The following is a 57,671-nucleotide window of genomic DNA, read 5'->3' as shown; positions in this document are numbered from 1 at the left end:
CGCTGCCATTGCCGATATTGATGCCAATCTCGTCGAGCTTGGTTTGTTGTCTGCGGAGGCCGCATGAACAGCCCCATTTCGACCATTGAGGTTTTCACGCTGACCCAAGCGCGTAAGGTGCCCTATCTTGGTGCACTTAGGCCAGGTGAGCTCGTCAATCCGAATGGTTATGTCGTGCGCAAGGGAAACCGCACCGTCTATCCGACGTTTGATCGCAGCGTGCTCGTCCGTATGACGACAAAGTCAGGAACCGTGGGGTGGGGCGAGACATATGGCATTGTTGCACCCGGTGCTGTTGCAGCCCTGATCAATGATCTGCTCGCCGGTTTCGTGGTTGGGCGCGATGCCTCGGACCCCTCGGCGATCTATGATGATCTCTACGACATGATGCGGGTGCGCGGTTACACCGGCGGTTTTTATGTCGATGCGCTGGCAGCCCTCGATATCGCGCTATGGGACATTGCCGGACAGGAAGCTGGCAAATCGGTGCGTGACATGCTCGGTGGCGGCGTCGACGTGTTTCCAGGCTATGTTTCGGGCCTGCCCGAAAAAACGCTCGAGGCGCGCGGAGAGCTGGCAAAATACTGGCAGGACCTTGGTTTCAACGCTTTCAAGTTTGCAACGCCGGTCGCCGACGATGGTCCGGCGGCAGAGATGGAAAACCTGCGGAGAGTGCTTGGACCGGATGCAAGGATTGCCGCGGACATGCACTGGAACCAGACGCCGGAACGGGCGCTGGAACTGATCGCGGAGATGGCGCCGTTTGATCCCTGGTTTGCAGAGGCGCCTGTCTGGACGGAAGACATCGCCGGATTGGAAAAAGTCTCCAAGGGAACGGACATCCCGATTGCTGTGGGCGAGGAGTGGCGGACCCATTGGGATATGCGAGCCCGCATTGAGCGGTGCCGCATTTCCATCGTGCAGCCGGAGATGGGCCACAAGGGTATCACCAATTTCATCCGTATCGGCGCTCTTGCGGCTGAACACGGTATTGACGTGATCCCGCACGCCACCGTCGGTGCCGGCATATTCCTGGCGGCCAGCCTGCAGGCATCGTCAACATTGCCGACCCTGAAAGGGCATGAATTCCAGCATTCGATCTTCGAACCAAACCGTGCCCTGCTTGAAGGGGACATGGATTGTCGCGAAGGCCACTACCATTTGCCGTCCGGGCCAGGGCTCGGCGTGAGACCGTCGTCGACAGCGATCGGTCTGCTTGAACGTATCTAAATTGGTTCTTTGGAGGAGGAAGCCATGAACAAGACAATGAGGAAGCTGGTGCTCTGCGCCACAACGGCCAGCTTGATGACGCTTGGCGGCATCGCCCCGGCGATGGCCGATACCGTTTTGAAATTCATCTCCTGGCAGACGGATGATGCCGGCACCGGCGAGTGGTGGCATTCGGCGATCGCAGCCTTCGAGAAGCAACATCCGGGCGTGAAGATCGAATTCACCAAGGCGGAACGCAGTTCGTATGCTGACACGATGACAACGCTGTTTGCGGCCAACCAACCGCCTCAGATCGTCCATCTTGCCTCGTTCGAATTCCAGATGTTCGCCGACAGCGGCTGGCTGGAGCCGCTCGACCCGTGGCTCAAGAAAGACGGTATCGACATGACCGGCTGGGCAGGGCAGCAGAAATGCGAATGGAATGGGGAGACCGTCTGCATCATGACGAACTATTTTGGCTTCGTCATGGCCTACAACAAGAAGCTTCTCGATGCCGCCGGCGTTGCGGTTCCCAAAACCTACGACGAGTTTCTCGCTGCGGCAAAGGCGACCACCAAGGATCTGAACGGCGATGGCATCATCGACCAGTTCGGCACTGGTCACGAAACCAAGGGCGGGCCGGGCCAGTATCTCACCGAGATGTTGAACTACATCATCGATGCGGGAGCCTATTGGACCGACAAGGATGGTAACATCACCATCGATACGCCACAGATGGTCGAGGGGCTGACACGCTGGAAAACCGTCATGAAAAGCGGTGTCAGCCCGGTCGATATGAGCGCAAGCGATGTGCGCAAACTGTTTGCCGATGGCAAGATGGCGATGCGTCTCGATGGTCCATGGCTTTATGGCACCACGGAAAAAGGTGCAGCCAAGAATGACATTGTTTACGCGGCTCCACCGCTCAACCCGCCGCTTGGCGGTTCGTCCAACGTCCTGGCGATGCCAGCCGACATTCCTGACGACCAGAAAGAGCTCGTGTGGGATTTCATCAAGCTGACGATGACGCCGGAGTTCCAGCGCAGCTACGCGACGATGGGTGGCAACACACCGCCCAGTCCCAAGGCTGATGTTTCCGGTGTCGAAAAAACCATTCCGCATTTCCCGGTTCTGATCGAGACGATGAAGAAAGCCTCCGAGGCCGGCATCGATCGGATTCCGACCGGGCTTGAGCTCTTCTACAACGAGTTCAGCAAGATGGTGATGGAAGAAAGCCAGCGGATGATCATTCAGGATCTTGATCCGGCCGACGTCGCCAAAACCATGCAGTCCAAGGCCGAGTCTATCAAAGGCTGACCCGAGCAAGGGAATGGCCCGCGTCAGCGGGCCATTGGCATCATAAGAATCCGGCAGGAGGACCATCCATGACCGACACCGTCCAGGCGGGGCGTCGCAAGTTTTTCGATCTTGCGCGCCCGAGCCGGCAACATCTACTCGGCTATATCCTGATCGCTCCGGCGGTTCTGATGGTTGCCGCCATCATCGTCTGGCCGCTGATCCTGGCGATCGACCTGTCGTTTCAGCAGGTCAAGATTCCCCGGTTGGGAGGGGCGAGCCGGCCGTTTTCTCTGGTTAACTACACCTGGCTTTTCACCTCTCAGGAGTTCTGGCTTGCCTGCTGGGTCACCCTCAAGCTGGTGGCCGTCGTGACCTTCGGCAGTGTTGCTGTCGGCTTGAGCACGGCACTCCTGGCCAACAATCGTTTCAAAGGTCGCACCGCGGCGCGTCTCGGTATGGCGCTGCCTTGGGCGGTGCCTGAAATCATCGCTGTCGTTATCTTCGCCTGGATGTTCGATACGTCGTTCGGTCTGTTCGGCTGGCTGGCAATCCAGCTCGGTTTCACTGACCAGATGATTCCCTGGGTCAGCAGTTCGACGGCAGCTTTCTGGGCTGTTGCAATTACCATGGTGTGGAAGGGCTTCCCTTTCGTGTCGATCATGTGTCTTGCAGGTCTGCAGTCAATTCCGGCCGATTATTACGCGGCTGCCAAGGTCGATGGCGCCAGTGTCTGGCAGCGGTTTCGATGGATCACCATGCCGTTGCTGATGCCGGTGCTCGGGGTTACGCTTGTCCTTACCCTGCTTTGGGTGTTCCGGGACTTTTCCATCATCAAGGTGCTGACGGGCGGCGGCCCACTGCGTTCGACGCAGACACTGTCGATCATGACCTACGATCAGGCATTCCAGTATCACAACTTCGGCCGCGCGGCCGCAGTCGGCGTGCTGACGTTGGTGATCTGCATCATCGCCAGCCTGCTGATGCTCGGCCGGCGTTCCAAGTCCATTTATTGAGGAGGCTTTGATGAAGCGCACATTCGCACAGAGCCTCGCTCTTTATGTCACCGTGATCTTCACTTTGGTGATGATCCTGTTTCCCGTCTACTGGTTGCTGGTCACAGCGCTTTCCACGACGGATGAGCTTTACCGTCTGCCACCGACTTTCTGGCCGGACGACGCGCAGTGGGACATCTTTGCCCGGGTGTGGGCGGCAAAGCCGATTCTTCTCTGGCTGTGGAACTCCATGCTTGCCGCTGTTGGTTCGGTCGCACTTTCGATGCTGGTTTCGGTCAGTGCCGGCTACGCCTTGTCACGTTATTCCATGCGTGGCGGTGCCACGATGGGGCTTTTCGTTCTGACGGCAAAGATGCTGCCTGCGACACTACTGGTCATCCCGCTGTTTTCGATCTTCTCCAGCTTCGGATTGATCGGCAGCCTGTGGACGCTGGTACTGGCCCATTCCACCATGATCATTCCTTTCGCCACTTGGATGCTGAAGGGATATTTTGACACGATCCCGAAGGAGCTTGAACAGGCGGCAATGGTGGACGGGTGCTCTCCGATCGGAGCCATGGTCCGTGTTGTCCTGCCGATTGCAACGCCTGGCCTCGCCGCCACCGCACTCTACGCCTTCGTGTTAAGCTGGGCTGACTACGCCTATGCTCGAACCTTCCTGGTCAATTCGCCCGATAACTGGACGGCGAACCTCGGCATCACCACCATGCAGGGCGAATACGTTACCTACTGGAACGACATCTCCGCTGCATCGGTGTTCATCGCCCTTCCGATCATCGCAATCTACCTATTCCTTGAACGTTATTTGGTCGGCGGCCTGACCGCTGGCGCGGAGAAGTAAGCATGGCCAATATTTCCATTCGCAATGTCAGCAAATCCTATGGTGCGCTCAACGTGCTCCAGCCGTTTTCTCTGGAGATCGAGAACGGCGAGTTCGTTGTCCTTGTTGGTCCCTCCGGTTGCGGCAAATCGACGATGCTGAAAATCCTGGCAGGTCTGGAACCTGCCAGTGAAGGCCAGATTTTTATCGGTGACCGCGAGGTGACGGATCTTGCACCGGGAGACCGGGATATCGCCATGGTTTTCCAGAACTATGCGCTTTATCCGCACCTGACAGTCCGCCAGAATATCGGCTTCGGGCTGAAAATGCGCGGTACCGATCGGGGAGAGATCGATCGGCGGGTGGATGAAGCGGCGCGCATTCTCGAGGTCACACCTTATCTCGACCGCAAGCCGAAGGACCTGTCGGGCGGTCAGCGTCAGCGCGTGGCACTCGGACGTGCGATTGTTCGCCAGCCGCAAGCTTTTTTGATGGACGAGCCGCTATCGAACCTCGATGCCAAGCTGCGTGTCCACATGCGCGCCGAAATCGGTGCTCTGCACAAGCGCATCGGTGTGACCACCGTTTATGTCACGCATGATCAGGTTGAGGCCATGACAATGGCGGATCGCGTTGTCATCATGCAGGGTGGCGTTATCCAGCAGATTGCTGCACCCGACGAGCTGTTCAATAACCCCGCGAACCTGTTCGTCGCCGGTTTCATCGGTTCTCCCGGCATGAATTTTCTCAACGCGGATTTGCGCGATGGCAAGTTGACTGCATTCGGGCAGCAGATTTCCCTGCCACGCGCGATGGATCGGCAGGGACCCGTTGTTGTCGGGTTGCGTCCCGAACATCTCGTTCTCGGGGAGGCTCCGGTCACGTTTGGGGTGCGTCCGACATTGATTGAAAGCCTTGGTTCGGAAAAATACGTTTATTTCGATGCTGAAGGCGCCAGGATTGCGCAAGGTGAAGAGGACAAGTCGAAAGGGCTGATTGCACGCGTTTCGCACACCGGCAGCCTTCCGAAAGACGAGGCGATCCGGCTCGGTTTCGATCCAGCCCAACTTTATCTCTTCGATGCAACTACGGGTGAACGGCTATGATCCTTGTAACTGGATCGGCAGGGCGCGTTGGACGCACTGTTGTGACAGCCTTGCGCGCGCAGGCTCGGTCGGTTCGTGGCTTTGATCTGCGACCATCTGATACAGGCGGCGAAGAGGTCGTCGGTTCGCTGGAAGATGCCGGTATGCTAGCAAAGGCCATGGAGGGCGTAACGGATGTCCTGCATCTCGGCGCCTTCATGTCCTGGGTACCAACAGACCGCGACCGTATGTTTTCGGTCAATGTCGATGGTACACGCCGCCTGCTGGATGCTGCCTCGGCAGCCGGGGTCAAGCGGTTTGTGTTTGCATCCTCGGGTGAGGTCTACCCGGAAAACCGGCCGGAATATTTACCCGTTACCGAGGACCATCCACTCAATCCAAGTTCGCCTTATGGACTGACCAAGCTGCTCGGCGAGGAGCTCGTCCGCTTTCACCAAAGAACCGGATCGATGGAAACGGTGATCTTGCGCTTCTCGCATACGCAGGATGCAGCTGAATTACTGGATGAGAACAGTTTCTTCTCCGGTCCGCGCTTTTTCCTCGCTCCCCGAATTCGCCAGCAGCAGACCTTTGGTAATCTTGCGGCTGTCGAGGCCCTGCGAGCGAAAGACATTGGTGCTCCTGCCCATGTGCTGGCACGCAATGAAAACGGTCGGCCGTTCCAGATGCACATCACCGATACCCGTGACATGGTGGCGGGCATTCTTCTGGCTCTCGATCACCCTGATGCGGCGGGCGGCATTTTCAATCTCGGGGCCGACAACCCTGTGGATTTTTCGGAATTGTTGCCCCGCATGGCGGCATTGACTGGCTTACCCATCGTGACAGTCGATTTTCCCGGCGCTGGCGTCTATTACCACACATCGAACGAGCGGATCAGAAACACCCTGGGGTTTAAAGCGGAATGGACGATGGACCGGATGCTGGACGAGGCGGCGGCCGCAAGGCAAAAACGCCTGGCGATGGAGCAGACGCGATGAAACCCGAGACACCCGGCGGCACTGCGGCGCTGGCCAAGGGGTTGACGCTTCTCGATATGGTGGCGGATGCTCCGGAGCCGCCCCGTTTTGCGGAGCTTCTGCGTGCCTCCGGTCTGCCGAAGCCGACCTTCGCCCGTATACTTCGAACATTGATTGCCTATGGTCTGGTGCGGCAGGACGAGGCGCGCGGCACGTATGTTCTTGGACAGCGGTTCCTCGAGATGTCGCACAAGGTCTGGGAAAGTTTTGATCTGGTGTCTGCGGCAACGCCTGAGCTCGAGCGGCTGGCCGCAGAGCTCGGCGAAACCGTGGCTTTGTGTCGGCTTGACGGCGTCATGGCCCTTTATCTGGCGGAACGCTCGCCAAATGGACTGTCCGTACGCGTCGAGGTTGGCCGTCGTGTTCCATTGCACTGCACGGCACCCGGCAAGGCGCTGCTCGCCTTTCAGGACCCTGCAGTCGGCCGCTCCCTGGTGGACCGCCTGACACTTGACCTGCAGACAGCCCAGACAATTACGACCATCGAAGCGTTGCAGGCCGATCTGACGCTGACCCGGGCGCGTGGCTATTCGATCTCCTATGAGGAGCATCTACCCGGCGTGAATTCGGTCGCTGCACCCGTGATGGGACGCGACAACACGCCAATAGGTGTTCTCGTGGCGCTCGGGCCGTCCTCCCGTCTGGAGGCGTCCAATATTCACCCGGCTGGACGGGAATTGATTGCTGCCGCTCGGCGCATCACCGGTGCTGCGGGTGCAGTTGCCATCAGTTCTCGCCCGCGTCCGCGCTCTGCTGTCAGCCGCCCAACCGCCGATTTGAGCTGCATCTTGCCATGGGGCGCGCAACTGGGTGAAAGCCCTGTCTGGCATGAGGCGGAAAATGCCCTTTATTGGGTGGATATCCTGCACCCGGCCGTCCATCGTTTCGATCCATCGACCGGCCGCAACGAGACCTGCGAAACCGGTAAACTGGTCAGCGCCGTGATCCCCGTGACGGGTGAACGCCTGCTTGTCGCCTCTCAGGACGGGTTGGAGTGGCTCGATTTTGCCTCGGGCCGACTGGCGCCGTTCGTCAGTCCGGAGGCTTCCATTGCCGATAACCGCCTGAATGACGCCAAATGTGGTCCGGATGGTGCGATCTGGGTTGGCTCAATGCGTATCGACGCATCCAAGCCGACCGGTGCGCTCTATCGCATCAATGCAGCAGGCGAATTCGAACGTAAGGAGGGCGGCATTATCGTCTCCAACGGTCTCGGCTGGAGCCCAGATGGTCGCACCTTCTATTTCGTTGACACCGTTCCGGGCCTGATCCACGCCTATGATTGCGATCCACAGACCGGTGCGCTGTCTTCGCATCGTGAATTTGCCCGTATTTCCGTTGCCGATGGACGACCCGACGGTCTCGCCGTCGACGCAGAAGGTGGCGTATGGTGCGCAATCTGGGACGGCTGGTGCGTGCGTCGTTATCTGCCGAACGGCAAGCTGGATCAGGTCATAGAGTTGCCGGTGCCGCGACCGACCAGTGTCGCCTTTGGTGGTCCGGATCTCTCTACACTGTTCATCACCAGCGCCCGGACACGCCTGCCGGCGTCAACGCTTGCGGATGCGCCACTTTCCGGCGGTCTGTTTTCCTGTCGTCCCGGTGTGTCCGGAGCACGTATTTCACTGTTTGAAGGATAAGCGATGCGCCTCGAAACTGTTTTCGGCCTCAAGGGTCGTACGGCGCTGGTTACCGGTTCCAGTCGCGGTATTGGTGCTGCGATCGCCGAGGGGCTGGCTGGGGCCGGCGCCCATGTCATCCTGCATGGCATGAAAACCGGCGGTGCGGCGACGGTCCGGCAGCGTATCATCGACAATGGCGGTACTGCGGACGAACTGGTGAGTGACCTATCAGAGCCGGGAGCCGGCCGCAGTCTGATTGAAAGTGCCGAGGCGATCGCGCCTGTCGATATTCTCGTCATCAACGCGAGCGCCCAGATTAATGCAGTGCTTGAGGATCTCACACCGGAAGATCTCTCATTTCAGCTTACCGTTAATCTGGGTTCCACTGTGGACATGTTGCAATCTGCCCTGCCACGCATGGCGGCGCGAAGGTGGGGCAGGGTGGTGTCGATCGGCTCCATCAACCAGCTTCGGCCTAAGGGCATTGTCACCGCCTATGCCGCTACCAAGGCCGCCCAGCATAACATCATACAGAGCCAGGCCCGTGACTATGCCAAGGACAATGTTCTCCTCAACACGCTCGCGCCCGGCCTGGTCGACACTGACCGCAATGCCGGTCGGCGTGATGCCGATCCGGAAGCCTGGGCAGACTATGTGCGAACGCTCAATTGGATGGGGCGTGCAGGCCAGCCGGAAGAGATGGTCGGAGCCGCCATCTTTCTCTCGTCGCAAGCCTGCAGTTTCATGACCGGTGAAAGCATATTTCTGACCGGTGGTTACTGAGTACGCCAGAGATCGCCTCTTCGAGGCGTGATCGTCCTCTCGGCCAGTCCGATCAGGTATCGGTGCGAACCCAGACGCTCACGCTACCCCCCTCGACCGGGAAAGCTGCTTTGCCGTCGTCACCCACTGTTATCTCGTCATCGCGATGTCCCAGGAAATCACGGAAAGTCTTTCCGGCGAAGTCTGCTCCGAGGTCGGCCGATTTTTCACCTGCGGCACCATTCGAAAGAACAACGACGCAGCCCGGTTGCTCGGCCGTGCCGTGGCGGATGAAGCCAATGCAGGTTGGATCATCGAAGACATCGGTCTGGGCGCCATGTGCAAAGCGGCTGCGTGCCTCAATCAGTTTCGGCAAACTATCGATCACCGGCATTTCGATGTCGTGCTCGTTGCCGTCGTCTCCGAAGTCCCGATAGGATGCGCCGTAGAGGTCGGGGTAAAAGACACACGGCACACCCTGCTCACGCAGCAAAATCAGCGCGTAAGCGAGAGGTTTGAACCAGGGTTCGACAGAGGCCTCCAGTGATTGCAACGGCTGAGTATCGTGATTGTCTACCAGTGTGACGGCATGGCCGGGCATTGAGGCAACGAGTGAACCATCAAAGATCGTGCGCATGTCGAAGTCCGCCCCCTGCTTTGAGGCGTCGTGGAAATTGTAGTGAAGGGCTACGTCAAAGAGCATCAACTGCTTGTCGACCAGTTCCAGATAGGAGCCGAGTGCTGCCATATCGGGGTGCCAGTATTCAGCGACGACGAAGAGTTCAGGGTCGATGTTCTCCCGCATGTGTCCGACCCAGTCGCGAAAGAACCAGGCGGGGATGTGCTTTGCGGCATCGAGACGAAATCCACCCACGGGAACCTGTTCACTCAGCCACCGGCCCCAATATTTGAGTTCCTCGTAAACGGCGTTGTTACGAAACTCGACATCGGCACCCATCAGATAATCGAAGTTGCCGAGTTCTTCGTCCACTTCCTCGTTCCACTGCCCGTCGCCATACTCATTGACAAGCTTGAAAACGCCGCTCTCGTCTGGCTGTTCGATGACATCCACACCACTGAAACATTGCTTGTCCCAGATGAATTTCGAGTGTTGCCCCTTCCGTCCAGGAAACGTGAAACGCGTATAGGCAAGCGCCTTGAATTCTTGATCGTCGATCTCAGTCCGGTCTTCGGCATTGACGCGTCGAACCTTGACGCTTTCCTTTTCGTCAGCGCCCATCTTGTGATTGAAAACGACATCGTGGAGGACGCGAAGGCCGCTCGTGTGAAGCGAACGGCAGGCTTTTTCAAAGGATGACCGATCGCCGTATTTTGTTGCGACTGCGCCCTTTTGATCGAATTCACCGAGATCGAAGAGATCGTAGGTATCATAACCGACAGAGGAGACGCCGCTCGCACCCTTGTAGGCGGGTGGCAACCAGACATCGGTTATTCCAAGGTTCGCCAGATCATCCGCTCGCTCTGCAACCTCCTTCCAAAGTTTTCCGTCTGCTGGCGTGTACCAATGGAAGAATTGCAGAAGAGTGCGTGGCGACATCGGCTACCCCTGTTGATGATGGCGCCTATTAACGGTCGCAGGCGCAATTGGTTTCGTGCCGGCGTCGTGTGCCCTCGAGATAGTTTGCGCAATACGGCGGCCACGTGTCTGTCCGGTTTCGCGGTGGCGTCGGAACGAACACGCAGACGTGTTCGTTTATCAACGCCAACAACAAGGGAACACGGTTATGGAAACACTCGCAGAATTATTCGAACACACCCTCAAGGACGTTTACTACGCCGAAAACGCTATCGTTAAAGCGCTACCCAAGGTTTCGAAAGCAGTTAAGAACGCGGAATTCAGGAAAGCAATTGACCACCATCTTGACGAGACCAAAGGCCAGATCAAGACACTCGACAAGGTCTTCAAGACAATTGGCGTGAAACCCGAAGCCGTCAAATGCGATGCCACCGATGGCTTGATAAAAGAAGCCGAAGGTCTGATCGATGAGGGTAAAGGCGTTGCGCTTGACGCGGGTCTTCTGGCTGCCTGTCAGGCGGTCGAGCATTATGAGATCGCGCGCTATGGCTCACTTCGGGAGTGGGCAAAAGTCCTTGGTAACGAAGAGGCGCACGTTTTCTTGAGCGAAATTCTCGATCAGGAAAAGGCTGCCAACAGCAAGATGACCAATCTCGCCGTAACTGCGATCAACAAGTGAGTTGCATATTGATCCTGGAGTCCGGGGTGCCACCGCATGCGCCCCGGCATCTCATTTTGCAATCCGTGGATCGAAGGGCCGTTTGCGTATTTTATGCGCAGAACGCGTTTACATCTGTGCAGGAATGACTAGGCTGGTGACATCATTTTGAGCAGATCGGTCGATCTTTCGCAGACAAGTGGCTGGAGAGAGTTATGAGTTCAGCTACGCCGAAACTGGACAGTTGCGGCGCCGAGCCCATCCATATACCCGGTGCGATCCAACAGCATGGTGCACTCCTGGTGCTTTCTGCACGCAGTTTCAGCATTGTGCAGGCAAGCGATAATCTGACGGATTATGTGGACGTTCGAGCAATCGTCGGCAGCGTAGCCAAAGCTTCGGTTTTTCCCTTCCTCGATGCCTTATCCGATTGGTATTCGAGTGACGAGAGCAATTTTCGATATGTCTGGACCGACGAAAACCTTGATGTTGCAGCCCATCGATCTGCCGGTTTCATCGTTGTTGAGTTTGAAAAAACGAGGCAGAGCGAACCGGCTGAAACCTTGATGGCTGAGCTGACAAGGTTCGCTCAATATCTGAATGGCGTACCGGCGTTGAACGATGCATTGTCACGTGCAGCCGAGCTGGTGTCTGCAATAAGCGGATATGATCGCACTCTGATTTATGAGTTTGGAGGGGACTGGAGCGGTCACGTTGTGGCCGAAGCGGGAAATGGCGCTCTACCGTCTTATTTCGGGCTGCGTTTTCCGGCCGGCGATATCCCGCCACAAGCCAGGCAGCTTTACACGATCAATCGCCTTCGCATGATCCCGGATGTCGACTACGCGCCTGTCCCGATCAGCCCGGCCATCAATTCGGAAACAGGAACGGTCCTCGATATGAGCTTTGCGCAATTGCGCAGCGTATCGCCAATCCATCTGGAATATATGCGCAATATGGGTACGGCAGCATCGATGTCCGTTTCCATTATCATCAACGGTCGATTGTGGGGACTGATCGCCTGCCACAATGCAGCATCTCATTATGTCTCCCTGGCGGTTCGCGAAGCGTGCGATTTCGTGGCGCAGCTTCTGTCAATGCGGATCGCAATGGAGCGCAGTGCCAAGGAGGCCTCGCGGCGGGTAGAGCTTAGTATTGTTCAAGGTCGCCTTTTAAGTCGGATGGCGGCAGCACAGAGATGGGCTGACGGGCTCCTTCCAGATGACGGCAACAATGATCTGTTGAAACAGGTTGGAGCCGACGGCGCGGCGTTGATCGTTGGCGACGAGTGTCATCTTGTCGGCCATACCCCGTTGAGGCAGGATGTCGAGGCGCTTGCCGAATGGCTTGGCGAGCAGGACATTACCGATGTGTTTGCAACGGAAAGCCTCGTCGGAGTTTATGTTGATGCTGAAGCCTATTCTTCTGTTGCGAGTGGAGCAATTGCCACCCGTCTCTCCGAACTACACGATAGTTGGTTGATCTGGTTTCGTCCGGAAGTCATCAAAACTGTTCAATGGGGAGGCAATCCCCATAAGACCGTGCAGGAGAGTGGCCGCATCCATCCACGAAAATCCTTCGAAATCTGGAAGGAACAGGTTCGCAACACCGCCCACTCGTGGTCCGAAGCCGAAATCGCAGCCGCGCGGGACCTTCGCAGCGCGATCATTGGTATCGTTCTGCGTAAAGCCGAAGAAATGGCTGATCTGACAAGGGAATTGCAGCGAACCAACAAAGAGCTCGAAGCTTTTTCCTATTCTGTTTCACACGATTTACGGGCGCCTTTCCGGCACATCGTTGGTTTTGCGCAGTTGTTACGTGAGCGCAGCAACGCCTTGGACGAGAAGTCTCTGCATTATTTGCAGATGATTTCCGAGGCAGCCCTCAGTGCGGGGCGACTGGTGGATGACCTGCTAAACTTTTCGCAGCTTGGACGCACTCAGATCAGTACGAAGCCGGTCGACATGCAGAAGCTGGTAAGCGAGGTGCGCCGCACGATTGCGCCAAGCGTGGCCGACCGTGATATCGAGTGGCAGATCGGTGAATTGCCGGTCACGCTTGGCGATCCGACCCTGCTCCGGCAGGTCTGGTACAATCTCATCGACAACGCCATCAAATATTCACGTCGCGAGCCAGTTTCGGTTGTCCGCATTTCGGCGGTTGAAACCGAAAGCACTGTGACCTATTCGGTGAAAGACAATGGCGTCGGCTTCGATATGGCCTATTCCGGAAAGCTCTTCGGTGTCTTTCAAAGGCTCCAGCGCGTTGAGGATTTTGAGGGCACCGGCATCGGGCTTGCGCTGGTACGGCGGATCGTGGAACGTCATCGCGGCTCGGTCGGCGCAGAGGGAACTCTCGGGGAAGGAGCGACGTTCTCCTTCACATTGCCGATCGCGAAAATTGAAGAGGAAGACATTGCCTGAACTCAGACCTATTTTGCTTGTCGAGGATAATCCGCGCGATCTCGAACTGACGCTGACCGCGCTTGAAAAATGCCAATTGGCAAACGAGGTTGTGGTCGCCCGTGACGGGGCAGAAGCGCTTGATTATCTCAATCTCACAGGTGCCCATCACAATCGGCCTGCTGGTGACCCTGCTGTCGTGCTTCTCGATCTCAAATTACCGAAAGTGGACGGTCTTGAAGTTCTGCAGTCGGTCAAAGGCAGCGATCAGCTACGGCACATTCCTGTCGTGATGTTGACTTCTTCTCGCGAAGAGCAAGATCTCGTGAAAAGCTACGAGTTGGGCGTCAATGCGTTTGTCGTCAAACCGGTTGAGTTCAATCAATTCTTCAAGGCTATTCAGGATCTTGGTGTCTTCTGGGCTCTCTTGAACGAACCGCCGCCGGGTGCTCGCCGTAATGATGGATGAACGGATGTTGCCGAACGGCGCTTGTGAGCTTCTTATGCTTGAAGACAGTTCCGTCGATGCAGAACTGATTGAAGAGCAGCTTTCACGCATTTCTCCGCGGCCTGTGATTACCCGCGCCGTGGGAAAAGCGTCTTTCATCGAGGCGCTGGAAACAAGGCGCTTCGATATTATCCTGGCCGATTTTTCCCTGCCGGATTTCGATGGCATGGCAGCACTCGATCTTGCGTCGCAAATGATGCCTGACGTGCCCTTTATTTTCGTATCGGGCGTTTTGGGGGAAGATGCCGCGATCGAGGCGTTTCGCAGAGGTGCCACCGATTACGTTCTCAAACAGAGACTGGTCCGACTGTCATCTGCTGTCGAACGTGCCCTAGCGGAAGCCCGCGAGCGGCAGGAGAGGAAACGGGCCGAGTTGCACAAGGAGCTGCTCGTTCGCGAGCTTAGCCACCGCGTCAAAAATACCATGGCGATGGTGATTTCCATTATCCGTAGGACTGCAAAGGGCAGCACCTCAATTGAGGACTACCAAGCAAGGCTAGTCTCCAGGGTCAGTGCACTTGCGGGAAGCCATGCGCTGCTGTTTCAAAGCAATTGGGGGGAGACTGATCTCGGCGACGTGGTGCGCCGGGCGATCGAACCTCATAATACCTTTGCCAGCAGGGTTCATCTGGATGGTCCCGATGGGGTCTATGTCCCCCCCAAATCGGCTTTGTCACTCGGTATGATCCTGCATGAACTGGTAACAAACGCTCAGAAATACGGCTCGCTCTCCGGCGCCCAGGGAAAGGTCGATGTGACCTGGGAAAAAGTCGGCAAGGCCGACGACGCACGCGTTGCGCTTCGGTGGTGCGAGAGCGGCGGACCGCCCGTCAGTGCGCCGCAAGATGCTGGTTTCGGGACGACGTTGATAACACAGGGCGCCGAATACGAGCTCCATGCGGAAAGTGAAATTCTCTATGAAAACACCGGTCTAAAGTACCGTGTCGTTTTTCCGTTGAACTGATGGGCGCATAAAGCGCCCATTGTTCAGATGCGCATAGAGGTTTTGGGGTTAACTGGCCAAAGCAAACTCGCGTGCCAGAACGCCGGAAAGATTTGTGAAGTCGCATGGCTTGGATACGATTGTCAGGCCACCCAGTTGGGAGCGTACGCCGGGAATTTCTGCGTAACCGCTGCAGACAACAAAGGGAATGTTTGCGGCTTTCAACTCATCGATCACCGGAAACGACATCTCACCTCGCAGATTGAGGTCAATGACGGCGCCGTCCAGATCCATTTTGTTGATTTGTTCGAGTGCAGCCGCAATGTGCGAGACAGGACCGACGACGGTCACACCCAGATCCGAGAGAAAATCCTCCATGTCCATCGCCAGAAGGGCATCGTCCTCCAGAACAAGGATTTGTTTTCCTTGAAAGTCATACGTCATAAGTCACCACGTCGCGTATCAATAAAATCATTTTGAAGCTGGCAATGTATCCGCTTTACCAACTGTGCTGAACGCACGTTGGCCCAACTGGTTCCAACCTAAAGCAGAAAGAAATCATTCGCTTCGGCGCACGCCATACTCTAGTTTGCGCACTCATTAGCTGCCTACCGGGAATATTGGTACTGTGATTAGTTTTTCGCCGTTTGCTCAGCGAAGCCTGCTGATGCTGGCTGTGGGTGTCGCAATCTTGACTGGCATGGTGGCCATGTCCCTGTGGCTGGTTCAGGTCAATAACCAGTACTCCCAGGACACCGCTGAGCTAAGGCGCGTGCGCGCGGCGATTCTCGACACTCTGACTGCGATGCAGGACATCGAAACCGGGCAGAGAGGATATTTGCTGACAAACAACGTCGATTATCTCGGACCTTATGAAGAAGCGTTGAGCCGTTTGCCTCAGCGCCAGTCGCGCTTGCTGGATCTTTTGAAAGACCGCACAGAGTACCAACAGGATCTTTCGAACCTCGACGCTGCCATCAAAAACAAGCTTGCGGAAACACGCGAAACCATCGATCTGCAAAAAACCGGCCGTATGACGGAAGCCGTTGATGTCGTCCGTAACAATGACGGCAAGCGTTTCATGAACGAGATCAGAACGATACTGTCGGAGCTACAAACAAATACGGATGACCGACTGCGTGTCATCGTCGGTGATCAACTCAGCGCAGCCAATACGCTTCGTTGGGTTACAGTGGGTGGAGCTCTTGCGATCCTGGCTGTTGTTGGCGGCTCGATCTTTCTTGTGCTGACTTACATCCGCGCGCTGAACAGGTCGCGCGAGGACGTTGATGAACTCAATCGTCATCTGGAGGAGCGTGTCGAGGAGAGGACACGCGATCTTCGGCGTGCAAACCAGGAAATCCAGCGTTTCGCCTATATTGTTACCCACGATTTGCGTGCTCCGCTCGTCAACATCATGGGCTTCCTCTCTGAGTTCGACACGTCGCTGAAACCGGTGAGCGCATATGTTCTTGCCGACGGTAAACCGCCGACTGCCGAGGTCGTCCGTGAAGCCAGGCTCGCGATTGAAGAGGAACTGCCCGAAGCCATTGGCTTCATCCGGTCTTCAACGCGCAAGATGGATCAGTTGATCAACGCTATCTTGAAGATCTCCCGCGATGGACAGAGAAAACTGCAACCGGAAAAGGTCGACATAGAGACGTTGCTCACCTCCTTGTCGGAGACGGTACGTCACCAGATCACGGCCAATGACGGTGAGATCAGTGTTGAGACGCCAAAGCTCACGGTCTTCACAGATCGGATTTCGCTCGATCAGATACTCGGCAACCTTTTGGACAATGCCGTCAAATATCAGGCTCCGGAACGCCCTCTAAGACTGGTCACGCGCGCCTATCCCGCCGGTCGTGGTGCGATTTGCATTGAGGTGAGCGACAACGGTCGTGGCATTGGCGAGCAGGATCTGGAACGGGTCTTTGAGCTTTTCCGGCGTGCCGGCAGCCAGGATCAGCCTGGTGAAGGGATCGGGCTTGCACATGTTCGCTCGCTAATCAGAAATTTAGGAGGTGACATTAGGGTGGCTTCTGAGCTCGGCAAGGGGAGTACATTTACGCTGCTGCTGCCGAGCGACCTCAGAAGAGTCACGAAAGAAGGCGAACAATGAAGGCTACCGGTCAAGAAGTCACGATTGTGATGATCGAAGACGACGAAGGACATGCGCGTCTGATCGAAAAGAACGTGCGTCGTGCAGGCGTCAATAACGAGATCGTGCCGTTTACGCTCGGCGCAAAGGCACTCGATTACATCCTGGGCGAAAATCGGGATGGCCTTGTCAGCAAAGACCGCTATCTGCTCGTGCTGCTCGACCTCAATCTCCCTGATATGTCCGGCATTCGCATTCTGGAGCAGATCAAGAGCAACGAACACACACGCCGGCTGCCGGTCGTCGTGCTGACCACAACGGACGACGAAACCGAGATTCAGAAGTGTTATGACCTCGGTGCGAATGTATATATTACGAAGCCCGTTGATTATGAGGGCTTTGCCAGTGCAATTAAGAATCTTGGGCTGTTTTTCTCCGTGATTCAGATACCGTGAAGGCATGACAATTTTGCGCGTTTTGTATGTAGATGACGACCCAGCTCTTGTGCGGCTTTCGAGCCGTGTTCTGGGACGTCATGGGATGGACGTCATACATGCCGCTTCCGTGGCTTCGGGGCTCGAATTCTTTGAACGCGAGCCGTTCGATGTCGTCGTTCTCGATCACTATTTCCAGACGACGACCGGTATGGAGTTTCTCGCCGCAATCCGCTCGCACTCGGCGCGCGCACCCGTTCTTTATGTCACGGGATCAAATGAGGCGCAGATTGCCATCGATGCCCTCAAGGCCGGGGCCGCCGACTATGTTATCAAAAATGTCGGCGACGATTTTTTCCCGCTTCTGGTCACTGCAATCAATCAGGCGCTGGAAAACCATCGTCTGCGACAGACGAAAGATGAAGCGGATCGCCTGCTCGTGAAGGCAAAAGAGCATGCGGAAATGATGGTCAAGGAGATGAACCATCGCGTCGCAAACAGCCTCTCGCTGGTGTCGGCCATGATCCGCCTCCAGATCAACACGCTCAAGTCTCAGGAAGCTGAGACTGCGTTATTGGAAACGCAGAGCAGAATAGCGGCGATCGCCGGTGTGCACCGCAGCCTTTACAGCACCGCAAATATCGGCCTCGTTTCGCTTAATGCCTATCTGACGTCGATCATCAGCGATCTTTTCCAGGCCGTACCGGGCTCTTCAGCGGTTACGGTCGAAACGTCGCTCTGTGACGTCAGTCTCAAGGCGGACCATGCCGTCGCACTCGGCGTCATCATCACCGAGTTGCTGACGAATGCGCTGAAATATGCCTATCCCGACCAGGCGGGAACGGTTCGCGTCCAGCTTTCCGAGGATAACCGGCAGTTCGTTCTTGTCGTCGAGGACGACGGAATCGGTTCAAAACCCGGCGCGTCGCCACGTGGCACGGGTCTTGGAACAAAACTGATCATGGCCATGGCGCAAAATATCAATGCGCGGGTCGAGCAGACACATACGCACCCTGAACTCGGCAAGGGGACACGCTACACGATGACGTGGAGCGACGAGCAGTAGGTCTCAGATCGATTGTAAATGCTCTAAACGCTTACAGAAACGGCTGAGCGTTTCCCAGTTCTTACCGGGGGCACATCCGCAGTTGATACACTCCGGATGGGTACCTCTATAGTCATCACCGCAGGGATTTTGAGCGGTGCTCCAGGGTATTTGCGCGACTGAAGGATGGTTTTCCGTCAGCGCGGATGTGTTTCATCGAGTTGGCCGCCGAAGGTAAGTGTTCATTCACATACTTAAATGAAACGTCCATCAGGAGTTGATTAAGTAGAATTCTGGACTAGTATGACGGGAGTTTTTTGAAGGCAATGCAGCATACGCAGTAGGTTCCACTCTCATTTGAGCGCAGGAATTTCATGAGTTATTTGCAAGGTATCTTTCAGCAATCCCCTGAAATCGCTTTATTTTTGGCTTTGGCCGGCGGTTACTGGATCGGGAAATTCCAGTTCGGAAAATTCTCCCTTGGCGGTGTCGCCGGTTCCCTCCTCGTTGCAGTCGCAATCAGTCAGATCGGCATCACGATCGACAATGGCATCAAGGCTGTGCTGTTTGCACTCTTCATCTATGCCGTTGGTTTTGAAAGCGGCCCGCAGTTCTTCCGTTCGCTCGGACGGAAATCCATTCGCGAGATCATCATGGCGGCGGTCATGGCCGTCAGCGGGCTTGTCACGGTCGTCGTGCTGGCCAAGATGTTCTCTCTCGACAAAGGCCTGGCTGCGGGCATTGCGTCCGGCAGCCTCACCCAGTCGGCCATCATCGGCACGGCAAGTTCGGCGATAGGAAAGCTGGGTTTGCCGGCGGACCAGACGCAAGCCCTGCAAGCCAACGTCGCCGTCGGTTATGCCGTGACCTACATTTTCGGCTCGTTTGGCGCGATCCTGGTGTGCGTCAATATTCTTCCCTGGTTCATGCGCCGCGGAATACGTGACGATGCCGTGAAGGCGCAGGCCGAAATGCTGGCTGGTGCGCAGGTCTACGGCCCCGGAGAGAGCGCCGCTTTGCCCGAACTCGTCGGTCGATTGTTTGAGGTGCAGGCGGCTGCCGGGCGTACGGTTGCGGATATTGAGGCGCAGGCTTCTGCAGGTCCTGTTGCCATCGAAAAAATCAAACGCAACGGCAAGATTCTTGGTTTCAATCCGGAATTTGCCCTGGAGCGAGGCGACATCTTGCTCGTCGTCGGACGCCGCTCCGGGGTGATCGGTCTTGACGAGGCGATTGGTCCCGAACTGGAAACTTCCGACGGTATGGAAATGGTGGTCGCGACACGTGACGTTGTCGTCACCGCTTCTGAATTTGCCGGACAGACCGTTTCGCAAATTGTTGAAGCAACGCGCGACTTGCGGCACGGCGTCTTTGTCCTTTCGCTGAAACGTGGCGGCAACGCTGTGACACTTGGTGCCGACACGCGCATTGAATCTGGCGACGTCGTCACTGTTTACGGTTTGCAGGAAGACCTCCAGCGTATTGCCAAACGTGTCGGCCCGGTTCTTGTGCCAAGCGACAAGACCGATTTCGTTTTCCACGGTTTCGGCATTGTCGTGGGCTTGCTGGTCGGCCTTCTGGTTCTGCGCATCGGTTCCATTCCCTTGACGCTTGGCAGTGGTGGCGGTGCGCTTCTCGCAGGCCTCGCTTTTGGGTGGTATCGCAGCCGCAACATGACGCTTGGTAATATGCCAACAGGGGCATCGACGCTTTTGCGCGATCTCGGTCTGGCCGGGTTTGTTGCGGTGGTCGGATTGCAGTCTGGGCAACAGGCCGTCCATACGATCATGGACAGTGGTCTCTCAATCTTCCTCGTCGGTGTCGCCGTCACCATCATTCCGATGTTGATCACCATGGCAGTCGGCCGATACCTGTTGCATTACGACAATGTTGCAATCTTTGCCGGAGCGCTTTCCGGGTCGCGCAGCGCCAATCCTGCTTTCGGTGAGGTGCTTGATAAGGCCGGAAACTCCGTTCCAACAACGCCTTTTGCCATCACTTACGCTCTTGCCAACGTGTTCCTCACCCTGTTGGGGCCGCTCGTCGTCGCCCTCGTCTGACCCAAAGCCATAAGCTTTCGAAGGATACATCATGACTGATTATAGCCAGTACGCGAAGTTGAGCCCGTTTGAGCTGAAGGATGAACTGATCAAGCTGGCGTCCGGTCGGAAAAACGGAACAATGCTGAATGCCGGGCGTGGTAACCCGAACTTTATGGCGACGCTGCCCCGTCGCGCCTTCTTTCGGCTTGGCCTGTTTGCCGCCGCAGAGTCGGAACTTTCCTTTTCCTACATGCAGGAGGGCATTGGCGGTTTGCCCCAGATCGAAGGGATAGAGGCGCGCTTCGAGCGGTTCACCAGTGATCATCGCGATCAGGAGGGCGTCGCCTTTTTGCGCCGAGCCCTTTCCTATGTCCGAGATCAGTTGGGTCTTTCCGCTTCCCAGTTTCTGCATGAAATGGTCGAAGGCATCCTCGGATGCAACTATCCTGTTCCGCCCCGGATGCTCAGGGTCAGCGAAGAGATCGTTCGGCAATATCTTGTCAAGGAGATGATCGGCGGCTTCATGCCTGCCGGTGATGTCGATGTCTTTGCAGTGGAAGGCGGCACGGCCGCCATGACCTATATCTTCAATACGATGAAACAGAATGGTCTGGTGGCACGTGGCGACAAGGTCGCCATCGGTCTGCCTGTCTTCACGCCTTACATCGAGATCCCCCAGCTCGATGAGTACGGTTTGACGCAAGTGGCGATCAACGCGGACCCGGCATCCGGTTGGCAGTACCCGGACTCCGAGCTGGAAAAATTGAAAGATCCTGCGATCAAGGTGTTCTTCTGCATCAATCCAAGCAATCCGCCTTCTGTAAAACTCGATGATCGGAGCTTGAAGAAGATCGCGGATATCGTCGCCAACGATCGCCCCGACCTCATAATCCTCACTGATGATGTTTACGGCACTTTTGCCGACGAGTTTCAGTCGCTGTTCGCCCGATGCCCCAACAACACCATCCTTGTCTATTCCTTCTCGAAATACTTTGGAGCAACCGGCTGGCGTCTCGGTACGATTGCGACCCACCGGGATAACGTCCTGGATCGCAAGATTGCAGACCTGCCGGAAAAGGCAAAGGAGGCACTCGATCGTCGTTACAGCTCGATTGTGACGGATGTCAGCACGCTCAAGTTTATCGATCGGCTTGTCGCCGACAGCCGCACCGTTGCCCTTAACCACACGGCTGGCTTGTCGACCCCGCAGCAGGTGCAGATGGTGCTGTTTTCCCTGTTCGCTTTGATGGACGAGCACGACATGTACAAGGCGTCGCTCAAGAAGATCATTCGCCGCCGCGAAGCTGCGCTTTATCGTGAGTTGGGCATCGAGCTCGTGAAGGACCCGAACGAGGTCGATTATTATACCCTGCTTGATCTGGAGGAGATTTCGCAAAAACTCTACGGCGCGGAATTTGCCGCCTGGGTCAAAAGCGCCTTCACCGCCAACGAGCTATTGTTTCGTATCGCTGACGAAACGGGTATCGTGCTGTTGCCCGGCCGCGGTTTTGGTGCACAACACCCCTCAGGCCGTGCCTCTCTCGCCAACCTCAATGAATATGAATACGCCGCCATCGGTCGAGCGTTACGCGGTTTGGCTGACGAATATTATCGGCAGTTTAGCAACGGGAATTGACGATCGACAACGATTTTCCCGTTCAGGTCTGTCACTTTAGTCCAACGAAGCGGGTGTAGAAAATGATGTCGGCTTAGATCGGTCGGCATGTTCATTCCTATACATCGCTCAAGCCGCCAGGAGGTTGCATGGAAGCCAAGGACATCATGTCGACGGATATTGCGACAATTTCGGTCGACGGCAGTATCCGTCACGCGATCGATATCATGGCAACCAAGAAAATATCCGGCTTGCCGGTGGTCACCGGGGAGGGCGAGGTTGTCGGAATGCTAACAGAAGGCGATCTGATGCGGCGAGCCGAATTGGGCGGTGGTCGCGGAACCGACCCTTCTTTACCTGTCGATTTTCAGCTCTATGTTCAAGGAAATAGCTGGCGTGTTCGCGACCTAATGTCCGACAGCCTGATCACTGTAAATGAAGAGACCCCTCTGGCGAGGGTTGCCGAAATCATGGCGACGATGGGCGTAAAACGCCTGCCCGTGATGAACGAACGCCGTATGGTTGGAATTGTCAGCCGCTCCGACGTCCTCAAATCAATGCTGCATGCACCGTTGGACAAGATTGCCCCTGGTGATGACGCGATCGCGATAGCGGCGGCGGCTCGTCTTTCAGCCGATCTTGGTATTCCCAGGCAGCAGGTTGCAGTTTCGGTGTCATCGGGAATCGTCACTGCAACCGGGACTGTGAAAAGCGACGTCGAGCGACGGGCGATCCGCGTCGTCGTCGAAAGCCTCGGTGGCGTGGAGGGATATCACGACCAGCTCTCTTTGGAAGGTGGAGCAAAATCGGCATAGCCCGATTTCGGGTCGACGGGAAATAGTGCTGTAAGGGAGTGATGGATGAACATGCAGGAGAAGACGATATCCGCGGCTTCCTCCATCAAATGGTATTCTGTCACTCCGGCTGCCGCGCTATCAGGCCTTGCGTCGACCGATGAGGGGTTGGCAAACGAGGACGTCGTCAAGCGGCGCAATGCCGTTGGTCGCAACGAATTGCCGTCGGCTCCCCCAACATCCGCCATCACCCGCTTTCTAAGGCAGTTCAACAACACCCTGATCTACTTCCTGATTGCCGCAGCCATTGCTGCGGCCTTCCTGAGCCATGTTGTCGACGCGATCGTGATAATCGCCGTTGTTATCGTTAGTGCCATCGTCGGATTTGTTGCGCTGGTCATTCTGCAACTGGCGATGACGTATCTGCCCGCTCTGCAAGCTTTCCTTGGCACAGAGGCCCTTTCTTTAAGCAATCTCATTGTGGTGGTGCTGGTCGGCGTCTTCCTGATGACCGTTCTAGAATTCGAGAAGGCAATCATGCGGAGGCTTGGGCTGCTGCGTCAGCAGATTTGATCGGATTTGTCCACGCCAAGGCATTGGCTGCCGTGTTTAAACTGGAGATGTATCGGAATGCTGGATCATAACGAACTGTCGCTCATCGACCGTTATTGGAGCGCTGCAAATTATCTTTCCGTCGGCCAGATCTATCTGATGGACAACCCGTTGCTGCGCGAACCGCTCAAACCGGAGCACATCAAGCCGCGCCTTCTCGGTCATTGGGGTACAACACCCGGTCTGAATTTCATTTATGTCCATCTCAATCGTATCATTCGTGAGAGAAATTCCGACGTCATCTATGTCTGCGGCCCCGGCCACGGTGGCCCAGGAATGGTTGCCAATACCTATCTCGAGGGCACCTATTCGGAGGTCTATCCTGATATAAGCGAGGATCAGGCGGGTCTCGCCAAGCTCTTCAAGCAGTTTTCCTTTCCGGGCGGAATTCCAAGCCACGTCGCACCAGAAACCCCGGGTTCCATTCACGAAGGTGGTGAACTTGGTTATGCGTTGGTGCACGCTTACGGTGCAGCACTTGATAATCCCGATCTCGTTGTCGCCTGCGTTGTGGGTGATGGCGAGGCCGAAACCGGCCCACTCGCGGCAAGCTGGTTGTCTAGCAAGTTCATCAACCCTGTCCGTGATGGCACCGTTCTGCCAATTCTCCATCTGAATGGATACAAGATTGCCAACCCGACCGTGCTTGGGCGTATGGATGATGGGGACGTGCGGTCGCTTTTCCTCGGTTACGGTTACGAGCCGATTTTCGTCGAAGGGTCTGACCCCGCTCTTATGCATCAGGCGATGGCGGCCGCATTTGACCGTTGCTTCGACATGATCGCCGAGATCAAGCAGGCGGCCGCTGCCGGAACATTGGCCGGCAGCCCGCGTTGGCCGATGATCATTCTGCGCAGCCCAAAAGGATGGACAGGGCCTGCTGAAGTCGACGGTAAAAAGGTTGAAGGTTTCTGGCGGGCACATCAGGTTCCGGTGTCGAATTGCCGGTCCGACGACGCGCACCGTAAAATTCTGCTCGACTGGCTGAAGCGCTATCGCCCTGATGATCTGTTCGACGAAAGCGGAAGGCTGAAGCCGGAACTGCGCGCCATCGCGCCCACTGGGCAGAAGCGTATGAGTGCGAACCCGCATGCAAACGGCGGTATTCTGCGGAAGGAACTCGTGCTTCCCACCATCGCCGATCATGCTGTTGCCGTTGATGTGGGTGAGCGGGGCGCCCTGATGGTGCAGACGACCGAGATTCTCGGCGGTTATCTTCGCGATGTCCTAGCCCTCAACGACAAGGATGCGAACTTCCGGATATTTGGTCCGGATGAAACGGAATCGAACAGACTGGGTGCCGTATTCGATAACACCGATCGTGTATGGATGGAAAAGATCGAACCCTACGACGTTCATCTGGCTCGTGATGGCCGGGTTATGGAGGTTCTCAGCGAGCATCTATGCCAGGGTTGGCTGGAAGGTTACCTGCTCACCGGGCGTCATGGCTTCTTCTCCTGCTATGAAGCTTTCATCCACATCGTCGATTCCATGTTCAACCAGCATGCCAAATGGTTGAAGGTGACCCGCGAGCTGGAATGGCGCAAGCCGATCTCGTCACTCAACTACCTGTTGACCTCCCACGTCTGGCGCCAGGATCACAATGGGTTCAGCCACCAGGACCCCGGGTTTGTCGACCTTGTCGCCAACAAGAAAGCGGATATCGTCCGTATTTATCTGCCTCCGGATGCCAACACGCTCCTTTGGGTCGGGCACCATATTCTCGGAACCTATGACCGGATCAATGTTGTCGTCGCCGGGAAACAGCCAGAACCACAATGGTTGACGATGAACGAGGCTGTCGCGCATTGCGAAGCAGGCATGGGGACGTGGGATTGGGCAGGCACCCATACGGGCATGCAGCCAGACGTCGTTATGGCCTGCGCTGGAGACGTTCCAACCATGGAGACAATGGCGGCGGTTATGTTGCTTCGTGAGGCGATCCCTGATTTGCGCGTCCGCGTGGTCAATGTCGTCGATCTCATGTGCCTGCAATCCAAGGAGCATCACCCGCATGGTTTTTCTGAAGCGGATTTCGATGCATTGTTCACAACGGATCGGCCGGTAATCTTTGCGTATCACGGCTACCCATATCTCATTCACAGGCTCACCTATAAACGGACGAACCACCGCAACATCCATGTCCGTGGCTTCATCGAGGAGGGGACAACAACGACACCGTTCGACATGACTGTGCTGAACCAGCTCGACCGTTTCCATCTCGCTCTCGAGGCAATTGCAAGGGTGCCAGGCCTGAAGGATACGGCTGCCCCAACGGTCGCCGTACTGGAAGCCAAAATCGCCCAGCACCATGCCTATGTCAGGGAGTATGGCGAGGACATGCCGGAGATCGTCAGCTGGAAATGGCAGTCACAATAGACCGAAACATCAGGTGCCGTCGTTCGGTCGGCAATCCCTCGTGTGGCTCTTCTCTCATTCGCCCTTGATCGGTTGCCGCGGCAAGTGTCGAGTGGCGCATCATTGCCTGACTGAAAGACGTAAAAGGGGTTATCGGATGATCGATATTCTGCTCGTTTTGAACACCGGTTCCTCCAGCCTGAAATTCGAGGTTTTCGGCTATGAAAATCTCGACAAACTGGCAAAGGGCAAGGTTGCAGGCATCGGAACGGATGCGAGGCTGACAGCAACAATCGAAACGACGGGCACGCATATCGATCGTTCTCTTGATGCCCATGACCATGTTGCCGCGATGGGCGCTTTGATGGATTTGATCGACCGTTTCGACGATGGTTGGCATATGGTCGCAGCAGTGCACCGTATCGTGCACGGTGGTCCATACCTTGTCGATCCGGTCATCGTGACACCGCAGGTCAGAAAGCAGCTGGAAGCGCTGGTGCCCTTGGCGCCTCTTCATCAGCCCTACAATTTGGCGGGCATTGATGCGTCCGACCGCCTGGCAGATGCACCGGATATTGCGTGTTTCGACACCGCGTTTCACACCGGCCAGAACGCGCTCTTCCGAACATTTGCCGTGGAGGAGGATCTGCGGAGCAAAGGTATCCGCCGGCATGGTTTCCATGGCATTTCCTATGACTGGATCTCCCGGGTGCTGGTGAAGGAGCATCCGGACCTCGCAAGCGGGAAGGTCGTTGTCGGGCATCTCGGTAATGGAGCAAGTCTTTGTGCGCTCTCGAACGGTAGGAGCATCGACACCACAATGGGGATGACCGCTCTCGATGGTTTGCCGATGGGCAGCCGCCCCGGCGCCATTGATGCCGGAGCGGTGACCTATATGCTGCGCGCACTTGGAATGCCGGTCGAGAAGGTCGAGGAGGCACTTTACGAACGCTCCGGTTTGAAGGGATTGTCGGGCGTCAGCAGCGACGTGAAAACGCTGATGGAAAGCGATGATCCGCAAGCGCAGTTCACACTCGACTATCTCGCACTCAAGGTCGCGCAATACACGGCGATGATGGCCGTTTCGATGGGCGGCATCGATGCGCTGGTCTTTACAGGTGGGGTCGGGGAAAATGCCACTTCTGTTCGCGATGCAGTTCTGGCCCGGCTTGCTTTTCTGCAGCCTTTCAAAACGCTCATCATCCCCGCAAACGAGGAAAGAATGATGGCGATTTATGCCAAGGAGCTGTTGGAGAAACGCCAGTCATAATCGCTAACCCCTTTGTCCTAACCCTGGGTCTCAAAGGCGGATTTTAGGTCGCCTGACCAGACGTCTCAGCATGTTGCGCTTTTTGTGGGACCGAAGAAGATCGATATCGCTGACCAGTTTGGCGCCGCCCTCGCGGCGCTCAAGGGTGATCTTTCGGCTGTGAAAAGCCTCGAGTTCGGCTCTGTGGGCGACGCTGAGGATGGTGGAATCGGGCAGCTCGTCGATCAGACGCTCCATGATCTTGTCCTGGCTCTTGTCATCGAGTGCCGAGGTTGCTTCGTCGAGTACGACGATATCGGGCCTGTGAAGCAGGAGACGTGCAAACGCCAGCCTCTGTTTCTCTCCGCCTGACAGCGTTTGGTCCCAGGGGGCATCTTCTTCGATCTTCTCCGCCAAGTGGCCAAGTCCAACCTTTTCGAGCGCTGTCTTGACCTCGTCGGGCGACCAGTCGTCCGATGCACCCGGGTAGGTGACGGCGCGCCCCAAAGTACCGAGCGGGATGTAGGGCCGTTGCGGCAACATGAAAAGGCGCTTGTCGGGATGCAGGTCGACACTACCGCCGCCCCACGGCCAGAGGCCAGCGATTGTCCGCACGAGCGTGCTCTTGCCTGACCCGGACTCCCCGGAAACCAGCACGCGCTCGCCTTGTTTAATCTCCACCTCCGTTTCCGTCAGCACAGCAGTGCCATCGTTCAGCGAGACCGAAAGATCGTTCAGGCTGAGGATTGCGTCGCCCTCAATCTTGCCGTGCTTGACGCGACCGACCGCATCACTTTTCTCAGTCTGCTCAAGGCCGTCGAGTGAAACCATGAGAGATGCGACGCGTCGTGCGCAGGCATTCCAGTCGGCGAGCCGCGGGTAATTGTCGACCAGCCACCCAAATGCGCCCTGGACGATCGCGAAGGCAGATGCAGCCTGCATCACTTGGCCCAGCGACATGCTGCCATCCAGAAATTTCGGCGCACAAAGCAGGACGGGAACGACAGGGGCAAAGAGGCTTGATACCTGCGACACCAGTGTCGTTCGCATATATTGCCGCGCCAGACGAGCCCATTGGTGCAAGGCTGCTGAAAACGTCTTGTTGAGGTCGTTGCGTTCTTCTTCCTCTCCCCCGAGCAAGGCAATGCTCTCGCCGTTTTCTCGTACACGCGTCAGCGTGTAGCGAAACTCCGCCTCAGCCTGGTTCTTGAGCTCCGAAATACGGACAAAATTTCGCCCGATGACAACCATCGATGTGGACGTGATCGTTGCGTACAGCAGGGCGGTGATAACAAGGAAACCGGGGACGGTGAAACTCGTTCCTGCAATCGTGAATGTCAGAGATCCGCCAATTGTCCAGAGAACAACGATGAATGTGGAGGCCGACAGAAAGGCGGAGGTAACACCGGCAACAAAGTCGACCGGTGCTTCCGTTGCGATGCGCAAATCCTCAGAGATGCGCGCCTCCGGATTTTTGTGGTCGCCACCGATCAGGTTCAATTGGTAATAGCGACCGTTGGCAAGCCAGCGGGCGATGATGTCCGTCGTCAGCCATTTGCGCCAGCGACGTTGTATGATCATGCGAAAGAACACCTGGATCACCACAAGCGACATGCTGCCGATCACCAATGGAATAAAGATCGCGCTAAGGAAATAAACCGTGCTGGCGTCGCGTTGTTCTATCGCGTCGAAAAGATTGCGGTTCCAGACGTTGATACCGTACTGGAAAACGACATTGGTGCAGAGGAGTGCAACCAAGCCAATCGAGCAGGGCCAGGCGAGCTTTGGGCCACGGCGGCTCCAGAAGCCACGGGCACTACGCCAGAAGCGCGACAACAGGTATTTTCTACGCGCCCGTTCGGCTTCTTCGGGCGTCAACTCTCGTTCTGTAACTGCGTCGTTCGGCGTCTGTGCGGCCTCGGTGTTCATTCTTTCGGTCAGCCTTTGGTATGAGCCTTGATGCCTGTCTGATCAGATCGTGACCTTTCGATTGTTCTCAACATCGGCCTTACTCCGCCTCGCCCTGTAACGCGATGCACCTGGTCATGCGATGCCCTTGCCACCTGTTACACCGTAGACTTCGCCGTTGATGAAGCTGGCGTCCTGCGAAGCAAGCAGAACATAAATCGGTGCCAGTTCGACAGGCTGACCGGGACGGCCAAAGTCGCTGTTTTCACCGAAGTGTTGAACCTTCTCCTCCGGCTGTCCACCGCTGGGCTGAAGGACAGTCCAGAATGGACCTGGAGCGACAACGTTGGCACGCACGCCCTTTTCAATGAGCTGCTTCGACAGCGCCTTGGTGTAAGCGACAATGCCAGCTTTGGTCGTTGCATAATCCAGCAGGATCGGGGAGGGCTCGTAGGCCTGGATGGAAGCAGTGGTAATCACGGAAGAGCCGGGTTTTAAGTAGGGCGTTGCCGCCTGCGCAATCCAGTGAAGCGCGTAAAGATTGGTCTTCATCGTCTGGTCGAAATCATCGGTCGACAGCGCACTGATATCGTCACGATACTGCTGCCTTGCTGCGTTGATAACGAGGATATCGAGGCCATCCAAATCGCTAACGGCCTTTTCGACCATCTCGCGACACCATGTTTCCTGCTTGATATCGCCTGGAAGAGCCACGCCAATTCGGCCTTCTGCCTTGATGAGTTCGATTACCCTTTCGGCGTCAGTCTCTTCTTCTTCAAGATAGGAGATGGCAACGTCGGCACCCTCGCGTGCAAAAGCAATGGCAACAGCACGGCCAATACCGGAATCGCCGCCGGTAATCAGTGCCTTTCGCCCTGTCAGTTTTCCCGACCCTTTGTAACTTGCTTCACCGTGATCAGGTAACGGCACCATGTTTTGTGCAAGTCCCGGCATCGTTTGAGGCTGGGACTGAAATGGCGGCGAGGGGTAAAGTTTGCGCGGGTCCTGGAGTGTCTGCCGGTCGGTCATCGTTGTTCTCCATAACAATTTGAATGGGAGCCGCGACCGAAACGTAGCTCACGGCGCGCAGGGATGTTCGGTTTGATATTTAACGTTCGCTTCGGCGCGTCGTTCCATGAACGGTTGTTTGCCGTGAATTTTAGCAGGGTGAAATCTTGACGGGCCATACTGGCTATTTGGGACTGAGGGGCTTCCGCCAGTCCGCCAGACATTGGAAATCTGAATACGCCTCGTAACAAATTTGGCGTTCGCGCGTTTGCACCGTGACAGGAACAACCTCAGCACGGGAGAGAGATGAATGACGGGCGCCGAATACCGGGAGAAATCTCGAAACGTGATATCTTCCGCCAACGGGAATTCTCTCAAGACGCTGATCTCGCCGCCCGCCACACACTTCGCTTTATGGAGCACCGAGCGTGGACTGTCGCCAATCGTCGCGACAGCGATCCATGAAGGACACAATATCCGTGCTGATATTCTCAGCTTCTACGCGATCGACCACGATGAGCGTCTTCGTGAAGAAGACCCGTACACGGAATACACGATCCGCGACGTGCCAAACCGTATCGTGTTCCATCGGTCCCGTTTCGAAGTGGATATCAATCGCAGCCGCGATGGTGCGGTCTATCTAACGCCGGAGCAGGCATGGGGTCTGAATGTCTGGACGGACGCCCTCTCACAGGATCAGATCGATACGTCCTTGCAAGTGCACGATGCCTATTATGAGATGTTGCTCAACTTTCTCCGTGGCGTCGAACACCAGTTCGGTCACTTTGTCGTACTTGATATCCATAGTTACAATCACCGTAGAGACGGTCCAGGCGCCGCACCGACACTGCAGTCAAAGGCGCCCGATATAAACATCGGAACCTTTTCCATGGATAGGGCGCGCTGGGCGCCAGTCGTCGATGCTCTCATCGACCACTTCCGATCCTTCGAAATCAACGGCAGGCCTGTTGATGTGCAGGAAAACGTGGCGTTCCAGGGAAAAGGCGAACAGACGCGATTTGTCCACGAACATTTTCCCCTGACCGGCTGTGCGATCGCCGTTGAGTTCAAGAAGTTCTTCATGGACGAATGGACCGGTGAACCGGACACAAGCGTGCTCTCACAGCTTCGCAACATCGTTGCAACGGCTGTTCCCGTGCTCGAGAAATCACTGGCGGGGCCCTCATGAAGCAGGTTTCATTAGAGAAACAGCGCGATGATGACTGGCTGGAGGATATTGTTTCATGTCTTTCCGCTGGCAAGTCTATTCGTCGAGATCTGCCTGGAGGTGGTCGTCTGCATATTGACCGCCCGCTACCATTCCTTTGTGTGCATATTGCCGAAGACGATGCAGAGCCAGTTGCCCGAGATATCGCCCGTGCCAACGCATCCTATCTGATTGCGCCGCATGCCGCGCCCGCAATGGTGGTTATCGAGGCAATCGCTGTCGTTCTTCGCAAACGTTTCGGCGCCTTCGTTCTCTTCGATATCGGAGAGCTGACGCAGGACAGATTCCTGACCGAGGATGCACCCTTTCTTCCGCCGTTTGAAATTGCCTTGTGGGCAAGCGCTGATATGGCGGACGCTGCGGAAATTTTCACCACTGTCGTCAGCGATAGCGAAGCGAAGTTTCGGACGCCTCGTGTGAAGAGAGCTGAGACCCCACCCTTAAGAGAGGACAAGGTGTTGGGGCGTGATTTGCATTGTTCGACGCTGGCTGTCCGGTTTGCCCCCGTCTACCGACAGCCGGGCAGCAATGAAATTTATCCCGAATTGCGTGAACAGCTCGTCTCGCTGCTGTTTGATGCGGGCTTGAGGACGATCTCACGTTTCATTGAAAGCCAGAAGGTTCTGACGCCCAAAACCCATAGGGCATTGGGGCGCAAGACATTCGTTGACACAGTGACGCGCGTTGATCGCAGCATCGATGAAGTGGCGTCGACGTTTGATTTTCTGTTGGCTGTGACGCCTATCAATGCCGAAGCGGCGTTTAACGCGTTCAAGTCCGATGGGCGGCATCCGAAATTCCTTTATCGCCCATTGGCGTTTCAGGTCGAAGCGACGAAGCGGAAGCTCTTTTCAATTTCCTTCGATCACCTTGAAGACCCGGTTCTCTACCAGCTTTACAGAGAGAAACAGCACGAACTCGATATTCAGCTTTCGCTGTTATCTTCTCGCGAGAAGCCACAATTTATCGAATTCGGACGTGCGCTTTACGGTCCCGTCGAGGCATCGCTGCTGGAAGAGGCAAAAACAATTCTCGCGCATTCGACTGATCCCGCGTCTGGCAACGACGACGATGACGGGTCGGAAGACAGAATTGCCGACTGTTTTCATGTCGAGCGGCGCGCCAGAACGATGATCGCCGCATACCATCGTCAATTGACAGAGTTCGAAGTCACGGTTGAACTGCGAGACGACCTGCCATCCGGCTTGATGGTATCAGGTCACCGCCTGCTGATCGCGCGTTCGACACTGATGGATAAACGCCGTGTCGAGCCTCTGCTGGCACATGAGATCGGCGTCCATCTTCTTACCTATTTCAACGGTTCCGTGCAGGGCCTGCGGCTGTTTCGCTCCGGGCTTGCTGGCTATGAAGGCATGCAGGAGGGGCTGGCGGTCTTCGCCGAGTACCTGGCCGGCGGCATGACGACGGCGCGTCTCAGACTGATCGCGGGTCGGGTCGTCGGGTGTGCCGCGATGCTTGAAGGCGCAACATTTTCCGAGACATATTCCCTTTTGGTTGACGACCATGATTTCACGCCGCGTGCGGCATTCAACCTGGTTCTTCGCCTTTATCGTGGCGGCGGCCTTGCCAAGGACGCGATATATCTCCGGGGGCTGCTTGCGTTGCTCCGGCACCTTCGGTCCGGAGGGGCGCTTGAACCATTCTGGATGGGCAAGATCGCGGCCTCGCATTTTGAGGTGATGCAGGAACTCGCGGATCGAGGGCTGCTGCGGATGCCAGCGGTCCGACCGCTTTACCTGGAAACGGACGAAGGGCGAGGCCGCTTGGCACATGCCAAACAAGGCTTGCGCCCGTTAGAAATGATTCAAAGGCAGGAGACGTGAATGCGGATTGCTTTTTTTGTGAACTCTATCGCGGACGAGACGGAATTTTACACGACCACGGCGCTTGCATTGGCTGCAATAGCGCACGGCCACGACGTCTGTTATCTGACGCCGGGCGATTTCGTGCTGCGGCCTGACGACAGCCTTATGGTGCGTGCGACCGTTGCCAAGGGCGGAAAATCGAAAAAGGCTGATGCGTTCGTTTCGGCCCTGCAGCATAAGGAGGCCGAGATACAGACGATCCCGGTCGAAGATATCGATGTTCTCTTCCTGCGCAACGATCCATCCCTTGATGCTGACGAGCGGCCTTGGGCGGCGCAAGCCGGCATTATTTTCGGCCGTCTTGCGGCGGAGCGGGGTGTGCTGACGGTGAATGATCCGGATGGTCTGGCTAGCGCTCAGAACAAGCTTTATTTTCAGGGCTTTCCGGAGGCCGTTCGTCCGACGACGCTCATCTCGAAAAGCATCGAAGAAATCCGCGCCTTTATCGACAAGCAGAAGCAGGGCGCTATTTTGAAGCCACTTCAGGGTTCGGGCGGCAAGAATGTATTCAAGATCAATTCGAGCAAGGAAGCCAATCTCAACCAGATTTTTGAGGCCGTAAGCGGTGAAGGTTACCTGATCGCTCAGGGGTACCTTCCCGATGCGACGGCCGGTGATATCCGCCTTTTCCTGATGAATGGTCGCCCGCTTCAACGGGATGGTGCTTATGCTGCCTTCCGCCGGGTTCCCGCCAAGGGAGAGGTGCGTTCGAATATGCACGTAGCGGGCACAGCGGCCGCCGTGGAGATCACGCCCAAGATACTTGCAGTTGCCGAGATGGTGCGGCCAAAGCTCATTCAGGACGGCATGTTTCTGGTCGGCCTGGATATCGTTGGCGATAAAATTCTTGAGATCAATGTTTTTACTCCCGGTGGCCTGCCGAACATTGCGGAATTGCACGGTGTCGACCTGTCGGTCGATGTGATCGCCTCTCTCGAGCAAAAGGTCGAGATGCGGAAAAACTATGGAGGACAGATCTCCAACCGGGCTTTGGCGACACTTTAGGCTGCAGAAACCTCCGGCAAGACGCGGAACTGAACGCGACTGGTGGAGTTACGTTAGTGTAGCCAACACGAGGAGAATTGAAAATGGATCATACCAATCATGTCCGTCTCACCGCACGCGAACTGACACCTTCTGTGTTACAGGGTGCCACCGTTTACGGTGCCGACGATCACAAGGTCGGTAAGGTTGACCACGTTCACGGTGCTGGCACTGCGAGTACCGCAATCATCGACGTGGGCGGTTTTTTAGGGATTGGTGCCAAGCCTGTAGCGGTCCCATTGGCGGATCTCGATTTCATGCGCGATGAGTCAGGAGATGTACACGCTCTGACAACGTGGACCAAGGATCAGCTCAAGCAGATGCCCGAGCATCGGCACTGATGGTTTCAAGAGCCCGACCTCAGGTCGGGCTCTTTTCTTAAGCGTGGTACGGAGGGGACATGTCCAGATCGCAACTGACGAAAGAACGCGACCTGAGAGAATTTCGTCCCGTCTGGCTGGATAGCCCACGCATCTCGGTTCGAACGAGAAACACGGCATCCCTTCAAAAATACGATGTCATCATAATTGGAGCCGGCATCAGTGGGGCGTTGGTTGCACACGCTGTTGCGCAATCGGGCAAGTCAGTGCTGATCATCGACAAGGGTGATCCTGTCCGCGGTAGCAGCATCGCTTCGACAGCAATGATACAGCACGAGATAGACGTCCCGCTCCACCAATTACAAAAGATGATCGGAAAAGCCGACGCCAGACGGGTATGGCAAAGATCGGCCCAGGCGGTTTTGCGCCTCGAGGAGATTGTCAAATCGCTGGATATTTCCTGCAGCATGCGCCGAAAGAAAGCGCTTTATCTGGCAGGTAATGATTATGGCTCGCGTGCCCTCAAGATGGAGGCAGAAGCCCGAGCAGAGGCGGGTATCGACGCGAAATATCTTGATGCCCGAGAGTTGCGCGAATGCTTCGACGTCGATCGGACAGGTGCAATTCTGAGCAATATCTCTGCGTCCGCCAATCCGGGGCAACTCACCGCCGGTTTGCTGCGGCACCTTGCCAGACGCAAGGTAGAAATCGTCTCTGGCGTCGAAGTCACCGATATGAAGGTCTTTTCTGACGAGGTTGTTCTGGCAACCGGCAGCGGCAAACTTCTCATCGCCAACCACGCCGTCTTTTGTACGGGTTACGAGTTTCTCAAAGTGCTTGAGAGCAAGCGGCACGAAATCATTTCAACATGGGCACTGGCAAGTGACGTTGGGGTTCGTATCCCCGACTGGCTACACGACCACATCGTATGGGAGGCGTCCGACCCATATCTCTATTTACGAACGGATCAACCCGGTCGGCTGATCGCCGGCGGTGAGGACGAGCATGATCCTCTGGCATTCCAGGATGGCAAACGGCTTCAGGCAAAGACAGATTCTATTCGTATCAAACTCGCCGAACTCCTTAATGTTGATATCGGGCAGCCGGCTTATCGTTGGGCAGCGGCCTTTGGATCGACGACGACGGGACTTCCGCTGATCGGTAACGTACCGGGGCACGCAAATGTTTATTCCGTCATGGGATTTGGCGGAAACGGGATCACCTTTAGCCAGATTGCTGCCGACATAGTTGCGGCAGCGATCAATGGGGTTAAGGACCCTGATAGCCACCTCTTTGATATCGCCTGAGAAGGTTTTCTCCCTCTATAGGTTTGTCGAACCTCGATAAAACTAGTGGCTTTCCAGCCAGCGCATGACGCGAATTTCGTCGGTCTCCAGCCACCGGTTCAGTCGCTGGCTTCGGCTCGGCCGGATTTTCATGAGAGATTGGAGATCGCCGTCGGGGAATGCGTCGATGATTTTCGGATGAATATAAGAATTTCGGCATACGGCGCGGGTGTTCACGAGGCGGCTCGCGACATCATCAATGACGGCGTTGACGATGCGGGCACATTCCGCATGACTTTGGCCGGGCTCAAGTTGTGCGAGTTGAACGGCCGCCATCTTGGAGGCGCCCCAGGTACGAAACTGTCGGGAACTAAAGTTGCCGCCGCATGCAGACCGGATATAGCCGTTGACGTCCTGAGACCTGACCTGATGTCGTTGTCCATCTTCGTCGAGGTATTGGAAAAGCTGCTGGCCCGGAAGCTCCTGGAGCGCCCTGATCGCATGTGTAATGCGCCTGTCATGGTGGCTGAGGCGCCATTCCTTGCCCGATTTTCCCTTGAAGTTGAAATGGACTGTAGATCCTTCAATCTTCACATGACGATTTCTCAATGTCGTCAGACCGAACGACCCGTTTTCCTTCGCATATGTCGCGTTGCCAACCCGGATGAAAAGCTTGTCGAGCAGCCAGACGACCGTGGCTAAAGCCTTGTCGAGACCGGGTTTGCGCAGTCGCAGATCGGTATCCACCTTCTCGCGAATGTCCGGTAATGACGCTGCAAATTCCACCAGTTGGGAGAACTTGGCATTGCCGCGTTCCTCCGACCAATCTGGATGATATCGATATTGTTTGCGTCCCCTCGCGTCGCGTCCGGTTGCCTGAAGATGGGATCTGGGATCTGACGATATAATCACGTCCACATAAGCAGGTGGGATAGCGAGGCTTGCAACTCTCTCAAGTATGGCCTTGTCCGTTATCCTGTGACCGTCTTCATCATAATAGAGAAAACCGTTCTTACCCTGTTTGCGTGTTATGCCGTTCTCAAGACTGGAAACATACACGAGACTGGCAAAGGCTCCGTCTTCGCTGGCGGCGCGGTCTCCCGGGGATTTGATCTTGTTGATATGGGTGACGATATGATCCATTTGCCGCAGAACTCAGGATCGTGATTTTTGTTCCAGAAGAGCCGGTAAGCCCGCCCGGAACGGCGGGATTTTGATTGAAGATTTTTAGCCAGCAACCTCAATGAAAATGCTGGTTCCGGTACCAGTGATCAATATCTTTTTTGGCTTGATCCTTTGCGTAACCGTAACGTTCTTGGATTTTGCCTTCGAGCTGCTCGCGTTTGCCGTTGATGACGTCAAGGTCGTCATCGGTGAGCTTTCCCCACTGTTCCTTGACCTTGCCCTTCATCTGCTTCCAGTTTCCTTCAACCCGATTCCAGTCCATGGTGTGCTCCTCCAGATCTTATTGGTATGAGCGTTATTAACGAGGCAGGCGCCACGCGTGTTCCGCGAGGTATCAGAGTTGTGAAGGTGTTTGGGTCATTCGTCAGATCTGAGGTGCTCGTTTTTTTGTGACTTGAAGGTCGTCATAACCCGCAAAGTTGCGAAGGTGGCGATGGAGAGAATGATGGCCGTTTCGTAAGAACCAAGACCAACGGCAACGCCGATCGCGCCGGTGACCCATATGCTGGCTGCTGTAGCGGTGCCACGGGTTCCAAGTTTGCCAACGAGTATTGCCCCGCCTCCAATGAAACCCACGCCATTGATCAGGCCTTCTACGACACGTGCGGTCGCCTCTGCGTTGCCGGCAGTGACGCTTTCAGTCGCCTGTATGAAGCCGCATGAAGCGATTGCAACGAGGGGAAAGGTGCGCAGGCCGGCGCTGCGTTCGTGTTTCTCGCGGTCCCAGCCGATCGGAAGAGCGAGAACATAGGCAATCAGCATCGCGACAAAGTGTGAAACGATATCGAACTCAAAACCCATTGACGCAAGCCAGTCGGTCACGTTTTCCTCCAAACGTTCACAATCAGAACCGAACGCTGGCAACCTGTTCAGAAAATCTCAGTCTCCCGTCAAATCGGGCTATCAGGTTTCCAGGAGGCGTGGCGTACGGCTTGCGTCTCAACTCGACCTTAATCATTTGGTTCCGATGTTCCCGAAGCGTGTGACAATTCCTCGTCATCAAAGCACTGTCGCCGCCGCACTCTCCCTTTTTGTGAGCGTTGGTGCGGCCGACGCTGCCACCACGGTGAAATTCTGACACGGCTTCAACAAGTCCAGTGGTCAGGCGCTGGACAAGATCATCGCCAATTTCGAGGCTGCCAATCCCGGCATCGATATTGAAGACGCTTTCTCCGATTGATTGGTGGGCAATCGAATGATTTCCGGAAACTTATCTGATCAGTGTTCGGATCATCTCACGCCAAATGGCGCGTGACCCAAAGGAGTTACTCTGCTTACGATACCTCCAGGTTCTGCACAAAGTCAGCGGCCTGATGTGCATGAACGCGCGTAGAGCGGATCAGTTCGTCGAAATGGTACTGCATTTTGCGGATTGATTCAGCGTTGTTGAGAACGAGATACATGCCACCCACGAATATCGCGGCTCGTTGCGATCCGAAAACCGTGTAAGGCACGGAAAACCGTTCCTTTTCGTTGAACAGGAACAGTCGGAACGAGGGGTAGAGTTCACGGATCAGGGCAGCCATATACTGGAGTTGCTCGGCACGAATGTCGCGATTTAATCCGCGCCACATGCCTTGCCCCTTTGCGAAGGCTTCCAGTGTTTCACGCGGCATACAAACTTCCATGTCAGTGCCGGGTTGGCGGTTGTAATCCAAACGGAACGCCGTCTCGCTGGCCTGCGCCATGACACTCTGATGTGCGCCTTTCGCCTCAAAGGCAATGATCTTCGGTGTTCTGAGCAAATCCGGAAGACGGGCAGGAACGTAGCGAATTTTAGATCCCGCCGCCTCGGCATGCCAGTTCATCAGCAACGTGTCAGTATAGTCGTCGCCGCCTTCCTCGATCTCGAAGCTTGGACGCAGTTCTCCCATCAAGCCCTGGTCGTGTGAGAGGCCGAGCAGCCAGTCCAGCGACACGGAATGGCGCTCGGCGATGTTCAAGAGTGTCTCGACGCGCGGCAGGCGTGCCGAATCCCCCGAGAGCAGCTGCGACAGGGCGGAGCGGTCGATGCCGACCTTCGAAGCGAATGCGGAATGGCTCTCCCCCGCTCGATCAACCAGGCTCGCCAGACGCGTGCGGAACAGGATGGCAAGTGCGCGCTTGTCCATATTTCACCTCATTGTTTATAATTATCACCATATTCTATAATTTGTGACCAATATCAACGATCGGTCACCATAAACTCGTTGTGCGGCGCACGCGCCGATGAAAGCCTGTCTTTGCAATGGCATAGGGGAATCACATGAGCGAAACGTCCATCCAGAAGTCAGTAGAGAATACGAACAGGCGCCGATCGCGTGCGCCGCGCATCGAGTGGCCGACGATTGCCCTGCTTGTCGTCTGTTACGGTCTGTGGGGCGCAGCAGGTTATGCGCTTTACCCGTTGTATCCGATGCTTTCGTTGGTGCTGATGGGGATCGCGGTTGCCCTGCATTCCTCTCTTCAGCATGAAGTCCTGCATGGCCATCCCACGCATAACTCACGTCTCAATGAAGCATTGGTGTTTACGCCGTTGGGCATTTTTTATCCCTATCGCAGCTACAAGCGGACACATCTGCAGCACCATGCTGACGAGCGCCTGACGGACCCCTTCGACGATCCCGAGAGCTATTATCGAGCGATGGGCGACTGGGAAAAAATGCCGTCGCTCCTGAAAACTCTGCTTGCCTGGAACAACACGCTTATTGGCCGCATGGTGATCGGCCCACCGCTAATGGTAATCGGTTTCACGCTGTCCGAATGGCGGAAAATCGGCAAGGGTGATCGCCGGGTCATCTACGCCTGGACCCTGCACGTGGCTGGGCTGATCCCAACACTCTTCGTCATTCAGGCGGTGTTCGGCATTCCGATCTGGCTTTATATCAGCGTTGCCGGCTATCTCGGCGTATCCATCATCGCCATTCGTTCCTATTGCGAACACCAATGGGCAGAACAGCCGGACGGACGAACGATTATCGTCGAGAACTCTATTCTGGCGCCACTTTTTCTCTACAACAATTTGCATTTCGTGCACCACAAGCTGCCGAGCGCGGCGTGGTACACGTTGCCATCCCTCTACAGGGCAAAGCGCACCGAGTGGCAAAGGATGAACAACGGATACGTCTTCGCCAACTATTTCGACGTTTTTCGCGCTTTCGCTTTCAAGGTAAAAGAGCCTGTCGCTCATCCTGTGCTAAGGCGCGGTGAGACGGCTTTCCTGCCGCAGACCGCCACGCATGTTTCCATTGACACCCCCGCCTATTCGGCGACCGACGTCCCATTGAGACAGGATACAGCAGTATGACGTGGATTGCGGCGCTGCCGATGTATGACTGGGCGGAATTGCGCCCCGATACCGATGCCTTGTGGGCCAGCATGCGCAAGAGATTTCTCGATCACGGCATCGACGCACCGGAAAATCTCGTTCGGCGCAACGGCGATATGCCACCTGTTCCCGGTGGCATTCGTGCTGAGGATGGATCTGTTATCGCACCAGATCCTGCAACGCTGGATCCCGAAGCCTTTGACCTGGCGGTGCTGTGGCGTCACCCGGACCTGCTGATTTCCGGCACTTGCTGGGGGCCGATGGAGCTTGGCTTGAAAGAGTACGTGCAGGTCATCGGCCAGAGTGATTACGACGGCATAGCCGGCGGTGCAGGGGAATTATATTCCAGTGCGATAATCGCCCGTGCCAGTGAGGGCGGAGAGGATGTTGGACCGTCAGAGGCAGGCGAGGCAAGATTGCCGCTTGAATTTTTCTCCACGAAAAGACTGGCCTTCAACGAACACCGCTCCATGTCGGGGTACCTCAGCCTCAAGCGCGATCTGGAGGCAGCGGGCGGCAGCCTTGCAATGTTTGCTGAACTCGTCGAAACCGGAGCTCATCGAGCCTCCGTGATCGCCGTTGCACGCGGTGATGCCGACGTGGCCGCCATCGACTGTAAATCCTGGATGCTGGCACAAAAGCACGAGCCTGCAGCGGCAGACCTGCATGTCATCGGCTGGACGGCGCGACGCATGGGACTGCCGTTCATTCGCTCAAAGGCGATCGATATTCCGTTTCTCATGTAAGGCGGTAAGCGGATGCGCGCTGGGCATTAATTGGGGAGCGCGCTCTGGGCCAGGAGCGCGCGGACCGTTTCCATATCGGCCGAAAGTGGTCGATCATCCTCGTAAGGTGCGACATGCATGCGAAGCAGGTTTTGGAGCGCGTTTGTTCCTGCTGCTCGTTGGGCGCCGCCCCCGAGAAAATCATGGGCCTGTGCGGCCGCCATCCATTCGATCGCAAGGATGTACTCGGCGTTGTCGAGAACCGCGAGCAACTTGTTGGCGGCTGCCGTTGGATGCGCCAGGAAATCCTCCTGCAGACCCGACGTGAGCCCGCCATCGGTAGAGGCAGGTGCTGCAAGCCGGCGGTTGTCGTTGGCGAGAGCGGCGGCTGTGTATTGTGCGATCATGAAGCCGGAGTGGCTTCCGGCATCGCGTGCGAGAAAGGGCGGCAACCCGTTCACCAGCGGATTGACGAGCCTGTCGATCCGCCGTTCACTCATCGCCGCGATCTGCGCAATCGCAATCGCAAGTCCGTCTGCCGCCTGACCGAGCGCTGGGGCGACAGCGTGTGCCTCGGACCATACGAGAGGATCCTCAGTTGTGCCGGAAATTGCGGGATTGTCTGTCGTCGAGGCCAGTTCGCGGTCAACGATGGCAGAGCAGTTCTCGAAAACGTCGCGTGCCGCACCATGCGCATGCGGAATGGCGCGCAAGCTCAACGCGTCCTGTGTCCGCTTGCCCCGTGCGGCTGCGATCAGGCCGCTGCCGAAAAGACGTCTCCTCAGAGTAGCCCCGACGGTCGCGATGCCCGGCGATTTGTGCAAGGCCAAAACCGCCTCGTCGAAAGCTGCCATCTGGCCGCCAACCGCCTCCAGCGTCAACGCGGATATTGCGTCCGCCCATTCAAGCAGATGCGCGACACGCGCCAGCGCAACGCTCGAAAGGCCCGTTGCACATGACGTTCCATTCACAAGGCTCAAGCCTTCCTTGGCGCCAAGAACCAGCGGCTGGAGGCCAATCTCTTTCAGAGCATCTCTTCCAAAGACTTGCTTGCCACCAATCCGCGCAGAGCCTTCCCCAATCAGCACGAGAGCGACATGCGCATTGTGCGTCAGGTATCCGGCCGATCCACGCGACGGGACATCTGGAATGCAGTCGCGCGCCAGAAACGTCGCCAGATGGGTGACGATGTCTCTTCGTACACCGGAGTGGCCATGCGCGAAGTTGGCGATTTGAGCTGCGATGATCGCGCGGACTTCGCGGCGATCAAGGAGCGGGCCGATACCGCAGGCGTGGCTAAGAACGATGCTACGCGAAAGCCGGCCCTGCGCGGTGCGATCAACCACGGTATCCGACAATGCGCCGACGCCAGTGTTGATGCCATAGGCTCGAATGCCGCTTTTGACGATGCTGTCGACGATACGATGAGCCCTCTCAATCCTTTGATAGGCAGCATCGGACAGGCTGAGATTATCTCCCTGGCTGACCTGTGCCACGCCCCGCCAGTCGAGACCTTCATCCAGAAACACGGTCATGGGATCTTCCTGGCAGACGAGAGCGATACGGCGCAAGTTGACATCATATTTTCCGTTTAAAGGTACGCAGGCGGTAACCAGACCGGGCGGACATCAGGTGCTGTAAAGACGATAGCGGCTTCCAGGATAGAGCAAACGTACCGAAGAGATGACGCCGTCCTGAGACCACGTCCGGCGTCGAACCAGCAGGCAGGGCTCGGTCTTTGAGATCGCAAGGAGCTTGCATTCCCAGGCCTGGGCGGTCACGGCCTCGATATGCTGTTCAGCCCTGACGATTGGTGCAACGGCAGTGAGATAGCCGTTTGGCGTGGTCGTACCGAAATCCTGGCTCAGGTAATCGGGTACGATCTGATGGTTGACGAAACGATCCTCAATCTGCATCGGCACACTGTCTTCGGCGTGGACGATGATCGAATGAGCAACCGTGCTTCCGATGTCCACGGCGAGCGCTTCCGACAGCTCCAGATTGCAGTCCTCTGTACGAAGCAGGATAACCTGGGCGGTGTGCACGCCACCATTCTGGGTAATCTCGTCGGCAATGTTGGGGACGCTCTGAAACTGTGACGTCCGCTTCTTGCTTGCGACGAACGAACCTTTGCCCTGCACACGCACGACGAAGCCTTCATCGGCAAGCTCACGCAAGGCGCGGTTTGCCGTCATACGGCTCACGCCCAGCATATCGACCAGCTCGTTCTCCGAGGGGACGCGCTGGCCGACTGGCCACTCGCCGGTTTCGACGCGGCTGCGCACATAGTCCTTGAGCTTGACGTAGAGTGGCGGGGTAGGTGCCTGCTCGTCTTGGCTGATTTCGACCTTGTCTGGTGCCGTCTGCATCGGGTTCCAACGAGAGTTAGTGCGTCAGGCCGAAGACCCGGCATCTGACGATGGTGAATTTGCGGATACCGCGGATGCCGTACCCGCAAATAACGGTCAGTTCAACTTGTGTTTGGTCAGCCATTCCTCGGCCACGACATCGAAGCTGTCATGATTGGCCAGACGGCCGTTCATGACGATGAGGTCTGCAGTCGTCAACGCGGCGGAGACAGCATCGAGCGTTGTCGTCACGACGTCGCTAACCTTTGGGGTCGCGATAACCGGAACGATGTTCTGGGCAGGGAAGAGGTTCTTCGTATCCTCCAGCACGATGAGGTCGTTGGCGGCGATCGCGGGGTCGGTCGAGAACAGGTTTGCAACCTGAACCTGATCATTGACGAGCGCCGACAGCGTCAGTGGTCCACCGACATCCAGCGACTTGAATGAGCTGAACTCCAGGCCGTAAAGGTCCTTGAGGCCAATGATACCCTCTTTTCTGGTCTTCCATTCTGGTGGGCCACCGAGAACCAGTTGCGAGGCGACTGGAGAAAGATCGGCAATTGTCTTCAGCTTGTATTTCTCGGCCGTTGCGCGTGTGACCGCAACGCTGTCGGAATCCTGCGCCGCAGATGGTGTCAACATCGAAACGCCCTTCGGCAGAACGGCCTTGAGCGCTGCCGCCACATCTGCCGGCGAATGGGCGGTTGCATTCTTGTCGAGGTAACTCAGTGTTGCGCCTGCATATTCCGGCAGCAGGTCAATCGAACCATCGAGCAGAGCCGGTATGTATACCTCGCGGCTGCCGATGCTCAGTTTTGTTTCAGCCTTGATGCCCTTTGCAGCAAGCGCCTTGGCGTAAATCGTCGCCAATAGCTGGCTTTCCGGGAAGTCGGCGGAGCCGACGATAATGGTTGTGTTGTCCGTCCTGGCGGCCGGAGCGGCCCCGAGCGGGTCGGTCTGGCCAAGCGCCGTGGTAGCTGAAAGAGCCATGAGCGCAAATGCGCCGACGGCTTTGATGATGCTGAATGCCATGCAAGCTACTCCTCTGGATTATATAGTCTTCAGGGTGAAAATGAATTTTGTTTGATGCACGCCGCCCTTAATGGCGGCGCGTTAGTCCAGGTGACACCGTAAGCCTCGATATGATGCCGATTGCGAGGTCAACCGCCAGAGCGAGACCTCCGACGAGGACCGCACCTGCGGCCATCTGGTAATAATCGTTTTGGGCACGACCATCGATGATCAGGCGGCCAAGCCCCCCCAGAGACACGTAGGCGGCGATTGTTGCGGTTGATATGATCTGCAGTGTTGCGCTGCGCAGCCCTGAAAAGATCAGCGGCAGTGCACAGGGCAGTTCGACATCGAAGAGAATGTCGAGTGGACGTTTGCCCATGCCTCGCGCTGCATCCACCGCCGCAGGATCGACGGCCGCGATCCCGGCATAGGTTCCGCTCATGATAGGCGGCACGGCCAGGAGCACGAGAACGATGATGCTCGGGACGATGAAAGCCATATCGGACGCAAAAACGGGACCGAAAAGGATGACCAGAAGAACGATGAGGCCAAGGCTCGGAAGCGCCCGCAACGCATTGGCAAGGCCAGCGATGAAGACGATGCCGCGCCTTGTGTGGCCAACGTAGAGGCCGACAGGCATGCCGATCAGACATGCGAAGAAAAGTGCAATGGCGCTATAGGCCAGGTGTTGCACGATGAGCGCAAAAACACCGTCAGTGCCAGTCCAGTGTGCCGGGTTTGAGAACCAGTCGATCATCGCTCAGCGCCTCCCGCCTGCCAGGGTGTCAGGCGACGTGCAATGAACAGGACGATCCCGTCCAGCAGTGCTGCCAGCATGATACATAGTAGAATGCCCGCGATGATCGGCGTCAGGAAGCGCAACTGCAGTCCCTGTGTGAAAAGCAGGCCGAGTTGCGGCGTGCCGACGAGAGCGGCCACGGAAACAATGCTGACATTTGATACCACCGCGACGCGCAGTCCTGCTGCGATGACCGGGACGGCCAGGGGCAGTTCGACGACGAGCAGCCGGGTGAGGCGACGATAACCCATGGCATTCGCCGCCTGGACGACGTCGGGAGACACGGAATCGAGACCGTCACTGACCGTGCGAACCAGAAGCGCCAGTGCGTAAATTGTCAATGCGACGACGACGTTCAGCGGATCAAGGATTCGGGTGCCAAGGACAAGCGGCAGAAGCACGAACAGGGCCAGCGACGGGATGGTGTAGAGGAGGCCGGCCGCGCCAAGCATGGTGGAGCGGAAAAAGCCGGCACGTTGCGCGATCCAGCCCAGCGGCAGCGCGAGGACAAGCCCGATCAGGACAGGGACGACGGAAAGCCCCAGATGCCAGACGAAGAGTTCTGCGATCCGTCCGGATTCGCGGTACAGCCAGTCGAACCTCATGGTTGCACCGCCAGGCGGCCATTGCGTGACGCCTCGATCGCGGCAACGACATTCGGCAACGTCACCGTGCCGACCAGTTCGCCCACCGGGCTGACAATCACGCCACGGCCGGACGGCGAGCTGAGCGCAGCGTCCAGTACATGCCGCAGACTGCTGCCTTCAGCGGCGAGCGTTCCGCTGAGGTTGATATCGCCTTCGCGCAGGGGATTTTTGATGCTTTGGACATCTGCCCAGCCAATCGGCCTGTTTTCAGCATCGGCCACAAGAACCCACCGATCCGTGGCAATCTCCCGAAGGGCTTCCGGGCTGGTGCCGAGAACTGCCGTCGGTTCCTTTCCAAGGGCGACGCCGTTGTCGAACTCCGAAAAGCCGAGAATGCGGTAGCCACGGTCGCGGCCAATAAAGTCTGCAACGAAGTCGTCGGCTGGCCGTGCCAGCAGCTCCTGTGGCGTTGCAATCTGTGCAAGCGTGCCGCCGGTTCGGAGAACGGCGACCTGATCGCCGAGCTTGAGCGCTTCATCGATATCGTGCGTGACCATGATGATCGTCTTGCCGATCTCGCGCTGCAGGCGCAGGAACTCATCCTGCAACTGGTTACGCACGACCGGATCGACCGCGCTGAACGGCTCATCCATCAGCATGAATTTCGGATCGGATGCAAGTGCGCGGGCAACGCCTACACGCTGTTGCTGGCCGCCCGAAAGCTGCCATGGATAGCGATCCGCAAATGCTGCGGAAAGACCGACACGATCGAGCAGGTCATGGGCGGTGCGAAGAGCCTGTTGCTTGGGCGTCCCGTTCAGGCGGGCCGTTGTGGCAATGTTTTGAACGACCGTTCTGTGGGGAAAAAGACCGGCGTTCTGGATGACGTAGCCGATCCTGCGGCGCAGCAGGGCGACATCCATCGAGTCCGTGCGCTCACCATCAAGGAGAATAGACCCAGATGTGGGGGCTATCAGCCTGTTGATCATCCGCAGCGACGTCGTCTTGCCGCAGCCGGAGGGGCCAACGAACACAGTCAGTTTTCCGGTTGGAGCCGTGAGCGACAGTTTGTCGACTGCGATGGTATCGCCGCGGTAGTGCTTACTGACTTGGTCGAAGGTTATCATAAGCATAATCCTTTTTGGCCAGGTGCGGTCGTGTCGACATGCGACGCCGTAGCGCTTCTAGTTGTCTATACAAGCATGAAGATTGACGTTGCGCAAGCCGCCTTGCCTAAAGAATTTGCGCGACACAACTGTGATAAAAAATTATGCGAAAACGATCGCTTTTCGACATATATTTTGTTGAGAAATCGGATATTTAGGTTCGGAATTCTACGCCTCGTTTGACTGCGATCAGGAGGCATGCTGTCTGAAGCGACTGGGGCGAGTTGATCGTCCGGCCGGTTCAAATTCCTCATGGGTTCGCTTGTGAGGCCATGGCGGTTCCCCGATTCAGTCTCGCCTGATGATTGCTGTGGCTTCGGCAACTTGAGTTTGGGTAGAGGTCTCGCGCAGCGCTGCTTTCCACGCTTTAAGCTATGCAAAGACACCGCGCCGACGGGCAGCCAATTTTATTGATTCCTGACTTGTGCTCTTGATCTCAGCACTGTCGTGCAGGCGCTTTAACGCGCAGGTGGAAACTCAAGCTTTTGGACATCATAACCGAGTTCGCTCGCCTTGCGGATCATCCGTTTAAGCTGTGCATTGGTGGGAACCGTCCTGGAGTAAATCCACAGATCCGACATTGATGGGGTGGCGCTGATGAACCAAGTTTTGTCCGGCGACTTGTAGAGGACCCAGTAGTTGAAGGTAATCAGAAGCGGATAACGAACTCGCATTTTTGCGTTAGTCGTACCAAAGTCCTCAATTTTCCCGGTTCCACGGACTGTCTTTAACCTGCCTGCCGGCGTGTCAACGTAGCAGCCATCCTCCACAATGACGTCATCGGGTTTAACGCCTCTACGGTAGGTCGAATATCCGGCGACGCACCCATCTGTCAGGAACATCGGCGTTCGTCCAATCTCCAGCCAAGTTCCCCGATAATGATCAGGCCCGACCTTGACAACCTTGGGCGTCGCGCCGGCATCCGTCGTGAAACTGGAAACAAGACCAAGTGCGATCAAGAGAAATGTTGGAACGCAAGAACGTGGTCCCATCGCGATTTCCTCCAACTGAATAAATTCGTTTAACGACGAATTTCCGGATTGGGTTCAATGGAAAAGTAGCATTCGCGATGACGTGAACCGCGAGAGTCACCAAGTGCCAATTGAGGAACGTGCAGGAAAAGCCATTTAGTTGACAGTATTAGACGGCGATTTGTGTCTGGGCACGCGGCATTTCTGGCTACGTGATGACTTGCAATTGACGATCCTCGCCGTGGCGTGACCGGATCGCAAAACGCCAGCTTCTCAACTCAGCTCTGATCGTTTGGTTCCGGTTTGCCCGCGTGTGTGACAATTCCTCGTCATCAAAGCTTCACAGACGTTTCAACAAACTGTCGCTTGCAATTGCTAATTCTCCGTCATTGCAATTTCGTTTGCAGAGGAGATGCAGATGTCACGGAAATTTAAAAGCACGGTTGCTGCCGCACTCGCCCTTTTTGTCAGCGTTGGTGCGGCCGACGCTGCCACCACGGTGAAATTCTGGCACAGCTTCAACAAGTCCAGCGGTCAGGCGCTGGACAAGATCATCGCCAATTTCGAGGCTGCCAATCCCGGCATCGATGTCGAAGCCGAGTTCGTCGGCAACTACAACGACATCATTGCCAAGCTACAGGCCGCCATTCCCGCCCGCCGCGCGCCGGATGCCGTCATTCTCGAAGTGACCCGCTATGGTCTGTTCGCCAACAACAATATCCTCACAGATCTGACGCCCTATTTTGACGCAGATCCGCTGAAGGCCGATCTCTACGACTACGCGCAGGAAGTTGGTGTCATCAACGGCAAGAACTACATCGTGCCGTTCAATTCATCCACGCCTGTCCTTTATTTCAATAAGGATATCTTCCAGCGCGCAGGTCTTTCTGCCGATACGCCTTTGAAGACCTTTGACGAAATCCTTTCAGTCGCGAAAACCATCAGCGACAAGCTTGGCACTGACGGCGTGTCTGGTATTGCGGCTCCCGGGCAATTTGCTCGTTGGGGTCTGGTCATGGCGAACGACAGTGAACTGGTTGACCCGAAGACAGGTGAAATCCTGCTCGACAAACCAAACACCATCGAAGCCTATCAATGGATGGCCTCTCTGGTTCACGAGAACAAGGTCGCCTCGCCAGATGGCGTGACGGAAGAAGATAATGGTCGCGATGCCTTCCTGGCCAAAAAGGTCGGTATCATGTTCAACTCGACCGGCAATTACGGCGAAGCCAAGAAGGCGATTGGCGACAACCTTGTCGTGCGTCCGATGCCTTGCAACAAAACCTGCTCGGTTCCGATCGGTGGCGCCGGCATCGGCATCATGGCGACCTCTCCCAAAGAGGTTCAGGACGCCGCTTACAAGTTCGTCAGCTATGCGGCGTCTCCGGAAGCGAATGCAGTCTGGTTTGCGGCGACCGGATATCTGCCAATCAACAAGAAAAGCGCAGCTCTCCCCGTTGCCAAGGAGGCCCTAGCCACTCAACCCGGTATCGATGTGGCAATCGAGTCCCTGCCAAATGCCCATGGTCGTGCGCGCACGACTGTCGTCACCTGGATGCGTACCACGGAATACAAGATGTGGCAGGCGATGGCGCTCGGTCAGCGTAAGGTCGAGGAGACGATGAAGGATTTCGCCGAGCAGACGCGCGCAGAAGAAAAGCGCGTCGGTAACTGATCTCACGCAAGGCTACCGGCGGGCGGGTTTATCCCCGTGCCGCCGGTACGATTATGGTCATGCTTCGCAAACTCACTCCCTACTTGTTTGTGGCACCGTTGATGATTTCCATCGCGGTTTTCACCTATATCCCGATCCTGACGAGCCTCAATCTCAGTGTTCGCGAGTGGAACTTCCTGTCGCCGGATATGCCTTTTGTCGGTCTGCGCAACTATGAGCAATTGCTGTCCTCACGTGAGGTCTGGAATTCGCTCTGGGTCACGACGGTCTTTGCTGTCTTGTCTGTGCCGCTGCGGCTTGGCCTGGCGCTGCTCATTGCCGGCTATCTCGTCATGGAAACAGTGCATTCGCGTCTTCTGCGAGGCGCGCTCTTCCTGCCGTCCGTCACATCGACAGTATCGATTGCTGTGGTGTTTTCCTGGGTATTCTCCACCGATTACGGTATGGTGAATGCGATCCTCGGCACACTTGGTCTCGGCAAGGTGCAATGGCTGCAAGACCCCTATCTGGCGCTCTGGGTGCTGATATTCGTCAACACCTGGAAACAGCTCGGCTATGACATCGTGATCTATATTGCCGGATTGCAGGCTATCCCGCGGGAGCTGTACGATGCCGCTGCTGTAGATGGCGGTCGCCGCATGCACGTTTTCCGGCGCGTGACACTGCCACTCGTCATGCCAACAACCTACTTCCTGCTCGTCATTTCGGTCATTGAAGCATTTCAGGTTTTCACCATCGTAAATGTGATGACGCGCGGTGGTCCGGCAGGTGCAACGGATATGTTGGTCAACCGGCTCTACGAGATCGGTTTCGTTCTTTTCGATATCGGACGCGGCTCAGCGCTGGCAGTTCTGTTGTTTATCCTGCTCGTCGCGCTTGCCATTCTCAAATCTCGTATCATCGGCAGGAAGGTACATTATGAAGCCTGAAAACCCGCTTCTCGTCGGTCTCGCGCTGGCTGCGGGTATCCTGTTCCTGTCGCCGGTCCTTTACTCCATCTGGATTTCGTTCCAGACGGCGGATGCCTATTATGCCGGTGAAATCGGCTTTACACTGGATAATTACGCCAGGGCGGTCGGGCAGTACAATTTCGCGCGCTATCTGCTGAACAGCCTCATCGTGTCTGGTCTCGTAACGCTGCTCGGCATCACCTTTGCGACGATGGCCGCATATGCCTTTGCACGCTACACGTTCCGGGGTGGCAATCTCCTGTTCGGCGCAACAGTCGCAACGCTGATGATCCCGAGCCACATCAGTCTCATCCCGAACTATCTGTCGTTGGCGAAGGTTGGATTGCTGGATACTTATGCTGGTCTCATTCTGCCCGCCATTTCCAATGGTTTCGCGGCCTTCTTTCTGCGCCAGTACATTCGCGGAATTCCGAAGGCACTGGATGAAGCCGCCTATATGGATGGCGCAAAACCGCTGAAAGTGCTGTGGCGTATCATCGTGCCATTGTCGCGGCCCGCCATAGCGTCCATGGCGCTTTATATCTTCATGACCGAGTGGAACAGCTACATCTGGCCGCTGGTGGCCGTCGGCAATCAGGATCTCTACACGCTGCAGGTTGGTTTGGCGCGTCTCTATCGTATCAATCCCGGCGAAGGGTTGGTTGACTGGCCGCTTGTGATGGCCGCATCGACGATCACCATTCTGCCTGTTCTTCTCGGCTTTCTTCTGGTGGAGCGACATCTCGTGCGCGGCATCACCATGGGCGCCGTCAAATGAATCAAGGACATTTAAACATGACACGTATCGCATCCCATCGTGGTGGCACGCTTGAGTTTGGCGACAGTACGCCACACGGTTTTACGGCCACCTCGAAAATGGCTCTCGAGGAGGTCGAGTTCGACGTCCACCCGACAAAGGATGGCGCAATCGTCGTTCACCATGACGCCACTCTTGACGCCACGACAGATATGAGTGGCGCGATTGCGGAAATGGAACTTGCCGACATCAAGGCCGCAACCATCCGCTACGGCGCCAACAGTCATCCCATGACGCTGGAAGAACTTTGTGCGCTTTACCTCCATAGCCATGTTTCTTTTCGCTGTGAGATCAAGCCCGGCGCCGATGGCACTCCCTATGGCGAATTCGTGCCGCGCGTCGTGTCGGTTCTGCAGGAGCATGGCATGTTGGAGCGCACTGTTTTTTCGTCATTCCTCGTTCGTTCCATGGATGAGATTGCGGCCGCCACAGTTCGCCCGAGGCTATGGCTGGTCAGCCCATCAGTTCTTCGGCAGCTTGGCCCGGAAACGGTGATCGAGGTGGCTAAAGCGCACAATATTCCCGAGATTGGCGTTCACATCGATACGGCCGATGCCGAACTGAAAGCGCTGTTTGCTTCCGCTGGCATTGAATTCGGTTGCTGGGCGGCACACACGCGGCAGCAGATTGGCCGCGCCCTGGATCTCGGCGTCAAAGTCTTCACCACGGACCGCCCTACATTGGCGATTGCGATCCGCGAAAGCCGTAGCGGGGGGATCGCCCCATGAGCGGAATTTCTCTGAAGGACATTCGTAAATCCTATCCGAACGGACCACAGGTGTTGCATGGCGTGTCGTTCGATATAGAGCCGGGTGAATTTGTTGTGATTGTTGGCCCGTCCGGGTGCGGCAAGTCCACGCTGTTGCGGTTGATTGCCGGACTTGATCGCTGCGAAGAGGGCAGGATTGAAATCGATGGGCGCCTGGCCAATGATCTCGCTCCACAGGATCGCGATATCGCCATGATTTTCCAGAACTACGCGCTCTACCCCCATATGACGGTTCGGGAAAATATTGCCTTCGGGCTTGAGTTGCGTGGCATGAAAAAGGCCGAGCGCAACGAGCAGGCAGAGAGCGTAGCAAAAATGCTGCAACTCACGCCTTACCTCGACCGCAAACCGGCGGCTCTGTCCGGTGGTCAACGCCAGCGCGTCGCCATGGGCCGGGCCATGGCACGCAACGCCTCAATTTTCCTGATGGACGAGCCGCTTTCCAATCTCGACAATGCGTTGCGAATTACGATGCGCACGGAAATCAAGGAACTGCATCGGCAACTCGGTGCAACGATGATTTATGTTACCCATGACCAGACAGAAGCGATGTCGTTGGCGGACCGCGTTGCCGTCATGAAGGACGGATATCTCCAGCAGTTCGATCGCCCGGAGGTCATCTATGACAAGCCCTGCAATCGGTTCGTTGCAAGTTTTCTCGGCATGCCGCCAATCAATTTCCTCGATACGAATGCGCTCCCGGGTTGGCAGGGACCCAAAGGTTTGACAGCCGGTCTTCGCCCAGAAGTGCTCACCGTTCACAGTGATAATCCGGGCGGTACGGCTTTGCCGGCGCTGCTGGCAATGTCTGAAATGACGGGGTCGGAGATGCTGTTGCATTGCGAGACGCCGGCCGGGCGCGTGACTGTAGCAGTGCATCGACGTGATCTTCCGGCCAGTACCGATAGCTTCTGGATATCGTGCGATCTTGACCGCACACTGTTTTTCGATAGTGAGAGCGGAAACCGTGTGGACATTGTCCATGATGGGCGAGCGATCGCGGCGCACTGAGATTGAGGACTATATGGACAGGCAAGATGCGCCGCTCGCGTTAAGCGATCTGATCAGCCGCAATTCGGCGCGGCTGACAGATGCGGATACACGTCTTCTGGATGTCTTGATCCAGGATCCAATCCGCGCGGCTATGGAAAACGGTAAGGACGTCTCGTTTCGCGCCGGGGTGCACCCGGCATCTGCTGTCAGGCTCGCAAGGCGGTTGGGCTTCAAGGGCTATCCCGAATTTCGGACCTTTTTGCAGTCCAGTCTGACGGAAGGTGGCAATGATTTTGAAAGTCCTGCCGCGCGTATGGCTGCACGACTTGTCAAAGCGGAAGACAACGGTCTGCTGGCCTCCGTGCTTGACAGCGAAATCGCTGCGCTCCAGCAGGCAAAGAACAGCGTTTCCGACGCCGACATCAGGGCTTTTTCAGAAAGCTTGCGCGACAGCAGGAAGATATTCATCTTCGGACGCGGCCATTTTTCTGCACTGTCTGCGCTGATTGCCCTGCGCCTCAACCGCTCTGGCTACGAGGCGGTGGATCTTGCCACCCAGATGCACCAGCTTCCCGAAGCGCTGTCGACGCTTACGCCTGGTGATGTCGTCTGGCTCCTTGCCTTCCGCAAGGCGCCGCCATTGCTCCAGGAGGTCCGAGACATTGCAGCAAGTCGCGGCGTGAAGACCCTGGCTGTTACTGACGTGGGTGGCACGCGCATTGATCCGGCGCCCGATCATCAGATTCTTGTTTCGCGAGGCGAGCCTGGGGAGTCGCAGTCGCTCGTTGTTCCCATGACGATCGCCAACGCCGTAATTCTTGATCTCGCTGCCATCGACAATGGCCGATCCATCAAGGCGCTCTCAGAATTTCGCTCCTTCCGGGCATCCTCGCGTCTTTCGACCCGCGTCTAGAGACGCGGATCGGAGCCATCAACGTTGGGGCAGTTCGACCCAGCTTGACAGTGCCTGGCTCAGCACGGAGACATCTTCTCCATGAAGATCCGCTGCAGCGAACAGATTGTCGGTAAACATACCGGGGCCAAGGTCTGTTCGTCGGTCACTGACATGATCGAGGATCGTGCCGGTGTGTAGATCAATGCGCATGGTGTCTGAGATGACCCCATCAGACGAATTGCCATGGATGCGTAAGTCGATGGATTGCAACCCGGCCGGCGGGCGTCCGATGACGAGCCCCTGACGTGTCAGCTTCAGCCAGTCGGGCAATGGCTTTCCGTCTGCCATAGTCACGCCGAACGTTGCATTTTCGACGTTCCCGGCCGACGACGGCATGATGTAGAGATAGTCTTTGTAGACCATCGTATCGACCTGGAACCAGGTGCTCTCGGCGCCTTCTCCCGAAAGATGTATGTTGGAGCCACCCTTGAAGAAGCCGGTGGCAATTTTATCAATGATCCGGTCGTTTGTCTGCCAGTCGCCGATCTGGCGAGCGACATGGATCACGGCCCCTTCTTCCGGCAATGAACCGATACCATTGAGTGAGCGGATGGAATTGACCACGTTGACGATCGGACCTTGCGCGGTGAGGTCAGCGATCCCGTTCAGATCTTTCATGATAGAGGCAGTTAGTGGCGAACCTGCCAAGATTGTTTCCGACCCTTGTGATGGTGGTTGCCACGGGTCGGTTGGTTCTGCGGAAATCGGCGCCGGCGGGTCGATCTCAAGCGGAGGACTCGGTTCTTCAGGCTGTTCGACCGGAATGACGCTGACCGTCACGGTATAGGCGACAATATTTCTGCCGTCGGTGATTGTGAAGGTAAAGCTGTCTACGCCATCGTAACCGTCCGCGGGTCTGTAGCTGTAAGTACCGTCAGCATTGATGATGACTGTGCCGTACTGTGGTCCTGACCCAAGACCATAGACAACGGGCTGTCCTTCCGGATCGGTGGCTGGCGGCAGAATGCCCGTTATCGTGCCTCCCTCGTTGACCGAGATGGAGGTGTCGTACGACACAGGTGGTTCATTTGGCGTATTGACGAGGATCGTGACAGTGTATGTCGTTTCCAGAACGCCGTCACTGACACTGTAGGTGAAACGGTCTGTGCCATTGAAATCCGCATTCGGGACGTAGATGTAGGTGCCGTCGGAATTGACCGTAACGATGCCATTGGACGCCTGGTTGCCGAGGCTGTAGAAGACCTCGTCGCCATCCGGATCGGTGGCCGCCGGCAATTGACCGTTATACGGTGTATTTTCGTCGATAGACACTAGGTCGTCACGCCCAACCGGGGCATCGTTCACCGGGCTTACCGTGACGGTTACAGTGTAGGTGTTGGTCGCATCACCGTCAGATACGATGTAGGTGAACGTATCTGTGCCGTTGAAATTCTCATTCGGCGTGTAGGTGTAGCTGCCATCCGCATTGATGATGACAGTCCCATGTGAGGGGAGGCTTGTGCCAATCTCGTATAGAACGGTCTGGCCTTCGGGGTCGATTGCCCGAGGCAACATTCCGCTCGCAGGAACGTCTTCTGTAACCGCAATGCTTGTATTGGAGCCCACAGGAGCGTCATTGACTGCGGCAACATTCACCGTGATGGTATAGACAGACGATGCCGTGCCATCGCTGACACTATAGGTGAAGCTATCCGTGCCGCTGAAATTCGCATTCGGTGTATAGGTATATGTACCATCTGGGTTGACGACGACCGAACCGTTGATGGCATCGCGGCCAAGCGAGTAGGTGATGTCCTGCCCTTCTTCGTCGGTTGCTTCAGGCAGCATTCCCGAAAGCGGCTCGTCTTCATTTGTCCCGACGGTCGCATCGGAGGCAACCGGCGGCTGGTTGGCAGGGCCAACGGTCACTGTTACTGTATAGATCGTTTCTGCCGAACCATCACTCACCGTGTAGGTGAAGGTATCTGTCCCGCTGAAACCTGACGGCGGCGTGTAACTGTAGCTGCCGTCGAGACCGATGATAACGGTGGCACCAGGCGTTACTGTGTCGACTTCGTAAAATACGGAGGATCCTTCCGGGTCGATCGCCGGAGGCAGGTTGCCACTGGCCGTTCCACCATTCTCTACCGAGATCTGAAGGTCGGAGCCCAGTGGCGCATCGTTTACCGCAGTCACTGTTATGGAAATCGTATAGGTGCTTGTCGCAACGCCGTCGCTGACGGTGTAGGTGAAGCTGTCGGCGCCGTTGTAATTCGCGGCCGGTTGATAGCTGTAGGTGCCATCCGGATTGATGGTCAGTGACCCATGCGACGGGGGGCTTCCGACTGTGTAGACGACAGCTACGCCTTCCGGATCAACCGCTCTTGGCAGTTGCCCGTTGAAGATCGTATCTTCCGCTACCGTAAGAGTTCCATCGGAGCTAACCGGGGGATCATTCACTGGCGAAACGTCGACTGTAATCGTGGCGGTCGTCGTTCCACCGTGCCCGTCACTGACCGTAACGACAAAGACGTCCGTGCCGTAGAAGTTCGTGCCGGGTGTATAGAGATACTGTCCGCTTGCATCAATCGTGACACGGCCGTTGGCTGGCTGGGCCGAAACAGTGTAGGTCAACGCATCGCCGTCGACATCCGAGGCCATGATGGCGCCAGCGACAGGCGTATCTTCCGGCGTTGATATCCGCTGATCTGTCGCAACCGGTGCGTCATTTACCGGGTCGATGATGAGTGTCGAGGAACTGATCGCCGTCAGCGCTCCACCTGCACCGCTGTTGCCGCCGTCATTTGTCGTCATGGTCAGCGTCACCAACGCGCTGCTGTTTTCAACAGGCCGATAGATTGGCGCCATTGTTCCTGACAGCCATGCGTTGATGTTGCCGACAGTGCCGGTCAGCGTCAGAGAACTCGATCCATTGCCCGTAACGGTCACGCCGTTACCGGAAGCGGCGATCAGGGATCCAGCATTCACGTCGAGCGTGACCGTGATTGAGGCATCACCGGCATCAACATCTATTATCGCAATGCCTGTCAAAGGCAGATCGGTATCTTCAGATCCGTTAAAGCTACCGGGCAGGGTGTTGACTGGTGCATCGTTGATGGGTTGTACGGTTCCTGAGACGGTTGCGTTGCGGCTTACGATGCCGTCAGAGACGGTATAGGTGAATGAGAGTGGGCCGTTGAAGTCTGGCGCGCCAGTGAATGTGAGGGTCCCGTCGGCATTGAGTGTGATGGTGCCGCCAGTGACATCAATTGAACTTCCTGCGGAGATGGCCTGATCGTTGATGGCGGTTATGGTGAGTGTATCGCCATCCGGGTCAGTGTCGTTTGCCAGCACATCGAGGTTGATGGATCCGTCCTCGTCGATGACGAATGTGTCGTTTGTTGCGACGGGCGGATCGTTGATGGCGCCGATGATGATGGTGACGGTTGCGGTATCGAAGCCGCCGTTACCATCGGCGACCTGGTATGTGAAGCTGTCTGAACCGTTGAAGAAGGCATTTGGCTGATAGGTGAATGTGCCGTCGGGGTTGAGGGTGAGGGTGCCGTTTGCCGGGGCGTTGACCAGGGATACGGTGAGGGGATCGTCGTCGGCATCGACGCCGTTGCCATTGTTGGCGAGGAC

The 57,671-nt window shown here is 56.4% G+C and carries 51 protein-coding genes (1 of these 51 cut by a window edge); 35 read left to right on the top strand and 16 right to left on the bottom strand.

The features are described from left to right. From ACIQT8_RS07290 to ACIQT8_RS07250, 9 genes are all read left to right on the top strand, one after another. Positions 1-67, top strand: partial view of a dihydrodipicolinate synthase family protein gene (locus ACIQT8_RS07290; protein ID WP_400964581.1) — the 3' end only. 842 nt of this gene lie to the left of the window's left edge; 67 of the gene's 909 nt are visible here — the last part of the coding sequence; the start codon falls outside the window, past its left edge; it ends in the stop codon at positions 65-67. Beyond that, the gene (locus tag ACIQT8_RS07285) at positions 64-1,230 is read left to right on the top strand and encodes a mandelate racemase/muconate lactonizing enzyme family protein (protein WP_400964580.1); all 1,167 of its coding nucleotides are present in this window, start codon (positions 64-66) and stop codon (positions 1,228-1,230) included. Before ACIQT8_RS07290 ends, ACIQT8_RS07285 begins: the two co-directional genes overlap by 4 nt. A gap of 24 nt (positions 1,231-1,254) precedes the next feature. After that, positions 1,255-2,526: an ABC transporter substrate-binding protein gene (locus tag ACIQT8_RS07280; RefSeq protein WP_400964579.1), complete on the top strand. Its 1,272-nt coding sequence runs from the start codon at positions 1,255-1,257 to the stop codon at positions 2,524-2,526. A gap of 68 nt (positions 2,527-2,594) precedes the next feature. Beyond that, the gene (locus tag ACIQT8_RS07275; RefSeq protein WP_138792176.1) at positions 2,595-3,521 is read left to right on the top strand and encodes a carbohydrate ABC transporter permease; all 927 of its coding nucleotides are present in this window, start codon (positions 2,595-2,597) and stop codon (positions 3,519-3,521) included. A gap of 10 nt (positions 3,522-3,531) precedes the next feature. Further along, positions 3,532-4,362 (top strand): carbohydrate ABC transporter permease, encoded by an 831-nt coding sequence (locus tag ACIQT8_RS07270; RefSeq protein WP_400964578.1) that lies wholly within the window; start codon positions 3,532-3,534, stop codon positions 4,360-4,362. A 2-nt stretch (positions 4,363-4,364) separates the two neighbouring features. After that, on the top strand, positions 4,365-5,447 hold the full coding sequence (locus ACIQT8_RS07265; RefSeq protein ID WP_400964577.1) for an ABC transporter ATP-binding protein: 1,083 nt from the start codon (positions 4,365-4,367) through the stop codon (positions 5,445-5,447). After that, positions 5,444-6,427, top strand: coding sequence for an NAD-dependent epimerase/dehydratase family protein (locus ACIQT8_RS07260; RefSeq protein ID WP_400964576.1), 984 nt, complete (start codon positions 5,444-5,446; stop codon positions 6,425-6,427). Before ACIQT8_RS07265 ends, ACIQT8_RS07260 begins: the two co-directional genes overlap by 4 nt. Next, positions 6,424-8,106, top strand: coding sequence for an SMP-30/gluconolactonase/LRE family protein (locus ACIQT8_RS07255; protein ID WP_400964575.1), 1,683 nt, complete (start codon positions 6,424-6,426; stop codon positions 8,104-8,106). The genes ACIQT8_RS07260 and ACIQT8_RS07255 overlap by 4 nt, the downstream gene beginning before the upstream one ends. Before the next feature lie 3 nt (positions 8,107-8,109). Continuing rightward, positions 8,110-8,871: an SDR family NAD(P)-dependent oxidoreductase gene (locus ACIQT8_RS07250; protein ID WP_400964574.1), complete on the top strand. Its 762-nt coding sequence runs from the start codon at positions 8,110-8,112 to the stop codon at positions 8,869-8,871. Positions 8,872-8,923: 52 nt separating this feature from the next. On the opposite strand, the gene amyA is transcribed toward ACIQT8_RS07250, so the two are convergent. Further along, positions 8,924-10,408: an alpha-amylase gene (gene amyA / locus ACIQT8_RS07245; RefSeq protein ID WP_400964573.1), complete on the bottom strand. Its 1,485-nt coding sequence runs from the start codon at positions 10,406-10,408 to the stop codon at positions 8,924-8,926. Between the two features lie 187 nt (positions 10,409-10,595). On the opposite strand from amyA, the gene ACIQT8_RS07240 reads away from it, so the two are divergent. The 4 genes from ACIQT8_RS07240 to ACIQT8_RS07225 all read left to right on the top strand — a co-directional run bounded on the left by ACIQT8_RS07240 (position 10,596) and on the right by ACIQT8_RS07225 (position 14,919). Then, entirely contained in the window at positions 10,596-11,066 is a 471-nt protein-coding gene (locus ACIQT8_RS07240) for a ferritin-like domain-containing protein (protein ID WP_400964572.1), read from the top strand. Between the two features lie 194 nt (positions 11,067-11,260). Beyond that, positions 11,261-13,468: an ATP-binding protein gene (locus ACIQT8_RS07235; RefSeq protein ID WP_400964571.1), complete on the top strand. Its 2,208-nt coding sequence runs from the start codon at positions 11,261-11,263 to the stop codon at positions 13,466-13,468. Next, positions 13,461-13,916, top strand: a complete 456-nt coding sequence (locus ACIQT8_RS07230; protein WP_138792185.1) for a response regulator — start codon at positions 13,461-13,463, stop codon at positions 13,914-13,916. Before ACIQT8_RS07235 ends, ACIQT8_RS07230 begins: the two co-directional genes overlap by 8 nt. Then, positions 13,906-14,919, top strand: coding sequence for a sensor histidine kinase (locus ACIQT8_RS07225; RefSeq protein WP_400964570.1), 1,014 nt, complete (start codon positions 13,906-13,908; stop codon positions 14,917-14,919). The genes ACIQT8_RS07230 and ACIQT8_RS07225 overlap by 11 nt, the downstream gene beginning before the upstream one ends. Positions 14,920-14,967: 48 nt before the next feature. On the opposite strand, the gene ACIQT8_RS07220 is transcribed toward ACIQT8_RS07225, so the two are convergent. Continuing rightward, positions 14,968-15,342: a response regulator gene (locus tag ACIQT8_RS07220; protein ID WP_400964569.1), complete on the bottom strand. Its 375-nt coding sequence runs from the start codon at positions 15,340-15,342 to the stop codon at positions 14,968-14,970. 223 nt (positions 15,343-15,565) lie between these two features. Here ACIQT8_RS07220 and ACIQT8_RS07215 point away from each other — a divergent pair, with 223 nt between their 5' ends. The 9 genes from ACIQT8_RS07215 to ACIQT8_RS07175 all read left to right on the top strand — a co-directional run bounded on the left by ACIQT8_RS07215 (position 15,566) and on the right by ACIQT8_RS07175 (position 27,169). Further along, on the top strand, positions 15,566-17,020 hold the full coding sequence (locus tag ACIQT8_RS07215) for a CHASE3 domain-containing protein (RefSeq protein ID WP_138792276.1): 1,455 nt from the start codon (positions 15,566-15,568) through the stop codon (positions 17,018-17,020). Then, the gene (locus ACIQT8_RS07210) at positions 17,017-17,454 is read left to right on the top strand and encodes a response regulator (protein ID WP_138792187.1); all 438 of its coding nucleotides are present in this window, start codon (positions 17,017-17,019) and stop codon (positions 17,452-17,454) included. The genes ACIQT8_RS07215 and ACIQT8_RS07210 overlap by 4 nt, the downstream gene beginning before the upstream one ends. Before the next feature lie 4 nt (positions 17,455-17,458). Then, positions 17,459-18,499, top strand: a complete 1,041-nt coding sequence (locus ACIQT8_RS07205) for a sensor histidine kinase (protein ID WP_138792188.1) — start codon at positions 17,459-17,461, stop codon at positions 18,497-18,499. A gap of 353 nt (positions 18,500-18,852) precedes the next feature. Further along, positions 18,853-20,538 (top strand): aspartate-alanine antiporter, encoded by a 1,686-nt coding sequence (gene aspT / locus ACIQT8_RS07200; protein WP_138792189.1) that lies wholly within the window; start codon positions 18,853-18,855, stop codon positions 20,536-20,538. A 31-nt stretch (positions 20,539-20,569) separates the two neighbouring features. Continuing rightward, complete coding sequence (locus tag ACIQT8_RS07195) at positions 20,570-22,156, top strand: bifunctional aspartate transaminase/aspartate 4-decarboxylase (protein WP_138792190.1); 1,587 nt, start codon at positions 20,570-20,572, stop codon at positions 22,154-22,156. 128 nt (positions 22,157-22,284) lie between these two features. Next, complete coding sequence (locus tag ACIQT8_RS07190; protein WP_400964568.1) at positions 22,285-22,950, top strand: CBS domain-containing protein; 666 nt, start codon at positions 22,285-22,287, stop codon at positions 22,948-22,950. A gap of 45 nt (positions 22,951-22,995) precedes the next feature. Further along, a complete protein-coding gene (locus ACIQT8_RS07185) occupies positions 22,996-23,502 on the top strand; it encodes a cation-transporting P-type ATPase (RefSeq protein WP_400964567.1) in 507 nt (168 codons plus the stop codon). Between the two features lie 57 nt (positions 23,503-23,559). Further along, positions 23,560-25,920, top strand: a complete 2,361-nt coding sequence (locus ACIQT8_RS07180) for a phosphoketolase (protein ID WP_400964566.1) — start codon at positions 23,560-23,562, stop codon at positions 25,918-25,920. A gap of 136 nt (positions 25,921-26,056) precedes the next feature. Further along, positions 26,057-27,169 (top strand): acetate/propionate family kinase, encoded by a 1,113-nt coding sequence (locus tag ACIQT8_RS07175; protein ID WP_400964565.1) that lies wholly within the window; start codon positions 26,057-26,059, stop codon positions 27,167-27,169. 30 nt (positions 27,170-27,199) lie between these two features. Here ACIQT8_RS07175 and ACIQT8_RS07170 read toward each other — a convergent pair whose 3' ends face one another. Together ACIQT8_RS07170 and ACIQT8_RS07165 are read right to left on the bottom strand one after the other, a co-directional pair. After that, entirely contained in the window at positions 27,200-29,077 is a 1,878-nt protein-coding gene (locus ACIQT8_RS07170) for an ABC transporter ATP-binding protein/permease (RefSeq protein ID WP_400964564.1), read from the bottom strand. Between the two features lie 114 nt (positions 29,078-29,191). Next, positions 29,192-30,085: an SDR family oxidoreductase gene (locus ACIQT8_RS07165; protein ID WP_400964563.1), complete on the bottom strand. Its 894-nt coding sequence runs from the start codon at positions 30,083-30,085 to the stop codon at positions 29,192-29,194. Positions 30,086-30,374: 289 nt separating this feature from the next. On the opposite strand from ACIQT8_RS07165, the gene ACIQT8_RS07160 reads away from it, so the two are divergent. The 5 genes from ACIQT8_RS07160 (at position 30,375) to ACIQT8_RS07140 (ending at position 35,849) form a co-directional block, all read left to right on the top strand. Then, positions 30,375-31,253 carry an N-formylglutamate amidohydrolase gene (locus tag ACIQT8_RS07160; RefSeq protein ID WP_400964562.1) on the top strand — a complete coding sequence of 293 codons (879 nt, stop codon included), beginning with the start codon at positions 30,375-30,377 and terminating at the stop codon, positions 31,251-31,253. Continuing rightward, a complete protein-coding gene (locus ACIQT8_RS07155; RefSeq protein ID WP_400964561.1) occupies positions 31,250-33,136 on the top strand; it encodes a flavohemoglobin expression-modulating QEGLA motif protein in 1,887 nt (628 codons plus the stop codon). Before ACIQT8_RS07160 ends, ACIQT8_RS07155 begins: the two co-directional genes overlap by 4 nt. After that, on the top strand, positions 33,137-34,183 hold the full coding sequence (locus ACIQT8_RS07150; protein WP_400964560.1) for a glutathione synthase: 1,047 nt from the start codon (positions 33,137-33,139) through the stop codon (positions 34,181-34,183). It abuts the gene before it with no gap. Positions 34,184-34,266: 83 nt separating this feature from the next. Beyond that, on the top strand, positions 34,267-34,563 hold the full coding sequence (locus ACIQT8_RS07145; RefSeq protein ID WP_138792200.1) for a PRC-barrel domain-containing protein: 297 nt from the start codon (positions 34,267-34,269) through the stop codon (positions 34,561-34,563). Between the two features lie 59 nt (positions 34,564-34,622). Next, a complete protein-coding gene (locus ACIQT8_RS07140; RefSeq protein WP_400964559.1) occupies positions 34,623-35,849 on the top strand; it encodes an NAD(P)/FAD-dependent oxidoreductase in 1,227 nt (408 codons plus the stop codon). Positions 35,850-35,891: 42 nt separating this feature from the next. Here ACIQT8_RS07140 and ACIQT8_RS07135 read toward each other — a convergent pair whose 3' ends face one another. The 4 genes from ACIQT8_RS07135 to ACIQT8_RS07120 form a co-directional block, all read right to left on the bottom strand. Next, complete coding sequence (locus ACIQT8_RS07135) at positions 35,892-36,971, bottom strand: DNA topoisomerase IB (protein WP_400964558.1); 1,080 nt, start codon at positions 36,969-36,971, stop codon at positions 35,892-35,894. 97 nt (positions 36,972-37,068) lie between these two features. Further along, entirely contained in the window at positions 37,069-37,275 is a 207-nt protein-coding gene (locus ACIQT8_RS07130) for a CsbD family protein (RefSeq protein ID WP_138792203.1), read from the bottom strand. 95 nt (positions 37,276-37,370) lie between these two features. Beyond that, positions 37,371-37,814, bottom strand: a complete 444-nt coding sequence (locus ACIQT8_RS07125) for an MgtC/SapB family protein (RefSeq protein WP_262528537.1) — start codon at positions 37,812-37,814, stop codon at positions 37,371-37,373. Between the two features lie 473 nt (positions 37,815-38,287). Further along, a complete protein-coding gene (locus ACIQT8_RS07120; protein WP_262528045.1) occupies positions 38,288-39,124 on the bottom strand; it encodes a helix-turn-helix domain-containing protein in 837 nt (278 codons plus the stop codon). A gap of 134 nt (positions 39,125-39,258) precedes the next feature. Between ACIQT8_RS07120 and ACIQT8_RS07115 the strand changes: the two genes are divergently transcribed. Next, positions 39,259-40,299 carry a fatty acid desaturase gene (locus tag ACIQT8_RS07115; protein ID WP_400964557.1) on the top strand — a complete coding sequence of 347 codons (1,041 nt, stop codon included), beginning with the start codon at positions 39,259-39,261 and terminating at the stop codon, positions 40,297-40,299. Then, entirely contained in the window at positions 40,296-41,066 is a 771-nt protein-coding gene (locus ACIQT8_RS07110; protein ID WP_400964556.1) for a phosphate/phosphite/phosphonate ABC transporter substrate-binding protein, read from the top strand. Before ACIQT8_RS07115 ends, ACIQT8_RS07110 begins: the two co-directional genes overlap by 4 nt. 26 nt (positions 41,067-41,092) lie before the next feature. Here the strand turns inward: ACIQT8_RS07110 and hutH are convergent, their stop codons facing one another. The 7 genes from hutH to ACIQT8_RS07075 form a co-directional block, all read right to left on the bottom strand. Beyond that, entirely contained in the window at positions 41,093-42,580 is a 1,488-nt protein-coding gene (hutH, locus tag ACIQT8_RS07105; protein ID WP_400964555.1) for a histidine ammonia-lyase, read from the bottom strand. Positions 42,581-42,673: 93 nt separating this feature from the next. Next, entirely contained in the window at positions 42,674-43,414 is a 741-nt protein-coding gene (gene hutC, locus ACIQT8_RS07100; protein ID WP_400964554.1) for a histidine utilization repressor, read from the bottom strand. Between the two features lie 96 nt (positions 43,415-43,510). After that, positions 43,511-44,425: an ABC transporter substrate-binding protein gene (locus tag ACIQT8_RS07095; RefSeq protein WP_138792208.1), complete on the bottom strand. Its 915-nt coding sequence runs from the start codon at positions 44,423-44,425 to the stop codon at positions 43,511-43,513. Between the two features lie 67 nt (positions 44,426-44,492). Further along, positions 44,493-45,164, bottom strand: coding sequence for an ABC transporter permease (locus tag ACIQT8_RS07090; protein WP_262528056.1), 672 nt, complete (start codon positions 45,162-45,164; stop codon positions 44,493-44,495). Further along, positions 45,161-45,811: an ABC transporter permease gene (locus tag ACIQT8_RS07085; protein ID WP_262528057.1), complete on the bottom strand. Its 651-nt coding sequence runs from the start codon at positions 45,809-45,811 to the stop codon at positions 45,161-45,163. The genes ACIQT8_RS07090 and ACIQT8_RS07085 overlap by 4 nt, the downstream gene beginning before the upstream one ends. Further along, a complete protein-coding gene (locus ACIQT8_RS07080) occupies positions 45,808-46,920 on the bottom strand; it encodes an ABC transporter ATP-binding protein (protein WP_138792211.1) in 1,113 nt (370 codons plus the stop codon). Before ACIQT8_RS07080 ends, ACIQT8_RS07085 begins: the two co-directional genes overlap by 4 nt. 497 nt (positions 46,921-47,417) lie before the next feature. Further along, a complete protein-coding gene (locus ACIQT8_RS07075; RefSeq protein ID WP_400964553.1) occupies positions 47,418-47,951 on the bottom strand; it encodes a lipocalin family protein in 534 nt (177 codons plus the stop codon). 397 nt (positions 47,952-48,348) lie between these two features. On the opposite strand from ACIQT8_RS07075, the gene ACIQT8_RS07070 reads away from it, so the two are divergent. The 6 genes from ACIQT8_RS07070 to ACIQT8_RS07045 are packed head-to-tail and all read left to right on the top strand — an operon-like array spanning position 48,349 to position 54,047. Beyond that, the gene (locus tag ACIQT8_RS07070; RefSeq protein ID WP_400964552.1) at positions 48,349-49,605 is read left to right on the top strand and encodes an ABC transporter substrate-binding protein; all 1,257 of its coding nucleotides are present in this window, start codon (positions 48,349-48,351) and stop codon (positions 49,603-49,605) included. Between the two features lie 59 nt (positions 49,606-49,664). Continuing rightward, positions 49,665-50,534 (top strand): carbohydrate ABC transporter permease, encoded by an 870-nt coding sequence (locus ACIQT8_RS07065; RefSeq protein WP_400964551.1) that lies wholly within the window; start codon positions 49,665-49,667, stop codon positions 50,532-50,534. Beyond that, a complete protein-coding gene (locus ACIQT8_RS07060; RefSeq protein ID WP_400964550.1) occupies positions 50,524-51,333 on the top strand; it encodes a carbohydrate ABC transporter permease in 810 nt (269 codons plus the stop codon). The genes ACIQT8_RS07065 and ACIQT8_RS07060 overlap by 11 nt, the downstream gene beginning before the upstream one ends. Positions 51,334-51,350: 17 nt before the next feature. Beyond that, on the top strand, positions 51,351-52,100 hold the full coding sequence (locus ACIQT8_RS07055) for a glycerophosphodiester phosphodiesterase family protein (protein ID WP_400964549.1): 750 nt from the start codon (positions 51,351-51,353) through the stop codon (positions 52,098-52,100). Continuing rightward, entirely contained in the window at positions 52,097-53,152 is a 1,056-nt protein-coding gene (locus tag ACIQT8_RS07050; RefSeq protein WP_400964548.1) for an ABC transporter ATP-binding protein, read from the top strand. The genes ACIQT8_RS07055 and ACIQT8_RS07050 overlap by 4 nt, the downstream gene beginning before the upstream one ends. Positions 53,153-53,165: 13 nt before the next feature. Continuing rightward, positions 53,166-54,047 (top strand): MurR/RpiR family transcriptional regulator, encoded by an 882-nt coding sequence (locus tag ACIQT8_RS07045; RefSeq protein ID WP_400964547.1) that lies wholly within the window; start codon positions 53,166-53,168, stop codon positions 54,045-54,047. A gap of 18 nt (positions 54,048-54,065) precedes the next feature. Here ACIQT8_RS07045 and ACIQT8_RS07040 read toward each other — a convergent pair. After that, on the bottom strand, positions 54,066-57,671 hold a 3,606-nt coding region (locus ACIQT8_RS07040), incomplete at its 5' end, for a tandem-95 repeat protein (RefSeq protein WP_400964546.1).

The organism is Agrobacterium sp. NPDC090273 (assembly GCF_044772305.1).
Lineage (GTDB): Bacteria > Pseudomonadota > Alphaproteobacteria > Rhizobiales > Rhizobiaceae > Agrobacterium.
Note: the sequence above shows the minus strand (reverse complement) of the source record. Positions and strands in the feature narration are given on the sequence as shown.

Excerpts from the sequence above, each read along its gene's own strand:
- ACIQT8_RS07080 (WP_138792211.1), bottom strand. The coding sequence starts at position 46,920 with ATGATAACCTTCGACCAAGTCAGTAAGCACTACCGCGGCGATACCATC.
- ACIQT8_RS07150 (WP_400964560.1), top strand. The coding sequence starts at position 33,137 with ATGCGGATTGCTTTTTTTGTGAACTCTATCGCGGACGAGACGGAATTT.
- ACIQT8_RS07095 (WP_138792208.1), bottom strand. The coding sequence starts at position 44,425 with ATGGCATTCAGCATCATCAAAGCCGTCGGCGCATTTGCGCTCATGGCT.
- amyA (WP_400964573.1), bottom strand. The coding sequence starts at position 10,408 with ATGTCGCCACGCACTCTTCTGCAATTCTTCCATTGGTACACGCCAGCA.
- ACIQT8_RS07090 (WP_262528056.1), bottom strand. The coding sequence starts at position 45,164 with ATGATCGACTGGTTCTCAAACCCGGCACACTGGACTGGCACTGACGGT.
- ACIQT8_RS07220 (WP_400964569.1), bottom strand. The coding sequence starts at position 15,342 with ATGACGTATGACTTTCAAGGAAAACAAATCCTTGTTCTGGAGGACGAT.
- ACIQT8_RS07130 (WP_138792203.1), bottom strand. The coding sequence starts at position 37,275 with ATGGACTGGAATCGGGTTGAAGGAAACTGGAAGCAGATGAAGGGCAAG.
- ACIQT8_RS07075 (WP_400964553.1), bottom strand. The coding sequence starts at position 47,951 with ATGGGACCACGTTCTTGCGTTCCAACATTTCTCTTGATCGCACTTGGT.
- ACIQT8_RS07175 (WP_400964565.1), top strand. The coding sequence starts at position 26,057 with ATGATCGATATTCTGCTCGTTTTGAACACCGGTTCCTCCAGCCTGAAA.
- ACIQT8_RS07240 (WP_400964572.1), top strand. The coding sequence starts at position 10,596 with ATGGAAACACTCGCAGAATTATTCGAACACACCCTCAAGGACGTTTAC.
- ACIQT8_RS07065 (WP_400964551.1), top strand. The coding sequence starts at position 49,665 with ATGCTTCGCAAACTCACTCCCTACTTGTTTGTGGCACCGTTGATGATT.
- ACIQT8_RS07045 (WP_400964547.1), top strand. The coding sequence starts at position 53,166 with ATGGACAGGCAAGATGCGCCGCTCGCGTTAAGCGATCTGATCAGCCGC.
- ACIQT8_RS07255 (WP_400964575.1), top strand. The coding sequence starts at position 6,424 with ATGAAACCCGAGACACCCGGCGGCACTGCGGCGCTGGCCAAGGGGTTG.
- ACIQT8_RS07110 (WP_400964556.1), top strand. The coding sequence starts at position 40,296 with ATGACGTGGATTGCGGCGCTGCCGATGTATGACTGGGCGGAATTGCGC.
- ACIQT8_RS07115 (WP_400964557.1), top strand. The coding sequence starts at position 39,259 with ATGAGCGAAACGTCCATCCAGAAGTCAGTAGAGAATACGAACAGGCGC.
- ACIQT8_RS07285 (WP_400964580.1), top strand. The coding sequence starts at position 64 with ATGAACAGCCCCATTTCGACCATTGAGGTTTTCACGCTGACCCAAGCG.
- ACIQT8_RS07180 (WP_400964566.1), top strand. The coding sequence starts at position 23,560 with ATGCTGGATCATAACGAACTGTCGCTCATCGACCGTTATTGGAGCGCT.
- ACIQT8_RS07185 (WP_400964567.1), top strand. The coding sequence starts at position 22,996 with ATGAACATGCAGGAGAAGACGATATCCGCGGCTTCCTCCATCAAATGG.
- ACIQT8_RS07225 (WP_400964570.1), top strand. The coding sequence starts at position 13,906 with ATGATGGATGAACGGATGTTGCCGAACGGCGCTTGTGAGCTTCTTATG.
- ACIQT8_RS07125 (WP_262528537.1), bottom strand. The coding sequence starts at position 37,814 with ATGGGTTTTGAGTTCGATATCGTTTCACACTTTGTCGCGATGCTGATT.
- ACIQT8_RS07265 (WP_400964577.1), top strand. The coding sequence starts at position 4,365 with ATGGCCAATATTTCCATTCGCAATGTCAGCAAATCCTATGGTGCGCTC.
- ACIQT8_RS07215 (WP_138792276.1), top strand. The coding sequence starts at position 15,566 with ATGCTGGCTGTGGGTGTCGCAATCTTGACTGGCATGGTGGCCATGTCC.
- ACIQT8_RS07120 (WP_262528045.1), bottom strand. The coding sequence starts at position 39,124 with ATGGACAAGCGCGCACTTGCCATCCTGTTCCGCACGCGTCTGGCGAGC.
- ACIQT8_RS07195 (WP_138792190.1), top strand. The coding sequence starts at position 20,570 with ATGACTGATTATAGCCAGTACGCGAAGTTGAGCCCGTTTGAGCTGAAG.
- ACIQT8_RS07145 (WP_138792200.1), top strand. The coding sequence starts at position 34,267 with ATGGATCATACCAATCATGTCCGTCTCACCGCACGCGAACTGACACCT.
- ACIQT8_RS07160 (WP_400964562.1), top strand. The coding sequence starts at position 30,375 with ATGACGGGCGCCGAATACCGGGAGAAATCTCGAAACGTGATATCTTCC.
- ACIQT8_RS07270 (WP_400964578.1), top strand. The coding sequence starts at position 3,532 with ATGAAGCGCACATTCGCACAGAGCCTCGCTCTTTATGTCACCGTGATC.
- ACIQT8_RS07135 (WP_400964558.1), bottom strand. The coding sequence starts at position 36,971 with ATGGATCATATCGTCACCCATATCAACAAGATCAAATCCCCGGGAGAC.
- ACIQT8_RS07280 (WP_400964579.1), top strand. The coding sequence starts at position 1,255 with ATGAACAAGACAATGAGGAAGCTGGTGCTCTGCGCCACAACGGCCAGC.
- ACIQT8_RS07260 (WP_400964576.1), top strand. The coding sequence starts at position 5,444 with ATGATCCTTGTAACTGGATCGGCAGGGCGCGTTGGACGCACTGTTGTG.
- hutH (WP_400964555.1), bottom strand. The coding sequence starts at position 42,580 with ATGACCGTGTTTCTGGATGAAGGTCTCGACTGGCGGGGCGTGGCACAG.
- ACIQT8_RS07210 (WP_138792187.1), top strand. The coding sequence starts at position 17,017 with ATGAAGGCTACCGGTCAAGAAGTCACGATTGTGATGATCGAAGACGAC.
- ACIQT8_RS07170 (WP_400964564.1), bottom strand. The coding sequence starts at position 29,077 with ATGAACACCGAGGCCGCACAGACGCCGAACGACGCAGTTACAGAACGA.
- ACIQT8_RS07050 (WP_400964548.1), top strand. The coding sequence starts at position 52,097 with ATGAGCGGAATTTCTCTGAAGGACATTCGTAAATCCTATCCGAACGGA.
- ACIQT8_RS07070 (WP_400964552.1), top strand. The coding sequence starts at position 48,349 with ATGTCACGGAAATTTAAAAGCACGGTTGCTGCCGCACTCGCCCTTTTT.
- aspT (WP_138792189.1), top strand. The coding sequence starts at position 18,853 with ATGAGTTATTTGCAAGGTATCTTTCAGCAATCCCCTGAAATCGCTTTA.
- ACIQT8_RS07250 (WP_400964574.1), top strand. The coding sequence starts at position 8,110 with ATGCGCCTCGAAACTGTTTTCGGCCTCAAGGGTCGTACGGCGCTGGTT.
- ACIQT8_RS07085 (WP_262528057.1), bottom strand. The coding sequence starts at position 45,811 with ATGAGGTTCGACTGGCTGTACCGCGAATCCGGACGGATCGCAGAACTC.
- ACIQT8_RS07055 (WP_400964549.1), top strand. The coding sequence starts at position 51,351 with ATGACACGTATCGCATCCCATCGTGGTGGCACGCTTGAGTTTGGCGAC.
- ACIQT8_RS07155 (WP_400964561.1), top strand. The coding sequence starts at position 31,250 with ATGAAGCAGGTTTCATTAGAGAAACAGCGCGATGATGACTGGCTGGAG.
- ACIQT8_RS07060 (WP_400964550.1), top strand. The coding sequence starts at position 50,524 with ATGAAGCCTGAAAACCCGCTTCTCGTCGGTCTCGCGCTGGCTGCGGGT.
- ACIQT8_RS07235 (WP_400964571.1), top strand. The coding sequence starts at position 11,261 with ATGAGTTCAGCTACGCCGAAACTGGACAGTTGCGGCGCCGAGCCCATC.
- ACIQT8_RS07275 (WP_138792176.1), top strand. The coding sequence starts at position 2,595 with ATGACCGACACCGTCCAGGCGGGGCGTCGCAAGTTTTTCGATCTTGCG.
- hutC (WP_400964554.1), bottom strand. The coding sequence starts at position 43,414 with ATGCAGACGGCACCAGACAAGGTCGAAATCAGCCAAGACGAGCAGGCA.
- ACIQT8_RS07205 (WP_138792188.1), top strand. The coding sequence starts at position 17,459 with ATGACAATTTTGCGCGTTTTGTATGTAGATGACGACCCAGCTCTTGTG.
- ACIQT8_RS07165 (WP_400964563.1), bottom strand. The coding sequence starts at position 30,085 with ATGACCGACCGGCAGACACTCCAGGACCCGCGCAAACTTTACCCCTCG.
- ACIQT8_RS07140 (WP_400964559.1), top strand. The coding sequence starts at position 34,623 with ATGTCCAGATCGCAACTGACGAAAGAACGCGACCTGAGAGAATTTCGT.
- ACIQT8_RS07190 (WP_400964568.1), top strand. The coding sequence starts at position 22,285 with ATGGAAGCCAAGGACATCATGTCGACGGATATTGCGACAATTTCGGTC.